The sequence below is a fragment of the Rhodococcus sp. NPDC056960 genome (assembly GCF_042674125.1).
Classification (GTDB): Bacteria; Actinomycetota; Actinomycetes; order Mycobacteriales; family Mycobacteriaceae; genus Rhodococcus_F.
The window spans coordinates 230686-285147 of the sequence record NZ_JBHURF010000009.1 but is presented as its reverse complement, the minus strand read 5'-3'; the positions used below and the strand labels follow the sequence as shown (position 1 = coordinate 285147).

61 protein-coding genes and 2 pseudogenes (2 of these 63 cut by a window edge) are annotated in these 54462 nt (G+C 68.4%); 35 read left to right on the top strand and 28 right to left on the bottom strand.

The annotated features are described in order from the left end of the window. Positions 1-336, top strand: the 3' portion of a protein-coding gene (locus tag ACFTWF_RS16715) for an RNA polymerase sigma factor (protein ID WP_378462312.1). It extends 897 nt beyond the left edge of the window; 336 of the gene's 1233 nt are visible here — the last part of the coding sequence; its start codon lies beyond the left edge, outside the window; its stop codon occupies positions 334-336. Between the two features lie 12 nt (positions 337-348). Here ACFTWF_RS16715 and ACFTWF_RS16710 read toward each other — a convergent pair whose 3' ends face one another. Continuing rightward, positions 349-789 carry a VOC family protein gene (locus ACFTWF_RS16710; protein ID WP_378462311.1) on the bottom strand — a complete coding sequence of 147 codons (441 nt, stop codon included), beginning with the start codon at positions 787-789 and terminating at the stop codon, positions 349-351. 176 nt (positions 790-965) lie between these two features. On the opposite strand from ACFTWF_RS16710, the pseudogene ACFTWF_RS16705 reads away from it, so the two are divergent. After that, a pseudogene (locus ACFTWF_RS16705) lies at positions 966-1055 on the top strand (alpha/beta hydrolase); the annotation flags it as partial. A gap of 149 nt (positions 1056-1204) precedes the next feature. Here the strand turns inward: ACFTWF_RS16705 and ACFTWF_RS16700 are convergent. After that, entirely contained in the window at positions 1205-1951 is a 747-nt protein-coding gene (locus ACFTWF_RS16700) for a response regulator transcription factor (protein ID WP_378462310.1), read from the bottom strand. 158 nt (positions 1952-2109) lie between these two features. Here ACFTWF_RS16700 and ACFTWF_RS16695 point away from each other — a divergent pair, with 158 nt between their 5' ends. Then, positions 2110-2958, top strand: coding sequence for an alpha/beta fold hydrolase (locus tag ACFTWF_RS16695; RefSeq protein WP_378462309.1), 849 nt, complete (start codon positions 2110-2112; stop codon positions 2956-2958). Between the two features lie 9 nt (positions 2959-2967). Here ACFTWF_RS16695 and ACFTWF_RS16690 read toward each other — a convergent pair whose 3' ends face one another. Beyond that, positions 2968-3645 carry a hypothetical protein gene (locus tag ACFTWF_RS16690; RefSeq protein ID WP_378462308.1) on the bottom strand — a complete coding sequence of 226 codons (678 nt, stop codon included), beginning with the start codon at positions 3643-3645 and terminating at the stop codon, positions 2968-2970. 328 nt (positions 3646-3973) lie between these two features. Between ACFTWF_RS16690 and ACFTWF_RS16685 the strand changes: the two genes are divergently transcribed. The 3 genes from ACFTWF_RS16685 (at position 3974) to ACFTWF_RS16675 (ending at position 11396) form a co-directional block, all read left to right on the top strand. Next, on the top strand, positions 3974-5488 hold the full coding sequence (locus tag ACFTWF_RS16685; RefSeq protein WP_378462307.1) for an MFS transporter: 1515 nt from the start codon (positions 3974-3976) through the stop codon (positions 5486-5488). Positions 5489-5624: 136 nt separating this feature from the next. Further along, the gene (locus ACFTWF_RS16680) at positions 5625-9977 is read left to right on the top strand and encodes an amino acid adenylation domain-containing protein (protein ID WP_378462306.1); all 4353 of its coding nucleotides are present in this window, start codon (positions 5625-5627) and stop codon (positions 9975-9977) included. A gap of 15 nt (positions 9978-9992) precedes the next feature. Continuing rightward, the gene (locus tag ACFTWF_RS16675) at positions 9993-11396 is read left to right on the top strand and encodes a sensor histidine kinase (protein ID WP_378462305.1); all 1404 of its coding nucleotides are present in this window, start codon (positions 9993-9995) and stop codon (positions 11394-11396) included. Here ACFTWF_RS16675 and ACFTWF_RS16670 read toward each other — a convergent pair. Next, positions 11369-12046 (bottom strand): response regulator transcription factor, encoded by a 678-nt coding sequence (locus ACFTWF_RS16670; RefSeq protein WP_378462304.1) that lies wholly within the window; start codon positions 12044-12046, stop codon positions 11369-11371. The genes ACFTWF_RS16675 and ACFTWF_RS16670 overlap by 28 nt on opposite strands. A 197-nt stretch (positions 12047-12243) precedes the next feature. Between ACFTWF_RS16670 and ACFTWF_RS16665 the strand changes: the two genes are divergently transcribed. Next, positions 12244-12672, top strand: coding sequence for a hypothetical protein (locus tag ACFTWF_RS16665; protein WP_378462303.1), 429 nt, complete (start codon positions 12244-12246; stop codon positions 12670-12672). Here the strand turns inward: ACFTWF_RS16665 and ACFTWF_RS16660 are convergent, their stop codons facing one another. Next, on the bottom strand, positions 12673-13497 hold the full coding sequence (locus tag ACFTWF_RS16660; RefSeq protein WP_378462302.1) for a mycofactocin-coupled SDR family oxidoreductase: 825 nt from the start codon (positions 13495-13497) through the stop codon (positions 12673-12675). Between the two features lie 228 nt (positions 13498-13725). Between ACFTWF_RS16660 and ACFTWF_RS16655 the strand changes: the two genes are divergently transcribed. The 10 genes from ACFTWF_RS16655 to ACFTWF_RS16610 all read left to right on the top strand — a co-directional run bounded on the left by ACFTWF_RS16655 (position 13726) and on the right by ACFTWF_RS16610 (position 23857). Next, positions 13726-14331, top strand: a complete 606-nt coding sequence (locus tag ACFTWF_RS16655; protein ID WP_378462301.1) for a helix-turn-helix domain-containing protein — start codon at positions 13726-13728, stop codon at positions 14329-14331. A 220-nt stretch (positions 14332-14551) separates the two neighbouring features. After that, positions 14552-15847, top strand: coding sequence for an MFS transporter (locus ACFTWF_RS16650; RefSeq protein WP_378462300.1), 1296 nt, complete (start codon positions 14552-14554; stop codon positions 15845-15847). A gap of 14 nt (positions 15848-15861) precedes the next feature. Next, the gene (locus ACFTWF_RS16645; protein WP_378462299.1) at positions 15862-17226 is read left to right on the top strand and encodes an FAD-dependent oxidoreductase; all 1365 of its coding nucleotides are present in this window, start codon (positions 15862-15864) and stop codon (positions 17224-17226) included. After that, positions 17223-18455: a CaiB/BaiF CoA transferase family protein gene (locus tag ACFTWF_RS16640; RefSeq protein WP_378462298.1), complete on the top strand. Its 1233-nt coding sequence runs from the start codon at positions 17223-17225 to the stop codon at positions 18453-18455. Before ACFTWF_RS16645 ends, ACFTWF_RS16640 begins: the two co-directional genes overlap by 4 nt. Then, positions 18452-19243 carry an enoyl-CoA hydratase-related protein gene (locus ACFTWF_RS16635; protein WP_378462297.1) on the top strand — a complete coding sequence of 264 codons (792 nt, stop codon included), beginning with the start codon at positions 18452-18454 and terminating at the stop codon, positions 19241-19243. Before ACFTWF_RS16640 ends, ACFTWF_RS16635 begins: the two co-directional genes overlap by 4 nt. Before the next feature lie 19 nt (positions 19244-19262). Then, complete coding sequence (locus ACFTWF_RS16630; RefSeq protein WP_378462296.1) at positions 19263-20177, top strand: dihydrodipicolinate synthase family protein; 915 nt, start codon at positions 19263-19265, stop codon at positions 20175-20177. Then, the gene (locus tag ACFTWF_RS16625; protein ID WP_378462295.1) at positions 20177-20950 is read left to right on the top strand and encodes an SDR family oxidoreductase; all 774 of its coding nucleotides are present in this window, start codon (positions 20177-20179) and stop codon (positions 20948-20950) included. The genes ACFTWF_RS16630 and ACFTWF_RS16625 overlap by 1 nt, the downstream gene beginning before the upstream one ends. A gap of 22 nt (positions 20951-20972) precedes the next feature. Continuing rightward, positions 20973-22448 (top strand): aldehyde dehydrogenase family protein, encoded by a 1476-nt coding sequence (locus ACFTWF_RS16620; protein WP_378462294.1) that lies wholly within the window; start codon positions 20973-20975, stop codon positions 22446-22448. A gap of 51 nt (positions 22449-22499) precedes the next feature. After that, positions 22500-23396, top strand: coding sequence for a DUF4436 family protein (locus ACFTWF_RS16615; RefSeq protein WP_378462293.1), 897 nt, complete (start codon positions 22500-22502; stop codon positions 23394-23396). Positions 23397-23404: 8 nt separating this feature from the next. Next, entirely contained in the window at positions 23405-23857 is a 453-nt protein-coding gene (locus tag ACFTWF_RS16610; RefSeq protein WP_378462292.1) for a nitroreductase family deazaflavin-dependent oxidoreductase, read from the top strand. Between the two features lie 6 nt (positions 23858-23863). On the opposite strand, the gene ACFTWF_RS16605 is transcribed toward ACFTWF_RS16610, so the two are convergent. Together ACFTWF_RS16605 and ACFTWF_RS16600 are read right to left on the bottom strand one after the other, a co-directional pair. Next, positions 23864-24295 carry a cupredoxin domain-containing protein gene (locus tag ACFTWF_RS16605; RefSeq protein WP_378462291.1) on the bottom strand — a complete coding sequence of 144 codons (432 nt, stop codon included), beginning with the start codon at positions 24293-24295 and terminating at the stop codon, positions 23864-23866. Positions 24296-24405: 110 nt separating this feature from the next. Beyond that, positions 24406-25116, bottom strand: coding sequence for an enoyl-CoA hydratase/isomerase family protein (locus ACFTWF_RS16600; RefSeq protein WP_378462290.1), 711 nt, complete (start codon positions 25114-25116; stop codon positions 24406-24408). Between the two features lie 117 nt (positions 25117-25233). On the opposite strand from ACFTWF_RS16600, the gene ACFTWF_RS16595 reads away from it, so the two are divergent. The 3 genes from ACFTWF_RS16595 to ACFTWF_RS16585 all read left to right on the top strand — a co-directional run bounded on the left by ACFTWF_RS16595 (position 25234) and on the right by ACFTWF_RS16585 (position 28349). Next, positions 25234-25683, top strand: coding sequence for a DUF6292 family protein (locus tag ACFTWF_RS16595; RefSeq protein WP_378462289.1), 450 nt, complete (start codon positions 25234-25236; stop codon positions 25681-25683). Then, entirely contained in the window at positions 25680-26846 is a 1167-nt protein-coding gene (locus ACFTWF_RS16590) for an AI-2E family transporter (protein WP_378462288.1), read from the top strand. Before ACFTWF_RS16595 ends, ACFTWF_RS16590 begins: the two co-directional genes overlap by 4 nt. 117 nt (positions 26847-26963) lie before the next feature. Continuing rightward, positions 26964-28349 carry a wax ester/triacylglycerol synthase family O-acyltransferase gene (locus tag ACFTWF_RS16585; RefSeq protein ID WP_378462287.1) on the top strand — a complete coding sequence of 462 codons (1386 nt, stop codon included), beginning with the start codon at positions 26964-26966 and terminating at the stop codon, positions 28347-28349. A gap of 4 nt (positions 28350-28353) precedes the next feature. Here the strand turns inward: ACFTWF_RS16585 and ACFTWF_RS16580 are convergent, their stop codons facing one another. After that, entirely contained in the window at positions 28354-29400 is a 1047-nt protein-coding gene (locus ACFTWF_RS16580) for an iron-containing redox enzyme family protein (protein ID WP_378462370.1), read from the bottom strand. Between the two features lie 24 nt (positions 29401-29424). On the opposite strand from ACFTWF_RS16580, the gene ACFTWF_RS16575 reads away from it, so the two are divergent. The 3 genes from ACFTWF_RS16575 to ACFTWF_RS16565 all read left to right on the top strand — a co-directional run bounded on the left by ACFTWF_RS16575 (position 29425) and on the right by ACFTWF_RS16565 (position 31918). Next, positions 29425-29643, top strand: a complete 219-nt coding sequence (locus ACFTWF_RS16575; protein WP_378462286.1) for a CDGSH iron-sulfur domain-containing protein — start codon at positions 29425-29427, stop codon at positions 29641-29643. A gap of 380 nt (positions 29644-30023) precedes the next feature. After that, entirely contained in the window at positions 30024-30479 is a 456-nt protein-coding gene (locus ACFTWF_RS16570) for an STAS domain-containing protein (RefSeq protein ID WP_378462285.1), read from the top strand. Beyond that, positions 30476-31918, top strand: a complete 1443-nt coding sequence (locus ACFTWF_RS16565) for a trehalose-6-phosphate synthase (RefSeq protein ID WP_378462284.1) — start codon at positions 30476-30478, stop codon at positions 31916-31918. The genes ACFTWF_RS16570 and ACFTWF_RS16565 overlap by 4 nt, the downstream gene beginning before the upstream one ends. Before the next feature lie 24 nt (positions 31919-31942). On the opposite strand, the gene ACFTWF_RS16560 is transcribed toward ACFTWF_RS16565, so the two are convergent. The 5 genes from ACFTWF_RS16560 to ACFTWF_RS16540 all read right to left on the bottom strand — a co-directional run bounded on the left by ACFTWF_RS16560 (position 31943) and on the right by ACFTWF_RS16540 (position 35649). Further along, on the bottom strand, positions 31943-32713 hold the full coding sequence (locus tag ACFTWF_RS16560) for a GAF and ANTAR domain-containing protein (RefSeq protein WP_378462283.1): 771 nt from the start codon (positions 32711-32713) through the stop codon (positions 31943-31945). Between the two features lie 127 nt (positions 32714-32840). Then, positions 32841-33968, bottom strand: a complete 1128-nt coding sequence (locus ACFTWF_RS16555; RefSeq protein WP_378462282.1) for an aromatic acid exporter family protein — start codon at positions 33966-33968, stop codon at positions 32841-32843. 76 nt (positions 33969-34044) lie between these two features. Further along, a complete protein-coding gene (locus ACFTWF_RS16550) occupies positions 34045-34842 on the bottom strand; it encodes a SigB/SigF/SigG family RNA polymerase sigma factor (RefSeq protein WP_378462281.1) in 798 nt (265 codons plus the stop codon). Further along, positions 34842-35276 carry an ATP-binding protein gene (locus ACFTWF_RS16545; protein ID WP_378462280.1) on the bottom strand — a complete coding sequence of 145 codons (435 nt, stop codon included), beginning with the start codon at positions 35274-35276 and terminating at the stop codon, positions 34842-34844. The genes ACFTWF_RS16550 and ACFTWF_RS16545 overlap by 1 nt, the downstream gene beginning before the upstream one ends. A 127-nt stretch (positions 35277-35403) precedes the next feature. Next, the gene (locus ACFTWF_RS16540) at positions 35404-35649 is read right to left on the bottom strand and encodes a cold-shock protein (protein ID WP_378462279.1); all 246 of its coding nucleotides are present in this window, start codon (positions 35647-35649) and stop codon (positions 35404-35406) included. Positions 35650-36104: 455 nt separating this feature from the next. Between ACFTWF_RS16540 and ACFTWF_RS16535 the strand changes: the two genes are divergently transcribed. From ACFTWF_RS16535 to ACFTWF_RS16510, 6 genes are all read left to right on the top strand, one after another. Further along, positions 36105-36644 (top strand): Dps family protein, encoded by a 540-nt coding sequence (locus ACFTWF_RS16535; RefSeq protein ID WP_378462278.1) that lies wholly within the window; start codon positions 36105-36107, stop codon positions 36642-36644. Between the two features lie 39 nt (positions 36645-36683). Next, positions 36684-36920, top strand: coding sequence for a CsbD family protein (locus ACFTWF_RS16530; RefSeq protein WP_378462277.1), 237 nt, complete (start codon positions 36684-36686; stop codon positions 36918-36920). 77 nt (positions 36921-36997) lie between these two features. After that, complete coding sequence (locus ACFTWF_RS16525) at positions 36998-37261, top strand: GlsB/YeaQ/YmgE family stress response membrane protein (protein ID WP_378462276.1); 264 nt, start codon at positions 36998-37000, stop codon at positions 37259-37261. A gap of 87 nt (positions 37262-37348) precedes the next feature. Beyond that, positions 37349-37882: a DUF6328 family protein gene (locus tag ACFTWF_RS16520; RefSeq protein ID WP_378462369.1), complete on the top strand. Its 534-nt coding sequence runs from the start codon at positions 37349-37351 to the stop codon at positions 37880-37882. 75 nt (positions 37883-37957) lie between these two features. Further along, the gene (locus ACFTWF_RS16515) at positions 37958-38101 is read left to right on the top strand and encodes a hypothetical protein (protein WP_378462275.1); all 144 of its coding nucleotides are present in this window, start codon (positions 37958-37960) and stop codon (positions 38099-38101) included. Between the two features lie 31 nt (positions 38102-38132). Next, positions 38133-38456: a hypothetical protein gene (locus ACFTWF_RS16510; RefSeq protein WP_378462274.1), complete on the top strand. Its 324-nt coding sequence runs from the start codon at positions 38133-38135 to the stop codon at positions 38454-38456. A 19-nt stretch (positions 38457-38475) separates the two neighbouring features. Here the strand turns inward: ACFTWF_RS16510 and ACFTWF_RS16505 are convergent, their stop codons facing one another. Continuing rightward, the gene (locus ACFTWF_RS16505) at positions 38476-40233 is read right to left on the bottom strand and encodes a cutinase family protein (RefSeq protein ID WP_378462273.1); all 1758 of its coding nucleotides are present in this window, start codon (positions 40231-40233) and stop codon (positions 38476-38478) included. Positions 40234-40494: 261 nt separating this feature from the next. Between ACFTWF_RS16505 and ACFTWF_RS16500 the strand changes: the two genes are divergently transcribed. Beyond that, positions 40495-41190: a GAF and ANTAR domain-containing protein gene (locus ACFTWF_RS16500; RefSeq protein ID WP_378462272.1), complete on the top strand. Its 696-nt coding sequence runs from the start codon at positions 40495-40497 to the stop codon at positions 41188-41190. A 343-nt stretch (positions 41191-41533) separates the two neighbouring features. Continuing rightward, the gene (locus ACFTWF_RS16495) at positions 41534-41884 is read left to right on the top strand and encodes an STAS domain-containing protein (RefSeq protein WP_378462271.1); all 351 of its coding nucleotides are present in this window, start codon (positions 41534-41536) and stop codon (positions 41882-41884) included. A gap of 114 nt (positions 41885-41998) precedes the next feature. On the opposite strand, the gene ACFTWF_RS16490 is transcribed toward ACFTWF_RS16495, so the two are convergent. The 3 genes from ACFTWF_RS16490 to ACFTWF_RS16480 form a co-directional block, all read right to left on the bottom strand. Then, on the bottom strand, positions 41999-42151 hold the full coding sequence (locus ACFTWF_RS16490) for a hypothetical protein (RefSeq protein WP_378462270.1): 153 nt from the start codon (positions 42149-42151) through the stop codon (positions 41999-42001). A 72-nt stretch (positions 42152-42223) separates the two neighbouring features. Next, positions 42224-42445: a hypothetical protein gene (locus tag ACFTWF_RS16485; protein WP_378462269.1), complete on the bottom strand. Its 222-nt coding sequence runs from the start codon at positions 42443-42445 to the stop codon at positions 42224-42226. Between the two features lie 183 nt (positions 42446-42628). Next, positions 42629-43612, bottom strand: coding sequence for a magnesium transporter CorA family protein (locus tag ACFTWF_RS16480; RefSeq protein ID WP_378462268.1), 984 nt, complete (start codon positions 43610-43612; stop codon positions 42629-42631). A 98-nt stretch (positions 43613-43710) separates the two neighbouring features. Between ACFTWF_RS16480 and ACFTWF_RS16475 the strand changes: the two genes are divergently transcribed. Continuing rightward, positions 43711-44121, top strand: a complete 411-nt coding sequence (locus ACFTWF_RS16475) for an NYN domain-containing protein (RefSeq protein WP_378462267.1) — start codon at positions 43711-43713, stop codon at positions 44119-44121. On the opposite strand, the gene ACFTWF_RS16470 is transcribed toward ACFTWF_RS16475, so the two are convergent. The 3 genes from ACFTWF_RS16470 to ACFTWF_RS16460 all read right to left on the bottom strand — a co-directional run bounded on the left by ACFTWF_RS16470 (position 44118) and on the right by ACFTWF_RS16460 (position 47599). Next, the gene (locus ACFTWF_RS16470; RefSeq protein ID WP_378462266.1) at positions 44118-45731 is read right to left on the bottom strand and encodes a phytoene desaturase family protein; all 1614 of its coding nucleotides are present in this window, start codon (positions 45729-45731) and stop codon (positions 44118-44120) included. The two genes, ACFTWF_RS16475 and ACFTWF_RS16470, sit on opposite strands and share 4 nt — an antisense overlap. 4 nt (positions 45732-45735) lie before the next feature. Beyond that, positions 45736-46131, bottom strand: coding sequence for an SRPBCC family protein (locus ACFTWF_RS16465; RefSeq protein ID WP_378462265.1), 396 nt, complete (start codon positions 46129-46131; stop codon positions 45736-45738). A gap of 145 nt (positions 46132-46276) precedes the next feature. Beyond that, positions 46277-47599 carry an NAD(P)/FAD-dependent oxidoreductase gene (locus tag ACFTWF_RS16460; RefSeq protein ID WP_378462264.1) on the bottom strand — a complete coding sequence of 441 codons (1323 nt, stop codon included), beginning with the start codon at positions 47597-47599 and terminating at the stop codon, positions 46277-46279. Positions 47600-47709: 110 nt separating this feature from the next. Here ACFTWF_RS16460 and ACFTWF_RS16455 point away from each other — a divergent pair, with 110 nt between their 5' ends. Both ACFTWF_RS16455 and phoU read left to right on the top strand, forming a co-directional pair. Continuing rightward, the gene (locus ACFTWF_RS16455) at positions 47710-47982 is read left to right on the top strand and encodes a DUF4235 domain-containing protein (RefSeq protein WP_378462263.1); all 273 of its coding nucleotides are present in this window, start codon (positions 47710-47712) and stop codon (positions 47980-47982) included. A gap of 54 nt (positions 47983-48036) precedes the next feature. Further along, positions 48037-48684: a phosphate signaling complex protein PhoU gene (gene phoU, locus ACFTWF_RS16450; RefSeq protein WP_378462262.1), complete on the top strand. Its 648-nt coding sequence runs from the start codon at positions 48037-48039 to the stop codon at positions 48682-48684. Between the two features lie 7 nt (positions 48685-48691). On the opposite strand, the gene ACFTWF_RS16445 is transcribed toward phoU, so the two are convergent. After that, complete coding sequence (locus tag ACFTWF_RS16445) at positions 48692-49750, bottom strand: S-adenosylmethionine:tRNA ribosyltransferase-isomerase (protein ID WP_378462261.1); 1059 nt, start codon at positions 49748-49750, stop codon at positions 48692-48694. Next, entirely contained in the window at positions 49747-50457 is a 711-nt protein-coding gene (locus ACFTWF_RS16440) for an SDR family NAD(P)-dependent oxidoreductase (RefSeq protein ID WP_378462260.1), read from the bottom strand. Before ACFTWF_RS16440 ends, ACFTWF_RS16445 begins: the two co-directional genes overlap by 4 nt. Before the next feature lie 208 nt (positions 50458-50665). Here ACFTWF_RS16440 and ACFTWF_RS16435 point away from each other — a divergent pair, with 208 nt between their 5' ends. Beyond that, positions 50666-50986, top strand: a complete 321-nt coding sequence (locus ACFTWF_RS16435; RefSeq protein ID WP_378462259.1) for a hypothetical protein — start codon at positions 50666-50668, stop codon at positions 50984-50986. 12 nt (positions 50987-50998) lie between these two features. Here ACFTWF_RS16435 and ACFTWF_RS16430 read toward each other — a convergent pair whose 3' ends face one another. The 6 genes and pseudogenes from ACFTWF_RS16430 to ACFTWF_RS16405 form a co-directional block, all read right to left on the bottom strand. Then, entirely contained in the window at positions 50999-51808 is an 810-nt protein-coding gene (locus ACFTWF_RS16430; RefSeq protein ID WP_378462258.1) for an alpha/beta fold hydrolase, read from the bottom strand. A gap of 140 nt (positions 51809-51948) precedes the next feature. After that, positions 51949-52257 carry a DUF3349 domain-containing protein gene (locus tag ACFTWF_RS16425; protein ID WP_378462368.1) on the bottom strand — a complete coding sequence of 103 codons (309 nt, stop codon included), beginning with the start codon at positions 52255-52257 and terminating at the stop codon, positions 51949-51951. 48 nt (positions 52258-52305) lie between these two features. Next, positions 52306-52716 (bottom strand): annotated as a pseudogene (locus ACFTWF_RS16420) (DUF3349 domain-containing protein); the annotation flags it as partial. Beyond that, positions 52623-52898 (bottom strand): hypothetical protein, encoded by a 276-nt coding sequence (locus ACFTWF_RS16415; RefSeq protein ID WP_378462257.1) that lies wholly within the window; start codon positions 52896-52898, stop codon positions 52623-52625. The gene ACFTWF_RS16415 and the pseudogene ACFTWF_RS16420, both read right to left, overlap by 94 nt. A gap of 13 nt (positions 52899-52911) precedes the next feature. Next, the gene (locus ACFTWF_RS16410) at positions 52912-54090 is read right to left on the bottom strand and encodes an anion permease (RefSeq protein ID WP_378462256.1); all 1179 of its coding nucleotides are present in this window, start codon (positions 54088-54090) and stop codon (positions 52912-52914) included. Between the two features lie 52 nt (positions 54091-54142). Continuing rightward, positions 54143-54462, bottom strand: the 3' portion of a protein-coding gene (locus ACFTWF_RS16405; RefSeq protein ID WP_378462255.1) for a DUF6194 family protein. The gene runs 154 nt beyond the window's last position; the window shows 320 of its 474 coding nt (coding positions 155-474); its start codon lies beyond the right edge, outside the window; its stop codon occupies positions 54143-54145.

Genomic DNA, 54462 nt, shown 5'->3' with positions numbered 1-54462 from the left:
GTGCACACCTCCGCCCGCGACACGCGCGACACCGACTGGTCGCAGATCCTGGCCCTCTACGACCAGCTCGTGTGCATTGATCCGTCGCCGATCGTCGCCCTCAACCGGGCCATCACGGTCGCGGAGCTCGACGGCCCGGAGGTGGCACTGGCGGCCGTCGATCAGCTCGACCACAGGTTGGCCGGCTATCACGCCTATCACGCCACCCGCGCCGACCTGCTGCGCCGGCTGGGCCGGAGTCGGCAGTCGCGTGCGGCATACGACAAAGCGATCGGGTTGGCGGGCAACACCGCCGAGACCGCCTACCTGACCCGCCGCCGCGAACAACTGCGCTAGCGCGCACGCGCGTCAGTCGAGCTGCTCGAACAGGGAGACGATGATCCCTTCGGGTCCACGCACGTAGGCCATCCGCACGCTGTTCTCGTACTCGCCGATGCCGCCGATGAGCCCGTACCCGTCCGCAGCCACCGAGTCGACGGCCGCCTGGAGGTCGGCGACCTCGAAGGACACGTTGCGCAGCCCGAGCTCGTTGGCCATCGCCGTTGGCGATCCGGGCACGTGGTCGGGCGTGACGAAGGTCGAGAGCTCGAGCCGGGACCCGCCGTCGGGCGGCCGCAGCATTGCGATCTGACAGTGCGCGCCGGGGATGCCGCAGACGGTCTCCACGAACTCGCCCTCCACGGATCCGGTGCCCTCGACCTCGAGGCCCAGTCCGACGAAGAACGCCGTTACCGAGTCGAGGTCCGCCACGGTGATGCCGACGTGGTCGAAACGCTGTATGTGCGCCATGGGATCGATCCTCCAATTGTTTGCCTGCCGATTCGATGCTGGGACGGAGCCGGGGCCGGGATCTCGACATGTTCTTGCCGCAAAGCTGCGGTCAAGACGAACTCTTTCGGCAGGGCTCTGCACGGACAGGTAGGCGTCAGGTCAGAATCAGACCGGAGCCTACTCGATATTCACGGCTGATCGGACCACTCGCGGAGGACGGATACGGGGTGCTGCGCCCCGATCTGCGTGGTGCCGGTTGGAGCTCAGCGCCCGATGAATCGTGGACGGGCGTCGGTCAATGGATTGTCGATCAGCGACCCGATCTGGTGCTCGCGCGACTTCGGGCGTTCCTGCACGCAACGTGAGTATTAGCGCTATCCCACAATGGGTTTCGGTAAGAACGGCGGCCGGGCATCGTCGTCGCGATGGCGCCTTACGATGCGGCGACGGGCATCTGACGGTCCGGCGCGATGGTGCCCGCATGTTCGACCTCGCCGAGGGAGAAACCGACACCCCGCACCGTGTGAACGACGTACGGCGAACCCACCGCCACCAGTTTCCGCCGGAGGGAGCAGACGTACGCGTTGAGGACGTTCGTCTTCGATTCCACGGTCACTCCCCAGACCATGAGCATCAGGTCGCGGCGCGTGACGACTCTGCCGACGTTGTGGGCGAGCACGGTGAAGAGGATGAATTCCGTTCTGGTCAGGGTAGTGCGCAGCCCGTCGTGGTCGGGTTCGTGATGCTCTTCGCAGAGGCAGAGGTCCTGTGTGTCGGCGTGTGCGGTGTCGGGCGCCGTGGGCTTCACGCGTCGCAGGATGGCGCGAAGCCGGGCGACGAGTTCGTCGGCGCCGACGGGCATCTCCATCACGTCGTCGGCGCCGGCCTCGAGGAGATCGCTGCGACGGTTGCCGGAACGGAAGGTGCCGATCACGACGACGGCGAGCGCGAACCGCATGGCCTTCAACGCTCGCACGGTGGTGAGGGCGTCCAGGTGGGGTGATCGGGCGTCGACGATCACGACGTCCGGTGGTTCGATCCGCGACCGCACGGGTTCCGCATAGGTGCGTGTGACGAAGAAACCCCCGTCCCGCAGGCGATCGACGACGGATCTCTCCACGTCGGCGTCGATCAGCAGCACACGGGGACGGGCGACGGCTGGACTCGACACCGAGTTCATGCGATTCCTCCTGCTTTCGAGCCTCGCGACGGGTGTGCCGGGTAGATCAACTGGCGGCCGAGATCAAGTTCCCACGCCGCAACTGATGACGATATCGAGCGGAACTCCCCTATCGTTACCGTCGACACCGCTGCATCACCCGATCGGGAGGTCGCCGTATGTCCCAGCTCCGACATATCGCGCTGCACGGGGACGACGTCGCCTACCGGATGGCCGGTGAGGGCGAGACGCTGCTGCTGGTCCACGGGATGGCGGGCAGTTCCGCGACGTGGCGTGCGGTTCTCCCGCAGTTGGAGCGGCGGTACCGGGTGGTGGCACCGGACCTGCCCGGTCACGGTGACTCGGCCAAACCGCGCGGCGACTACTCACTGGGCGCGTTCGCCGCGTGGCTGCGCGACCTGTTGCGAGAACTGGACATCGAGCGGGTGACCGTGATCGGGCAGTCCCTCGGCGGCGGGGTGGCGATGCAGTTCAGCTATCAGCACCCCGACCTGTGCGACCGCCTGGTTCTCATCGGCAGCGGAGGGCTGGGACCTGACGTGAACTGGACGCTGCGGTTGCTGGCCGCGCCGGGGTCGGAGTTCCTGCTGCCGTTCGTGGCGCCCGCCGCGATTCGCGACGTCGGCGACAAGGTCCGCGGCTGGCTGGCGGCGATCGGGGTCCAGTCGGTGCGCGGCGACGAGATGTGGCACGCCTACGCGTCGCTGTCCGATCCGCAGACCCGTCAGGCGTTCCTGCGGACGTTGCGCGCCGTCGTCGATCACCGGGGGCAGGCGGTGAGTGCACTGAACCGCCTGTACCTCAACGCGGGTCTGCCGACGCAACTGATCTGGGGTGACTCGGACGGCATCATCCCGGTCGCGCACGGGTATGCGGCGCACGAGGCAATGCCCGGCAGCAGGCTCGCCGTCCTGGACGGTGTCGGGCACTATCCCCATCTGGAGGATCCCGCCGCGGTCGTGCGCATCATCGACGACTTCGTCTCCACGAACCCGGCGGGCACCTGAGCGACGCCGTTACCCTGACGCGGCTCGGGCCGTTTCGGCCCTCGCGCGGCGTCCGGTGACGAGGATGTAGACGCTGATCACCCCGACCCAGGCCGGAAATGCCAGCGTCGTCCACAGGCTGAAGGTGACCACGAACAGCAGGGACAGCGCCACCAGATACGTGGTGAGGACGAGCCATCGCGGCATCAGTCCCGTCCGGAGCCAGATCGTTCCCAGCGAGATCATGAACACCGCGGCCATGCGGAGCGCGTAGACGTGGTTGATCTGCAGCATGATCTCGCGGCCGAAGTAGACGATCTCGTCCGCGGAGCTGCCGGAGTGCCGGGCGATGGCGAGGACGCCGCCCGCGACACCCATCGAGACGAAACCCATGGCGAGGAACAGCAACCCACTGCCCAGGAAGACGGTCGCGAAGAAGCGGTCCTCGAGGTCGCCGAGCCGGTCACGGATGACGCCGATGAACCAGAGGAAGGCGATGCCGGAGAAGGGGGCGAGCACGAGGGCAGTCTTGATCCGGGTCTCGCCGCTTCCCACCCACGGTGTCTCGTCGAACGGGTCGGCGGGCAGCGCGGTGTGCACGAGGACGAGGCTGGTGGCGAAGAGTGCAGCGAAGACGATGCCCGCGACGGCCGCCGAGCGCGGCGTCCTCAGCCGGCGGAACTGCTTCTCGCCCTCGATGTCGGCCATGCAGTAATCCTCGCTCGAGGGCGGAGCCGGAATCAGTGGTTCTCGTCATCTGGGCGCCCCGGCGAGGAAACCGACCGAGGTGTCTGCTACGCCCGATTCGGGGGTTCGAACTGGGTCTTTCCCGGGTGCGCGTGCACGGCGGACGCGGCGGCCTCCCGCTGGGCGGAACGCCGCATGGCGTGCCGCAGGCCCGAGAACTGTGATGTCAATTACACATTCGAGACATCGACCACCGAATGTGACCACCCACCCCTACCGCCCGGCACGGGCCTTCCGCAACGTCGCGGCGAGGCTCCGACTGCCCGTGCAGGTACCCGAAAGGACCTCGATGATGGTCACCCATGCGCCCAGCGGCGGATCGGCTCACACGCGACAGCAGGACAGCACTGCCGAGCGTTGGACGCCGCGCCTGATCTTCTCGCTCGCCTCGATCGTGTTGCTCCTGGAGATGCTCGCGGTCAGCTACATGATGATCTCGATCGCGTTGCCCCAGATCGTCACCCACTACCAGACGACGCAGGGCGCGTGGCTGCTCACCTCGTTCCTGCTGGTGGGGGCCGTCACGTGCCCACTGATCGGCAAACTCGCCGACACACACGGCAAGCGCAGGCTTCTTTTGACGGCCGTCGGCCTGGCGGCGCTGGGATCACTGATCTCCGCGGTCGCACCGACGTACGCGGTGCTGATCGCGGGCCGCTCGCTGACGGGTCTGCTCGTGCCCTGCCTGTTCTTGAGCTATTCGCTCATCCGCGACGTCTTCCCCATCCGGACGGTGGCGTTGGCGGTCAGCATCGCCACGAGCGGTATGGGCCTCATCGCGATTCCCGCGCCGTTCTTCACCGGCTGGCTGATCGACAACTTCGGCTTCCGCAGCATCTTCTGGTTCTTCCTGGCCGGGCTGGTGATCCTCAGCGTGCTGATCCGGGTGACGACCGCCGAATCCTCGGTGCGTCTGCGCTCCCGCATCGACCTGATCGGCGCGGCGCTGCTGGGCGCCGGGCTCGCGGGCATCCTCGTCGGAGTCAGCTTCGGACCGTCGTGGGGCTGGACGTCCGGTTCCACGATCGGCTTCGTTGCGGGCGGTGCCGCCCTGCTGGTGGCGTGGATCGTCTCCGCCCGCCTGCTCGCGGACCCGTTGATCGACATCCGGTTCTTCGGCAAGCGCCCGGTGTTCCTGACGGCGCTCGGCGCGGGACTCTGCTACGGCACGTCGTCGGTGTTCACGATCATGCTCCCGATGATGTGCATGACCCCGGCGATCCTGGGCCTCGGTTACGGATTCGGGATCAGCGCCGAAGGATTCGCGATCTTCCAGGCGCCGCTGGGTGGCGCGGTGGTGATCGGCGGACTGATCGTCGGAACCCTGGTGCCCCGCAACGTCCGGCCGCGGATCCTGATGGTCGTGGGCATGCTGGTGATGGGTGCAGCCTGCCTGCTCACGGCGACGATCCACGACGACAAGGCGCTCCTCATCGGATTCGCCGCCCTCCTCGGTGTCGGTATGGGCATGGGCTACGCCGCCGTCCCGAACCTGCTGATCGCCGCGGTGCCGCCGCAACTGCAGGCGACGACGGCGAGCATGGTGGCGGTGTTCCAGAGCATCCTGCCCGCCATCCTGCCGGTGATCGCCTTCTCTGTGCTGAACTCGCACATCGCGACGGTCGTGCAGGGCGCGGTCTTCTACACCGACACCGGCATCACCATCGCGTTCGTCATCGGTGCGGTTTCGGCACTGCTCGGCGCGGTCGTGGCCCTCGCACTGCCCCGCCGGATCGAGCAATTGAGCGCGCCGGGTGCGTCGGCCGCGGCCGACGAGGACGGGGCGGTCGTTCTCGCTCACTAGCTGCGGACGCCGGCGCCGCCGCGTCTCCCGGAACGGAGCGCGGCGGTGGCGGCGTTTCTCAGCGCGCGCACAGCTTCGATGTGGCACGATCGACGATCACCCGTCCCTGGGCTCGATCATTCGTGAGGAGGCACCGATGCGGGTGCTCGCGTTGACTGCTGCGCAGCACGCCATCTGGTTCGCGCAGCAGCTCACTCCCCGGATCCCGTACGTGATCGCCCAGTACGTCGACCTGCGCGGACCCGTCCGCCTGGACCTTCTGACGGAGTCGTGCGCCCGGGCCGTCCGTGAACTGGGACCCTTCACTTTGACCGATGTCGACGGTCGCCCGCACCAGGCCGTCGATGCCGGCGCGCCGCAGCGGGTGCCGGTGGTCGATCTCCGCGGGGAACGCGACCCGGTCGACGCGGCGGAGCGGTGGATGCGGCAGGACAGCAACTCCCCCATGGACATCTACGGCCCGTCGCTGGTCCTGTCGACGATCGTCCGCGTCTCCGACGACCGAATGTTCTGGTACACCCGTGCCCATCACATCGCGATGGACGGATATGCGGCGATGATGCTGATGCGCCGCACGGCCGAACTGTATGTGGCGGGGATCGACGACGAGGCGCCCCCGGAGCGCCGGGTAGTCGATCCGGAGCGGATCGTGCGGGAGGACGCCGAGTATCGATCCTCCCCGCGCTTCGAACGCGACCGCGCGTACTGGCGGCGCCGGATACACGACCTACCGCCCGCGGACCGCACGTTCCGCGAGGTGACTGCCCCGGCGCTGGTCGTGCGCGGCCGCGCGGGCGGGAGTCGTGACAGCCCGACCGTGGTGGTGATTGCCGCGTTCGCCGCGTACCTCGCCCGGATGAGGGACGCCGACGACGTGGTCCTGTCCCTGCCGGTGTCCGCCCGGACGTCGGCGCGGCTGCGCGACTCCGGCGGTTCCGTGTCGAACGTGCTCCCGCTGCTGATGCGCGGGGTGGGCACCGGCACCGTGCGCGACGCCGTGCGGACCGCCCGAACGTCCGTGACGGAGGCGCTCCGTCACCAGCGGTATCGCCGCGAGGACATCGGTAAGGACATCGCCTCCGCCGGAACAGGTCTCGCTCACTTCGGCCCGGTGCTCAACCTGATGCTGTTCACGCAGGAGATCACGCTCGGCCCGGTCTCCGGACGGGTGCAGGTGCTGACGACGGGCCCCACGGCCGATCTGTCGGTCAACATCTATCCGGGGACACCCGGTTCGGTTCCGCGGATCGATATGGAGGCGAATCCGGCGCTGTACGACGAGGATGAGCTGACCGGTCACCATCGCCGGTTCACGATGCTCCTCGACCGATTCCACGCGGCGACGGACACCGACAACCGGGTCGCCGAACTCGACCTGTTCCACGACTCCGAACGGGAGTCGTTCGCCCCGGCGTGCGGATTGCCGGATGCCGAGCCCACGACGCTGGACCGGATTCTCGCGGAGTGCGCAACCACCCACCCCGATGCCGTCGCGGTCCGGGACCGGGGGCGGACGGTGTCCTATCGGGAGATCGGTGCCGCCGCGGACCGGTGGGCACGGGTGCTCGCCGGTCACGGGCTCGGACCCGAGAGCCCGGTGGCGGTGTCCATTCCGCGGTCGTACGAGTCGGTACTCGCGTTGTGGGCGGTGGCCCGGTCCGGCGCCGCCTATGTTCCCGTCGATCCGACCCACCCCCTCGACCGGATCCGCTTCACGCTCGGCGACTCCGGTGCGACGCTGGGTCTGACCGTGCGCTCGGAGCGCGATCGGCTGCCCGGCACCCTCCGGTGGCTGACCCTCGACGAGGATCCCCCGTCCATGGCCGCGGAACCTCCGAGGACACTCCCTGTCGAGCACCCCGCCTACGTGATCTACACCTCCGGCTCCACCGGGGTCCCGAAAGGGGTCGTCGTCACGCACGACGGTCTCGCAAATCTCGTGCGGGAGATTCGCGACAAGTACGCGGTCACCCCGGATGCGCGTGTCCTGCATTTCGCGTCGCCCAGCTTCGATACCGCCGTGGTCGAGGTCCTGGCCGCCTGCACCGGCGGTGCGACCCTGGTGATCGCACCACCCGACGTGTACGGCGGGGAGGAACTGCGGGAACTGGTGCGCGCCGAGCGGATCACGCACCTGCTGTCCACGCCGTCCGCGCTGGCAACGGTGGATCCCGGCGGCCTGGACTCGCTGGAACTGGTACTCGTCGGCGGCGAGGTGTGCCCACCGGACCTGGTGCACCGGTGGGCGTCCGGCCGGGTGATGCGGAATGCGTACGGGCCCACCGAAACCACGTGCAGCGTCACCCTCACCGACCCCATCGACCCCGGCGATCGGGTGACGATCGGCTCCCTGATGCGCGGCGTGCGGGCGACGGTCCTCGATCGCCGGCTGCGTCCGCTCCCGCCCGGCGCCGCCGGGGAGCTGTACCTCGCGACGGCGGCGCTGGCCCGCGGATACCATCGGCGTCCGGCGCTGACCGGCACCCGCTTCGTCGCGGATCCGCTGGGGAAGCCGGGTTCGCGCATGTTCCGCACCGGCGACCTGGTCCGCTGGACCGCCGACGGCACCCTCGAATTCCTCGAGCGGACCGACGATCAGGTGAAGATCCGCGGCTTCCGCATCGAGCTCGGCGAGATCGATGCCGGGCTGCGGCGAAATCCGGACATCGTCTTCGCCACCACGATCGTGCACCGGACCGCGGCGGGCGACCCGGCGCTGGTGTCCTACGTCATGTTGCGCGACGGATCGCAGACCACGCCCGACTCGGCGAGACGCGACCTCGGCCGGTTCCTGCCCGAGTACATGGTTCCGAAGTCGATCACGGCCCTCGACGCGGTTCCCCTCACCCCGACGAAGAAGCTGGACCGGGACGCGCTCCCCCGCCCCGATTTCGGCACCACGTCCGCTTCCCGGCGCGCACCGGTGACCGAGACCGAGCGCGTGGTCGCCGACGTGTTCGGCCTACTGCTCGGCGTCCCCTCGGTCGCCGCGGACGACTCGTTCTTCGACCTCGGCGGTGACTCGTTGTCGGCGACGCGGGTGGTCGCGCGGCTGAACGCGACGCTGGGGACGAGCGTCGGCGTGCGGGAGCTGTTCGAAACCCCGACACCCGCGGGCCTGGCGGAGGTGATCGACGGGACCGGTCCGGGCAGCGGCACCCCGCGCCCGCCGGGTGTCGCCGGCACCGTGGTTCCCGAGCGGACACCGTTGTCGCCGTCGCAGCAGTACATCGACCGCACCGCCACCTCGCCTGCCCTGTACAACATTCCGTTCACCGTCCGGGTGTCCGGGCCGGTCGATGTCGCCGCGCTGCGCGCCGCGGTCGGGGACGTCCTCACCCGGCACGGCTCGTTGCGCACCACGTTCCCGGACTCGGCCGACGGACCGTATCAACATCTGATGTCCGTCGAGGACGCGCTCCCCGATCTGGTCCCGGGTCCGGCCGACACCGGGGACGTCCGCGCACGGGTGGACCGGATGCTGGCGGCGCCGTTCGACGTGCGGTCGGAACCGCCGCTGCGCGCCGAGCTCTTCGCACTGGGCCCGAGCGAGCACCTCCTGGCCTGCGTCATCCACCACATCGCCGCGGACGGGTGGTCGCTGGCGCTGGTGGCGCGTGACCTCGTCGCCGCCTACGCGAGCAGGTCCGCGGGCGCCGAACCGGACCGGCAGCCGAACCGGGTGAGCTACCCGCAATACAGCGTGTGGCGGCGCGAACTCCTCGGCGCCGAGGACGATCCGGACAGCCTCGCGTCGCGGCAACTCGCGTTCTGGGCGGCGGAACTGGCGGGGCTCCCCGGCGCCGTCGGGCTGCCCCTCGACCGCCCCCGGCCGCAGGCCTGGACGTACGGCGCCGGACGGCAGACCTTCGCGATCGACGAATCCGCGCATCACGCGCTGTCGTCGCTCGCGCACCGGCACCACGCCACGGTGTTCACCGCACTGCGATCAGCGGTCTCGATGCTGATCGCCCGGCTCAGCGGCGACTCCGACGTCGCCGTCGGGACACCGGTCGCCGGCCGGAGCGACCCGGAACTCGACGACGTGGTGGGAATGTTCGTCAACACCGTCGTTCTGCGGACCCGGGTCGACCCGGCGGACACCCTGGCCGGGGTGATTCGCCGGTCCCGCGACCTGGAGTTACGCGCGTTCGCGCACGCCGACGTGCAGTTCGAGCGGGTGGTCACCGTCATCGACCCGCCGCGGGCGTCGTCGCTGCACCCGTTCTTCCAAGTCGCGTTGTCGTTGAACAACTTCTCCCCGGCGACCCTGGACGTCGACGGGCTGCGCTTCGACATCACACCCCGGCCGCTGGACGTCGCGAAATGCGATCTCCACTTTCACTTCACCGAACGTCACGACGCCGCCGGGCACCCGGCCGGCATCGACGCCGAACTCGTGTACGCCACCGACCTCTTCGACGCGACCACCGCGGCGTCGTTCGTCGACGCGCTGCTGACGGTCATCGGAGACGATCACGGTGTGTGAGCAACACTGACACGTATGCACCGGAATCTGCTCGACCCGCGGTCGTGGAACGTGCGCGCCCGGTCGGCGGCGGCTGCCGCCCTGGTGGTCACTATCTGCCTCGCCCTGTCGGGCGGAGCGCTGCTCCTCGTGCTCTACCGCACGCTGGAGAACTCGGCGCGGGACGCCGCGGACGCCCGCGCCCGGCAGATCGTCGAGGAACTCCGCACCACCGCACCCGACGACCTCGAAGGTTCCCTGTTCGCCACCGACGGCGAGATCGGCACCATCCAGGTCGTCGACGCCGCGGGCACCGTCGTCGCCGCCTCGCCCGGTGCCGAGGACCTGCCGATCGTCCTCGATCCGGTTCCGCCCGGCGAGTCGCGGTACCGCGGCAACATCGACCTCGGCGAGGAGCGCGACTACTGGATCGACGAACGCGGCGCCACATCCCCGTCCGGAACCGTGACCGTCGCCGTCGGCGCGGACCGGGAACCCATCGAGGACATTCTCGCCACGGTGGCACTGCTGCTCGCCGTCGGGGGACCCGTCGTCGTGGCACTGGTGGCGGTGGCCAGCTATCGACTCGTCGGCGCCGCACTTCTGCCCGTCGAACGGATCCGGGTGCGGGTGGCCACCATCTCCACCGAACGACTCGACGAACGCGTGCCGGTGCCGGACTCCCGGGACGAGATCGCGCGGCTCGCCGCGACCATGAACAGCATGCTCGGTCGTCTCGAATCCGGTCACCGTGCCCAGCAGCGATTCGTCTCCGACGCGTCACACGAGCTGCGCAGCCCCCTCGCCACCATCACCGCCGCGCTGGAGCTGGCGCACACGAGGCCCGAACTTCTCGACACCGCACTCGTCGACGAATCGCTGTTGCCCGAGGCCCGGCGGATGAATCATCTGCTCGCGGACCTACTGCTGCTGGCCCGCGCGGACGAGGACGGACTCACCCACGCGACGGTGGACGTGGACGTGGACGATCTGATGTACGCCGAGAGGGCCCGGTTGCGCGACCTGTCGCCGGAATTGGTGGTGCGGACGGCGATCGCACCGGTCCGCACCACCGGGGATCCGCAGCAACTCGCGCGCATGGTGCGCAACCTCGTCGACAACGCACGCCGTCACGCGCGCCGCGAGGTCGAGCTGATCTGCCGGTCGTCGGGTGGCGCCGCGGTCGTCGAGGTCATCGACGACGGTCCGGGGATCGCCCCGCCGGACCGGCACCGGATCTTCGAACGGTTCGTCCGACTCGACACGCCCCGCACCCGGGATTCCGGTGGCGCCGGCCTCGGTCTGGCCATCGTCGCCGAGATCGTGGCGACCCACGGAGGTACGGTCGAGGTCACCGAAAGCGATTCGGGTGGAGCACGATTCGTGATCACCCTGCCGCTCGGGGGCGCCGCTCAGTCGTCGCCGGACCTCAGCCGGTAACCGACGCCGCGAACGGTGTCGATGCTGTTCGCGCCGAACGGCGCATCGACCTTGCGACGCAGATAGCCGACGTACACCTCGACGATGTTGTCGTCGCCCTCGTAGTGGGTGTCCCACACCGATTGCAGGATCTCCTGCTTGGTGACAACCGATCCGGCGTTCCGCATCAGGAACTCCAGGACGCTGTACTCCCGGGGCGTCAGCGCGAGCACGGTGCCGTCCCGGGTGACGCGGTGCCGGGCCGGGTCCAGTTCCAGGGTGCCCGCCGTGAGGACGGCGGGCCGTCGCGGTGCGCCGCGGCGGATGAGCGCCCGCAACCGGGCCACCAGCACCACGAACGAGAACGGCTTGACCAGGTAGTCGTCGGCACCGAGATCGAATGCGTCGGCCAGGTCGTATTCACCGTCCTTGGCCGACAACATCAGCACCGGTGTCCACACCTCACGGCGCCGTAGGTCCCGCACGATGTCGTACCCGTGCTTGCCGGGCAGCATGATGTCGAGGACGACCACGTCGAAACCCCCGGTGAGCGCCGCCTCGAAACCGGCCAACCCGTCGTGTTCGACATCGACGACGAAACCCTCCGCCGTCAATCCACGGCGCACCGTCTCGGCGAGACGGGTCTCGTCCTCGACCAGAAGAACCCGCACCGGCGTCTCCTCCCTCTGCCGCGAGACCTCAGTACAACAGACCGGCACGCGGCGGGCCATGCACTCTCAGCGTCCCCACAGCACCGTCCCGAGCACACCGCACCGGACTCCGCGGAAAGCGCTCCCCGCCGTCGGGAGGGTGGGAGGCTGGGAAATGGAGACCGACCACCGGTTCGGCCGGACGACAGGAGACCACCATGCAGCTACCCGCACTCGGCGACCTACCCGGTCGCATCGCGACCGGGGGATTCATTCTCCACTCGGGGATACAGAAGCGGTCCGCGGACGAACAGACCGCGGCGGCCGTTCACGGCATGGCCGCAGGGGCGTTCCCGTTCCTCGGCGCGATTCCGCCGGAACGATTCATCACCCTGCTGTCGGCCGCCGAGATCGGCGTCGGCGCAGCGCTGCTCACCCCGATCGTGCCGACCGCCGTGGCCGGGGCCGCCCTCGCCGCGTTCTCCGGGGGACTCGTGACGATGTACCTCCGGACACCCGCCCTGCGGAACCCCGGCAGCATCTGGCCCAACGAGAACGGCATCGCCGTCGCGAAGGACACGTGGATGCTGGGAATGGGGCTCGGCTTCGTGCTCGACGGATGGTCGCGGTCCCGCCGCTGCTGCTGACTACCGGGCGGTGAATCCGGCGTCGACGGGAAGCGCGACGCCGGTGACGTAGCGCGCCTGATCGGATACCAGCCACGCAATGGCGTTGCTGACATCCTCTGGCTCGATCAGCGCGACGTCCAGCAGGTTGCCGACGTCGGCGCCGCTGGAGGCCGGGGCGTCGGCGAACAGAGCGGCCACCGCGTCGTTCACCACCATGGGCGTGTTGGCGCCCGCCGGATGCACCGAGTTGACCCGAATGTCGTAGGGCGCCAGCCAGTGCGCCCAGGTACGCGCCAACCCGACCACGGCGTGCTTGCTCGCGCAGTACCCGTCGGATCCGCCGCGGCCGTTGCCGCCGCGCCCGACCAGACCGAGGGTCGAACCGGTCAGCACCACCGCGCCGCCGCGGCCGCGTTCGATCATCCCGGGGGCCGCCGCCTGCACCGTGTTCCACACACCGAACAGATTCACCTCGAGCTGGTCGCGGAACGCCGCCTCCTCGCCGGCGTCGTCCGACATCATGCCGATCCCCGCGTTGGCCAGCACGATGTCGATCGGACCGATGCGCGCCACGCCCTCGGCGACCGCGGCGCGCATCGCGGCGGCGTCGCGTACGTCGGCTTCGAGGCAGACGATCCTGCGCCCGAGCGCCTCCACCCGTGCCTGCGTCTCGGCCAGGTCGTCCGGCGTCGCCAGCGGGTAGGCGACCGAGTCGATCTGTCTGCAGATGTCGACGGCGATCACGTCCGCCCCGTCCTGCGCCAGGCGCACCGCGTGACTGCGGCCCTGCCCTCGTGCAGCGCCGGTGACGAATACGACCTTGCCTTCGAGTGAAGCTGTCATGAGCGGGTCCTTGCCTCTCGGAAGGCGATGTCCTCACACTGCGATGTCTTCGGATATGGACTCGCGCGGACCCACACACTCATCGACGCCGGGGTGTGCCCGGACCGGGACAACCCTGAATCTTCGGTTTAGTAAATTTTTTTACGATAATCAATAAGAACCCATTGACTCACTGAAAATCTTCACTATAGTTCTGTGAGTCAGGTCACCCAGCGGGAGGAAACGCCAATGACAACCGAGAGCCCGGCGCACACTCCCGCCGCTACGAGCGCGCTGCTGACCACCGTCGGCAACAAGATTCGCTCCATGCGGAAGGAGAAGGGCATGACACTCGCCCAACTCTCGGAGGTCACCGGTCTCAGCCAGGCGAGCGTCAGTCAGATCGAACGGGGTCTGGCCAATCCGTCCTTCACCACCCTGGCTCAACTGGCCCACGGGCTGGACATCCCGGTCGGAAAATTCTTCATCGGCCAACCGGACAGCAAGTCGCCGGTCGTGCGCAAGCACGAGCGGCGCAATCTCGTCGGCGTCACCAAGAAGTCGATGGGTGAGGCCGTCTACGAACTGCTCACTCCCGATCAGAACGGCGCCCTGGAGGCGCAGTGGATCGAAACCCCACCCGGGCACGACACCAGCGCGACCCCGTTCCGTCACAGCGGCGAAGAATTCGGCATCATTCTCGCCGGCCGCAAGGACATCTACCTGGACGGGGAATGCCATTCCCTGGAGGCAGGCGACTCGATCACCTTCTCCTCGGACATTCCGCACTGGTACAAGAACCGCTACGAAGAGGTTTGCGTAGCGATCTGGGTCAACGCGCCACACGCGTGGTGAGCCCGGCGCCGAGTGCGCCCGGTACCACGCCAGCTACGAAGAGGTATGCGTAGCGAATCGGGTCGACACACCACCCCGTGGTGAGCCCGGCGTCCGCCGGCCGTCCGCCCGACCTTCCTTACTGTCGGGTCGCCTACGCGACCGGACACAACGCGTCCCGTTGCCGTGATGCGTCATACCCTCTTGCACCCTTCGAGGTGCCAGCGTAAGGACAAGACCATTGCTCGACACCACTGTCACAGCATCAAGCAGGCAGCAACACCTCACCCCTGAGGTCCGCAAGGGCCTCCTCGGCCTCGGCCTCGGCAACGCCCTCGAATGGTACGACTGGATGGTCTTCGGACTCCTGTCGGCGTTCATCGGGCCCAACTTCTTCCCGGCCTCCGACCCTCTCAGCGCGACGCTGAACACCCTCGCCGTCTTCGCCGTCGGGTTCGCCTTCCGGCCGTTGGGCGGCGTCCTGCTCGGCACCGTGGCGGACCGAATCGGTCGCCGCCGAGTCATGTTGATCTCCATCAGCACGATGGCGGTGACCACCCTGATCATCGCGATCACCCCCGGCTACGCCCACATCGGGGCCTGGGCCGGAGCCATTCTGGTCGTGTGCCGGATCGTGCAGGGCGTCTCCACCGGTATCGAGGCGCCGCTGTCCACGGCCCATGCCGTCGAGCTCGTCCCGGCCGGCCGGGAAGGCCTCGTGGCGGGCGTCATGTCGTTCTACGTCAACCTCGGCGTTCTCCTGGCATCCCTGGTCAGCTTCCTGTGCAGTCTGACCCTCGGCGGGGCGGCCATGGGCGACTGGGGATGGCGGATTCCGTTCGTGATCGGCGCCGTCTTCGGCATCGTCGTCGTGTACCTGCGCCGGGCACTGCCCGAGACGATGCGCCCGGAGGAACTCGCGGACAACACGACCGGCGCCGTCTGGACCGGGGTCCGCAAGCATTGGCTCAGCGTCGTCGCCATCGTCTTCGTGGTGGGAGCGGCCCAGGCATACAACTACGCGTGGAACGTCGGACTGCCGACGGCCGCCCGCAGCAACTTCAGGGAAAATCCCACCGCGGTCTTCGCCTGGACCACCGCCCTCGGCGTCGTCCTGGTTCTCGGCAGCTGGCTGGTCGGCAAGCTGACGGACGGCAAGTCCATGTCGCGCTGGTTCCTGTGGACCCGCGCCCTGGCCGTCCCCGCCGTCTTCCTCATGCTGATGTACGTCGAACCCGGGATCGGCGGTTTCGCGGTCGTGCTTCTCGGCGGCTCGGTGATCCTGGTTCTGAACATGACCCTGTACAACGTGGTCAGTACGTCGCTGATGCCCAAGAACTGCCGCGGAGCCGGCGTGTCGCTGGGCTACGGCGTCGGCGTCGCACTGTTCGGCGGCACCGCGTCCTACCTGCTCGTCTGGTTCCAATCCGTGGACGCCACCTGGATCTTCCCGGTCTACGTCGCGGTCCTCTCCGTTCTCAGCATCGTCTTCTACCTGCTTGCCCGCCGTGTCAACGGCATCTTCGTCGGAAAGTAAGGACTTCCCCACCCATGAGCACTCTCGATCTGCGCATCACCAGCCATGACCTCGTGGCCCCCGTCGTCAACCGCTCCCAGGTCCTCGTGGTGGGCGGTGGCCCCGCGGGAGTGGCCGCCGCCGTCACCGCCGCCCGTTCCGGAGCCAGTGTGACCCTGCTGGAACGCTATTCGTCGCTGGGCGGACTGGCGTCCGGTGGCATGGTGCTGGTCCTCGACGACATGATCAACGGCCAGGACATCACGGTCACCGGGATCGTGTCGGAATACGTGGAGCGACTCCAGGCCCTGGGCCTGGCCGTCGTCCCGCCCCGGGAGGACCGCGCGGCGTCCACGGAACTGTGGAACACCTGGGGCCGGTACGGGACGTTCGACTTCCACTCCCACACCACCCCCAAACCGATCTGCTACGCCGCCGCGTTCGATCCCGACGGCTGGAAGCGCGTGTCCAACGACCTCGTCCGCGAGGCCGGTGTCACCCTCCGCCTGCACACGTGGTTCTCGCGTCCCGTCGTGGACGACGGCGTCGTCCGGGGTGTGGTGTGCGAAACCAAATCCGGGCCCCAGGCGTTTCTCGCCGACGTCGTCATCGACACCACCGGCGACATCGACGTCGCCTCCCGGGCCGGCGCCGACCACATCAAGGACAGCTACATCACCACTCTCGTCTTCCGCCTCGGCGGCGTGGACACGGCGGCGGCCGAACGCTTCGAGCAGGAGAACCCCAAGGAAGCCCGGGCGATCAACCGCAAGATCAAACGGCTGCTCGGCGGCGCGTGGGAGTTGTGGTGGCTCAAGACCCCGCTCGACGGCGTCGTCTGGTGCAACGCCCCTCATATGAGCGGATTCGACGGCACCGATCCGGGCGACCTCACGGCCGCCGAGTTCGCGGCCCGCGACCGCATCACCGAGGCCGTGGACTACGTCAAGGAACACCTCCCCGGCTTCGGCAACTGCCACATCGTGGACGTCGCCTCCCAGATGGGGGTCCGGCAGACCCGCCTCCTCGCGGGCGAGTACGTCATGACGAAGGACGACGTGACCACGCGACGGCACTTCGCGGACTCCGTCGCCCGCGGACGCGACTACTACTACCCGTACCGCTCGCTGCTCCCCAAGGAAATCGAGCAGCTACTCGTTGCCGGCCGGCACTACTCGGCGACACCCGACGCGCAGAAGATGTCCCGCGAGATCCCGCCGTGCATGGCCATGGGTCAGGCCGTCGGCGTCGCGGCGGCCCTCGCCGTCCGCGACGGCGTGACCGTCCGCACCGTGTCCGCCCTCGACATCCAGGCGGGCATGCGCAGTCACGGCGCCGACCCCGGCGACATCCCCTCCGCCAACGCCACCCTCGACCAGGAAGAGACGGTTCCGGCATGAGCACGACCACCGCAGAGTTGCACGTCCCGACCGAGGCCCCCGCCGGCCCGGCGCTGCCGCTGGCCGGGATCAAGATCGTCGACTTCACCCAGGTGTACATGGGCCCCAGCGCCACGCAGATGCTGGGCGACTACGGCGCGGACATCATCAAGGTCGAACGACCCGGCGCCGGTGACATCGCCCGCAACTCGTTCCCCGACCCGGACGGCCAGGACAACCCGATCTTCCTGGCCGTCAACCGCAACAAGCGCAGCATCAGCGTTGACACCCGTACGGCGGACGGGCGGGCCGTGCTGCGCACCCTCATGAGCGATGCGGACGTGGTGGTCAGCAACTTCCGGGCCGGCGTCATGGAACGCATGGGCTTCGGGTACGACGAACTGCGGAAGGACAACCCGCGGATCATCTGGGCCTCGGGCACCGGTTTCGGCACCGAGGGCCCCTACTCCCACAAGGGTGGTCAGGACGCCATCGCGCAGGCCTATTCGGGCGTCATGTGGCGGCGCGAATCGGACGACGCGCCGCCGGTCGTCTACCCCACCACGTTGTGCGACTACACCACCGGCATGCACCTCATGCAGGGGATCCTGCTGGCGCTGCGCGCCCGCGATCAGCACGGCACCGGGCAGAAAGTCGAGGTGACCATGTACGACTCCATGCTGCACATGCAGATGCAGGAGGCGTGCATGCAGCTCAACCGCGGCTACGAGGTGAACTGGGGCGCCATGCCGTTCACCGGCGTCTTTCCCACCACGGACGGAGCCGTCTGCATGGTGGGCGGATTCACCGCCGACCCGCTGCTCCACATCTCCCGCGCCCTCGACGTGGGCGAGGACCTCACGCTCCGACCGGAATTCGCCACGCAGCAACTCCAATTCGACAACAAACCCGCCCTCCAGGCGATCTTCCGGGAGCGATTCGCCACGAACACCACGGAGTACTGGACGCACCGGCTCGAGGAGGAGGGTCTGCTGAACGCTCCCGTGCACACCCTCCAACAGACCTTGGCGGACGAACAGACCCGGGTCAACGGCATGATCGTCGAGGCCGACCATCCCGCCCTCGGCACCGTGAAGATGCTCAACGCACCCATCCGGCTCTCGGCCACCCCACCCACGATCCGGCACAGCGCACCCCGTCTCGGCGAACACAACGCGGAGGTACTGAAGGAGCACGGCTTCGACGACGACGCGATCGCCCGTCTGATCGAATTGGGGGTCTTGAAGTGACCGGCGCCGACGACGTCATCCTGGCCATCGACAGCGGCGTGGCCACGGTGACGATCAACCGCCCGCACGTGCTCAACGCCGTCGACGGTCCCACCACCGCACGCCTGAACGGCATCTGGGAACAGCTCGAGCAGGACCGCGGCATCCGTGCGGTGGTCGTCACCGGCGCCGGGACCAAGGCGTTCTGCACGGGAGCGGACATGAGCTCCGCCGCCGTGGACAAAACCGGCCTCGAGTACTGGGCCGAACTGGATGCCAACGGCTTCGGTGGCTTGAGTCTGCGCGCCACCCTCGACGTTCCGGTGATCGCCAAGGTCAACGGCTACGCGCTGGGCGGCGGCATGGAGATCGTGCTGGGCGCCGACATCGTGGTGGCGTCCGACAGCGCCCGGTTCGGGTTGACGGAACCGCGGGTCGGGCGGTTGGCGCTCGACGGCGGCATTCATCAACTGGTGCGCCGGGTTCCCTACACCCAGGCGATGGGACTGCTGCTCACCGGGCGCAAGGCCGACGCCGCCGAGATGGCTGCCATGGGCCTGGTCAACGAGGTGGTCCCGGCCGGAGAACTCGACGCCGCGGTGGACCGCTGGCTCGCACAGATCCTGGCATGCGCCCCCACCTCGGTGCGCGCGGTCAAGCAAATGGTGACGCGCACCGCGCATCTCACCGCCACCGAGGCCCGGGGGCAGCGGCTTCCGGCGCTCATGGAGGCCCTGGACAGCAAGGACTCCGCCGAGGGCGTGCTGGCGTTTCAGGAGAAACGCGCACCGGTGTGGTCGGGCCGATAGCAGAACGGAAAGGAAAACCATGCGTGAAGCACTCGAACACGGGGTGTGGGGCGTCGTCGCCACACCGTTCACCGGCAGCACCCAGGACGTCGACACCGACAGCCTCGCCACCCTCGTGGAGCACTACGAGTCGGTCGGTGCCGTCGGACTGACGGTGCTCGGGGTCTTCGGGGAAGCCGCGGCGCTGTCCGCGGACGAACGAGCACTCGTCCTCGACACCGTCACCGAGGCGTCGGACCTTCCGCTCGTCGTGGGGGTCACCGCCCTGGCCACCCGGCCGGTCGTCGAGGAGATCCGGGCCGCCCGGTCCGTGGCCGGCGACCGGATCCGGGCGTTCATGGTGCAGGCCAACTCGGCCGACCCCGGCGTCGTCACCGACCATCTGCAGGCCGTGCACCGGGTCACGGGCGCCCGCATCGTCCTGCAGGACTACCCGGCCGCCAGCGGTGTGGCCGTCAGCGCGGCGTCGGTGGCGACCGTCGTCCGGCGGTGCGAGTTCGTGGCCGCCGTCAAGGCCGAGTCCCCACCGACCTCGGTGGCCGTCGCCGAACTGACTGCCGCCGTGGATGTTCCGGTCTTCGGCGGGCTCGGCGGGCAGGGCCTGCTCGACGAACTGGCCGCCGGCGCGGCGGGCGCCATGACCGGATTCTCCTACCCGGAAGCGCTGGTGGCCTGCGTCCGTGCGTGGCAGCACGGCGGCTACGAGGCGGCACGCGACGTCCTGCAACCGTTCCTGCCGCTCGTCAATTTCGAGCAGCAGGCCAAGATCGCTCTCGCCGTCCGCAAGGAACTGTTGCTGCAGCGCGGACTGATCCGCGACGCGGCCGTGCGGGCACCGGCCGTGGGATTCCCGGAGGTGCTGCGGGACAGTCTGCGGAGTCACCTGTCCGAGGCGTCGCAGGCATGCGAGACGCTCACGGCCGGGAGGATCTGATGGATCTCGGAATCACCGGCAGGGCCGCGCTCGTCGCCGCCTCGACGGGCGGGCTCGGCCTCGCGGTCGCCCGCGCACTGTCCGCCGAAGGCGCCCGGGTGGCCGTCACCGGACGGCGACGGGAGCGCGCCGCGGAGATCGCGGCCTCACTCGACGGGGCCATCGCCGTCGAAGCCGACCTGAGCACCCCGGAGGGCACGGCGGCCGCCGTCGAGCGCACCGAACGGGAACTCGGACCGGTCGACATCCTCGTCCTCAACGGACCCGGACCGAAACCCGGCGCGGCGGCGACGCTGGGCTCGGACGATCTCGCGGCGGCATTCGACCTCCTGCTCCGCCCGCACCACGCGCTCGTCTCCCGGGTGCTGCCCGGCATGCGCGAGCGCCGCTGGGGGCGGGTCCTGGCCATCGGGTCGTCGGGTATCGCCGCACCCCTGCCCAATCTGGCGGTGTCCAACACGGGGCGCGCCGCCCTCGCCGGCTACCTCAAGACCCTGGCCGCCGAGGTCGCCCTCGACTGCGTCACCGTCAACCTGCTCCTGCCGGGACGGATCGCCACCGACCGGGTGGCCGAACTCGACGTCGCCGCCGCAAAGCGCCGCGGCGTCACGGTCACCGACATCGAACTCGAATCCCGCAAGACCATCCCGGCCCGCCGCTACGGCAACCCCACGGAATTCGGTGCCGCCGCGGCATTCCTGTGCAGCGCCCCGGCGTCGTACATCACCGGCGTCGCACTCCGCTGCGACGGCGGACTGATCCGCAACCTCTGACCAGGCCGACCCAAGGACCACGATGACAACGACACTTCCCGAGCCCGCAGTCCCCGGTCTCGACGACTCCACCCCGACCGCGCAGCACCTCATCGACGGCGAATGGCGGGGCAAGGCCGACACCCCGCGCCGGAATCCGGCCCGCCCGGACGAGCTCGCCGCCTACTCCCCCGCCGGCGGCACCGCGGAGGTGGACGCCGCCGTCGCGGCCGCCGCCGCGGCCCAGCCCGCCTGGGCGGCGCTCCCCGCCCCGGCCCGTGGCGCCATCCTCCTCGCGGCGGCGGCTCTGCTGCAGGAACGCGAGTCCGGGGTGGCAGCGGACCTCGTCCGGGAGGAAGGCAAGACCCTCGCGGAAGCCCGCGGCGAGGTGAAACGCGCCGTCGACGTGCTGCGGTTCTTCGGTTCCCTCGGCTGGGCGGCCACCGGCGAGGTCCTGCCCAGCGGGCTCCCCGGCACCGGCATCACCACGCGCCGCGAACCCCTCGGCGTCTTCGCGCTCATCACGCCGTGGAACTTCCCCATCGCCATCCCGGCGTGGAAGACCGCCCCAGCGCTCGTCTCGGGCAACACCGTGGTGCTCAAGCCCGCCGAACTCACCCCGCTGTCCGCCACGCACCTCGCCCGCGCCCTCCACGACGCCGGCCTCCCCGCCGGTGTCGTCAACGTGGTCCACGGGCCCGGACGCGTCGTGGGCGACGCCCTGGCACGCGATCCGCGGGTCGCGGGACTGTCGTTCACCGGGTCCACCGCCGTCGGATCGGAGCTGCGCGACATCCTCGGTGCCCGCGGGGCCCGGGTACAGCTGGAGATGGGCGGCAAGAACGCCGTCCTCGTGCTCGACGACGCCCGCGGCGCCGCCCAGGTCGTGGCCGCCGGGGCGTTCGGACTCACCGGGCAGGCGTGCACCGCCACGTCCCGCGTGTACGTCACACCCGGAATCCGCGACCGGTTCGTCGAGGAACTCGTCGAGCAGGCGGCGCTCTACGTTCCGGGTGACGGCGCGGTGGAGACGACCCGCATGGGCGCCGTGGTCAGCCGCCCGCAGTTCGACCAGAACCGGGCCGCCGTGCGCTCCGCCGTGGAGCGGGGCGCGACACTGCGGCACGGACAGAACGACGGCGATCCGTCGGCCGGGCTCCTCTTCCCCGCCACCGTCCTCACCGATCTGCCGCACGACGACCCGGCGGTCACCGACGAGATCTTCGGCCCGATCGTCGCCGTCCTCGAGGTCGCCGACTACGAGGCGGGGCTCGCCGCCGTCAACGATTCCCGCTACGGACTCGCCGCGGGCATCTGCACGGACAGCCTGACCCGCTCCACGGACTTCGCCGCGCGGGCGCAGGCCGGGATCGTCAAGATCAACCGCCCGACGGCCGGTCTCGACCTGAATGTGCCGTTCGGCGGTGTGAAGGACTCCTCCACCAACACGTTCCGGGAGCAGGGCCGCACCGCACTGGACTTCTACACCTGGGGCAAGACCGTGTACACCGGGATCTGATCGGGCGACGAAACCCGGTCCACCCGCGGCGGACGGCGGTATGTTGCGACGGTGGCAGCGTCTTCGGTCTCCGCGCGTAGCCGGCTCCGGTGGGTCGCGCCGGCGCTTCTGCTGGCGCTGATCTATGCGGCGTCGCTCACCGTGTACGGGTTGAGCAGCCGGGAGTACATCGAAGGCGGACCGTTCGTGGGCGGCGACGACGAGGTGATCGTGCTCGTGACGACGAAGTCCCTGCAGCCGACGACGGATCGGCTGCAGGCGGAGGTGACGATCTCCGCCGGGGCCGATTTCCTCCACGCCAACGGCGACACCCTGAACCGCGACATCACCGTTTCGCTCGTTCCCACCACGAGCCACGAGGAAATCGTGTTCCACGCCGGCACCACACCCACGACGATCGACACCGAATTCATCACCGACGGCAACGCGGCCATCTGGCCGTTCGACCGATTCGAGGTGAACCCGATGGTGGTGGAGGCGTACGAGGGTCTCGGCGCAGACCGGGAACTGGTGCCGACGGGGCTGCTGCTGGACGGCCGGGTCGACGGGTGGAAGACGCGCGCCGAGCCCGTCGCGCTCGACGCCGACGTCTCCCGCATCGGCACCGGTGCCGATGTGACATTCGCCCGCACCGGCGGGAATCTCATCTACGCCGGGATCCTCCTGCTGATGATGGCGACCCTCGCCGTGCTCGCCGCGTTCGTCGCACTGCAGACGTTCCGGCGCAAACGGGCCGTCGACACGGACATGCTCGGCTGGATGGCCGCGATGCTGTTCGCCGTGGTGCCGCTGCGCGGCATCCTCCCGGGCAGCCCGCCGATCGGGTCGTGGGTCGACATCGCCCTCACGGTGTGGGTGGTGTCCACCCTCGTCGCCTCACTGGCCCTGTTCGTGTTCTGCTGGTGGCGCGACAGCGAGGAACCCTCCACCGCCCCTCCGGACCTATAGTCGAGATCATGGTGCGCCGGACCGACCGAGTGATGCCGCCGTGGTACCTCGCCTACGTCAACAAGGTGATCGTCGGCCTGCACCGGGTGGGTGTTCCCATGCCGATGCAGGCGCTCACCGTCCCCGGCCGTACCACGGGCGTGCCGCGGTCGACCCCCGTCACCCCGTACGAGGTCGACGGCGCGCGCTACGTGGTCGCGGGGTACGCCGAATCGGATTGGGCCAAGAACGCCCTTGCCGCTGGGCGCGGTGAGTTGACCCGCGGCCGGCATCGCGAACGGGTTCGGCTGGTGCCGCTACCCGTCGCGGAGCGGGGCCGGATCCTCCGCGAGTTCCCGGCCCGCGTCCCGCACGGCGTCACCATGTTCCTCAAAGCCGGGACCGTCGCGAACGCCACGCCCGAGGCGTTCGCCGCCGCCGCGGACCGGTGCACGGTCTTCCGCATCGAGCCGCTGAACTGACGCCCTTCACCGAACCTCGAGGGTGCCCACCATGTTCGGGTGATAGGTGCAGTGGAAGGCGAAGGTCCCCGGTTGGCCGGGGGCGGTGAACGTCGCGGTCTCGCCGGCCTTTATCTCGACGTCGAACAGGTCGCCGGTGTCCGCCGTCACGGTGTGCTCGGCGGTGTCGTTGTTGCGGACGGTGACCTGCTCTCCCGGCGCGAACGTGCCGGGGAGGGTGTATTTGAAGTCGCTGATCACGATCTCCTTGCCACCCTGCTCCTCGGCGCCCGCCGGCATGGACATCGGCATCGACATGGACATCGACGGCATGCCCGAGTGGTCGCCGGCTTGCGTCGATTCGGTCGAACCGGACGAATCCCCGCTGTCGCTGCCGCACGCCGTCAGCGCGAGGGCGGCGAGCAAAATCGGCAGGACAAGTGTCAGAACGCGTTTCATGGTGCTCGCCTCCGGGTTCCGGTGGGGGCGGGTGCCCGACGCACCGCCCCTCGCCGTTTGTAGTACCCGTTTTCTCGGCGGACACCCATTCCGGAGCATTTCCGTGTGGGTCAGCCGCCGTTCAACGCCTCCTGCGCGTGAAGATTCGCCACCGGGGTGCGGAGCGAGGTGACGGCGTCCGCGTACAGCGACGCCTTGATCTCGCCGAGCGTGCGCCCGCGCGTCGCGACGAGACCCTCCGCGTGCTCGACGGCCGCGGCGAGCACCTGCTGCTCGGGAGCGACCTCGTCGACGAGTCCGAGTTCGCGCGCCTCGACGCCGCCGTACCGGCGGCCGGTCACCAGGGCGGTGTGCACGGCCCGGGCGGGCAACCGCGCCGCGAGCAGCGCGATGCTGCCGGGCGCGTAACTCGCCCCGATGGTGATCCCGGGCAGGCAGAAGTAGCCGCGGTCCTCCCGCATCACCCGATGGTCGTGGGCCGCGGCGAGGATGGCGCCGCCGCCGAACGTGTGCCCCGCCAACGCGGCCACGGTGGGAAAGGGGAAGGTGAGGATACGCGCGAACAGGGCCTGCACCCGGTCGATGTAGGCGTTCAGCTTGTCGGTGTTGGCGAGGACCCACCCCGTGTCGAGGCCGGTGGAGTAGAACTTTCCGGTCGCGGTCGTCACCAGGGCGGCGGGGCCGTCGTGCTGCTCGACCCGGTCGAGCAGTGCGTCGACCGTCGTGATCCAGTCCGGGTGAAATGCGTTCTCGCTGTCGCGTTTCCCCTCCTCGCCGAGGTACAGCACGAACACGTCTCCCGAGCGCTCCAAGTACGGCATGCGGCGAGGCTACCCGCAGAAGACGGCGGCGCGCCCCTCGAGCGCACCCCGGTGAGTGAAGTTTCAACTGTCGCCGGGCCGGGTATGTCGATCGTCTACTAGCTGAGGCGGTGGACGATGAAGAGTGGAACAGGCGTTGCCGACACCCACACCGTTCGGGACTACATCCACGCGGTGGCCCGGAGTGTGCATGCCGACTCCATCGACTGGTGGGCCGGCGACGCACTCGACGCCGTCCTCGTTCTGCCGTTCCGCCTGCACTATCTGCCGGGACGCAGCGCGGTGCTGGCCTGGAACCGGACCTTCGGGTGGTGTCTCGGCGTAGAGGGACTGGGCCGTCGCAGTGTCGTCGTCATCGACGGCCTCGGTATCGGACGGATGCCGTCGCCCGCCGTGTGCGCGGAGCGGGCGGTGGAGATGATCGACGACTACTGCCGCTCGACACCGGCGATGCCCGGCCCCGTGGTCGCGGACGCGACCCGGCCGGCCGCCGCGGACCGGTGCCGGCGCATCGGCGGGGACAATGCCGGTCACGGACGGCGGGACAGGGTCGTCCGGCGACCGTGACCGGGGCCGCCGAGGGCCACGACGACAACGTGGCCCAACCGCATTCCCCCGCGGACGAGCAGCCGATCGTCGCCGCGGAGGAGAGCGCGGCCCGCATCAGCACGGAGTCGCACCCCCTCGGCAGGCCGGGACCGCGGTTCGATCGCCGTTCCCCGTTCTTCATCGGCATGGCCGGCGCCGCCGGTGTCGCCGTCACCTACGCCCTGATAGAGGTGGTGCTGGCGGCCCGCGGGGTGCTCGTCCTCATCGCCGTCGCCGCGTTCCTCGCGATCGGGCTCGAACCCGCCGTGTCCTGGCTGGTGCGGCACGGATTTCCCCGATGGGCGGCCGTCACAACGGTTTTCGTCGTCGCCTTCGCCTTCCTGGCTGGGTTCCTGGCCGCGGCGATCCCGCCGATGGTCACCCAGGGCGGCGCTCTCGTGCACAACGCCCCCGACTATTTGGGTCACCTCGAGCAGCGCTACCCCGCCCTCGGGGACCTCAGCACCCGGTTTCATCTGCAGGACGAACTACGTCAGGCGCTCGACGCGAGCAACGTCCCGGTCGTCGTCGGCGGGCTCGTGGGCGCGGGGAAATTCGTGTTCAGCGCGGTCAGCGGCATGGTGATCGTGGTGGTGCTCACCGCGTACTTCCTCGCCGATTTCGCGCACATCCGGTCGTCGATCTACCGCCTGGCGCCGAACTCCCGCCGGCCGCGCACGATACTGATCGGCGACGAGATCTTCGCCAAGGTCGGCGGCTACGTGCTGGGGAATCTGCTGATCTCGTTGATCACCGCCGTCCTCACGTTCGTGTGGCTCCTCGCCTTCGACGTCCCCTACCCGTTGCTGCTGGCCGTTCTCGTCGCCGTGCTGGACCTGATCCCGGTGGTCGGTTCCACGCTCGCCGGCGTCGTGGTGGCGCTGGTCGCCCTCACCGTGTCCCTGCCGGTGTCGCTGGCGACCATCGTCTTCTTCATCGCCCTCCGCCTGTTCGAGGACTACCTGCTCGTTCCCCGCATCATCGGCCGCACCGTCAAGGTGCCGCCGATGGTCACGGTCGTCGCCGTCCTCATCGGTGGCGCGTTGCTGGGGATCGTCGGGGCACTGTTGGCGATTCCGGTGGCCGCCGCCGTGCTGCTCCTCGCCCGCGAGACGGTGTTTCCGCAGCTCGACCGTGGATGAGCAGTCGTGGCGTGAAAACGGCCTTGTGGAATAAGTTTCCGTGTTCTGCTTACCCTGGAGACGTGGGATGCGCCGGGGCATGCTCGGCCATGCCCCGAGCGGAGAAAGAGGCGCTGGATGTCGGTGATGAGCCCCACCGAGGCGATGTTCGTGCTGTTCGAGACGCCGTCCCACCCCATGCACGTGGGGGCGCTCGAGCTGTTCGAACCGCCGAGTGAGGCGGGCCCCGGCCACGCACGGAACATGTTCGAGGCGTTGATGTCGCACGAGGCCGCGTCGGACATGTTCCGCCGGCGCGCCGTGCGCCCGCTTCGCGGGGCCAGCTACCCCTGGTGGTCGTTCGACGAGCGCATCGATCTCGGCTACCACGTGCGGCACACCGCGGTCCCGGGTCGCGGCAAGATGGAGGATCTGCTGTCGCTGGTATCCCAGATGCACGGCATGCCGCTCGATCCGCAGCACCCCATGTGGGAGATGCACGTCATCGAGGGGCTCGCCGACGGGCGGACGGCCGTGTTCTCGAAGATTCACCTGTCGTTGATGGACGGGCCCGCCGGACTGCGCCTGCTCCACCACGCCCTGTCCACCGACCCCGACGTGCGGGACTGCCCGGCACCGTGGACCCCCGGGGTGGCCGGCACGTCGCGGCGGGAATCGGTGCTGCCCGTCGCGATGGTCCGTGCCGGGGTGCGGGCCGCCACCAGCATCGTCGGGGTGCTGCCTGCACTCGCGAAGGTCGCCTACGACGGCGTGCGCGAGCAGCACCTCACGCTTCCGCTGCAGTCACCGCCGACGATGCTCAACGTTCCGGTGGGCCGGGCCCGCAAACTGGCGGCGCGGTCGTGGCCGATCCGGCGGCTGGTGTCGGTGGCCACCGCGGCCCGCACCACGATCAACGCGGTGGTGCTCGCAATGTGTTCCGGTGCGCTCCGCCGGTATCTGCTCGAGCAGTACGCCCTGCCCGACGCGCCGCTGACGGCGATGCTGCCGGTGCCGCTGGACCTCGGCGGCACCATGATCGGACCACGCGGCCGCGACCACGGCGTCGGCGCGATGGTCGTCGGACTGGCCACCGACGAGCCGGATCCGGCGGCGCGCCTCGCGCGCATCAGCGAATCGGTGGAGCACACGAACCGGGTGTTCGGCGCGCTCAGCCACACCCAGTTCCAGGTGATGAGTGCGCTGGCGATCAGCCCGATCCTGCTGGAACCGGTGCGCCGGTTCGTCGACGACACTCCCCCGCCGTTCAACGTGATGATCTCGTACATGCCGGGCCCGTCACGGCCCCGGTACTGGAACGGCGCCCGCCTGGACGCGGTGTATCCGGCGCCGACGGTGCTGGGCGGTCAGGCGCTGAGCATCACCCTCACGAGCCGGTCGGGGCAGCTCGACGTCGGTGTCGTCGGCGACCGGCACGCCGTCCCGCATCTGCAGCGGATCATCGCGCACCTGGAGACGTCGCTGAGCGATCTCGAGAACGCTGTGGCCGCCTCGGGCACCTGAACCCCTACCCCACGGGATGCCGCAGCGAACTGCGCTGCTCCTCCCAGCACCGGGCGACGTGGTCGCCGACGAGGTCGTCGAAGGCCAGGCAGGCGGCGGCCCCCAGCAAGATGTCGTCACCCACCTCCGGGCGCGCGGCCACCAGACCGCCGGCGAGGTCCCGGCAGACGATCTGTTCGTGCACGGAATCGGCCTCCACGTGCTCGTCGAAGAACAGCGTGGCCGCCGACCCGAACCCGAGGCGACGCAACCCCGCGCTGTACTTCTTGCTCGGTAGCGCCGACGTGGTCTCCACGGCGCAGAGATGCCCGACCAGGGCGCCGAGCCGGCTGCGGTGCAGGCCGAACAGGGACAACGCGTTCAACGATGCCAGTGTCACGGCGGGCACCGCGTCGATGTAGTGCGCGTAGTTGTCCGAGAGGCCGAGTTCGCGCATCGTCGTCGCGAAGAGCGCCGAGTGCATGCGCTCGGCCCGACCGCCGCCGTACTCGTCGGACTGCACCTCCACCAGCGCGGCTTTCGGTGCACCCGCGAGCCGCGGGATGCCGAGAGTGTGCACGTCGGCCTCGCGCAGCTGGTTGAGGGACCGGTGAACCAACAGTTCGCGGAATTGCGTGAGATCCGCGTCGTGGGCCATGTACCCCGACAGCCCCGGGGCCGTGCTGGGCGCCGTCATGTCCCACAATGCCGCCACCACGTCGCCGGCATCGGTCGGTGCGTCGGCGAGGTCGCGGATGGCGGCGTCGAACGGAGCTTCGAGCGCCGCCCGGGCGGCGATCAGATCACCGTTCCACTCCCAGTCGTCGCCGACACCGGTGATTCCCTGCAGGTGCAACTCGTACAGCGCGGTGAGACAGATCTGCGCATCGTCGTCGAGCAGGATCGCCCGCGGATCCTCGCCCAGCGCGGACGCCAGCGACCGCGCCGCCGGCACGAACGGTGTGGCGTCGGCGCGATCTCCGCGCAGAATGGTGAACAGTAGATCGCTCACGGGACCGCGCGGCGCCGGAAGGGGCATCGACGTTCCCCGTCGCGTCACCGCGTCCGACATCGACCGAGAGTGCAAGGTAGTCACATGAACTCCATTCCCACCGCCGGGACCGACGACTCCGACGTGACGATCACAGTCTGCCCCGACGGCCCACTCCTGGTGCGTGGCGCCGCGCGGATCCTGGACCCCGACGGTAACCCGATCGGCCACGACCGGGCCACCGTGGCACTGTGCCGCTGTGGGCGGACGAGCATCGCCCCGTTCTGCGACAGTTCGCACAAGAGGAAGCGGCGCCGTCCGTAGTGACCGCCGTCGGCGCGGGAGCCGGTCACAGGCGGTCCCGATTCCGTGCCCGCCGGCGTACGACGACGAACGCCACCACGGCGACGAGTATGACGATGGCAATGATTTCCATGCGAGCCGATTACCCATCCCGCCGCGATAGCTACCAGGCCCCGATTCCCGCTCGATCGAGCGCGCGAAACACGCTGGCGAGCAGCGCAATCCGCCGCGACTGGTGGACCGGACCCGTTTGCTCGGGCGAAGGTTCTCCGCCACCGTCGATTTTGTGGGGTAACGTCGGAGTCCTGCACGGTTGAGCCCCCAGCCGCAACGGACGGGCACGGTCGCCGCGCCTTCTCTCGTGCCCGTCTCCTTCGTCGCTCTACCGTGAGGAGTCCGTGATGAGATCTGTTCTGAATGCGCCGCCACGACCACACGATCGTGCCGGGAATTCGACGCTGTTCAGCTGGGCGGTCGGACCCGACCACGGGCGGCTCGTCGTTGCCTGCGCGCCGGGCCCGGACGGGGTACTCGTCGTCCGGATCTCCGGCGACATCGACGTCACCACGCTCGCGTCGTTCGGCAGCCACCTCGACGAGGCGATCGACGAGCGGTTGCCGTTCGTGCTCGACCTCACGGACGTGCAGTTCTGCTGTGCGTCGGCATTGTCGATCCTCGGCGTCATGGCCGCCCGCGCCCGCAGACTTGCGCTGCCGTGGGCGGTGACCGGAAACAATTCCGTCCGCAGACCATTGACGGCGATGGGCATGGCGGACAGGATCCCCTTCTGCTCCGATCTCGACGACGCGTTCGGGCTGGTCACCACGGAATTTCGGCTGGGTGGGCGCTCGGCGTGAACGAGACCGCTCCGCACGGCACCTCCGACTTCGTGGTGGTGGCCAACCGCCTCCCGGTGGACATGGAAACTCTCGACGACGGCTCGACTCGGTGGAAACGCAGCCCGGGAGGGTTGGTCACCGCCCTCGAGCCCATCCTCCTCGGCCGGGAGCGCGGCTCCTGGGTGGGCTGGCCGGGGGTTCCCGACACCAAGGTCGAACCCATTTCGTCCGGTGGACTCGACCTGTTTCCGGTGGAACTGAGCTCGGACGAGGTCGAGCGGTACTACGAGGGTTTCTCCAACGCGACGCTGTGGCCGCTGTATCACGACGTGCTCGTGGCACCGGTCTTCGACCGGGCCTGGTGGCACACCTACCTGGACGTGAACCGTCACTTCGCCGAGGAAACCGCACGTACCGCCGCCGAGGGCGCCACGGTGTGGGTGCAGGACTACCAGCTCCAGTTGGTGCCCCGCCTGCTCCGTGAACTGCGTCCCGACCTCACGATCGGGTTCTTCCTGCACATCCCGTTCCCGCCGGTGGAACTGTTCATGCAGTTGCCGTGGCGCAAGGAGCTCGTGGAGGGTCTGCTCGGCGCCGACCTCATCGGCTTCCACCTGCCCGGTGGGGCGAACAATTTCCTGTTCCTGGCGCGCAGACTGCTGGGGCTCGACACCACGACGGCAGGCGTCGGCGTGCGCGGTGCACTCGGCCGTGTCCAGCTCGACGATCGCGTCGTGCAGGTCGGCGCGTTCCCCATTTCCGTCGACTCCCGGCAATTGGTCGAGCAGGCCACCGACCCGGGCATCGTCGAGCGGGCCGCGGAGATCCGCCGCGAACTCGGTGACCCGCGGAAGATCCTCCTCGGAGTCGACCGGCTCGACTACACCAAGGGCATCGACCTCCGGCTCGAGGCGATCGGTGAACTACTCGACGAAGGTCGTCTCGACCCGTCGGACACGGTGATGGTGCAGCTCGCCACGCCGAGTCGTGAACGCGTCGAGCACTACGTGAAGATGCGCAGTTCCATCGAGGAGCAGGTCAGCCACATCAACGGTGATCACGGCCAGATCGGGCGACCGGTGGTGCACTACCTGTATCAGCCGGTCGATCGGAGCGAGTTGATCGCACTGTTTCTGGCCGCGGACGTCATGCTCGTCACCCCCATGCGTGACGGAATGAATCTCGTGGCGAAGGAATACGTCGCGTGCCGCGCCGACCTCGGTGGCGCACTCGTGCTCAGCGAGTTCGCCGGGGCGGCCGCCGAACTCCGGGGTGCCTACCTCGTGAACCCGCACGACCTCGACGGGGTGAAGAACACGATCGTGGCGGCGCTCGACCAAGAGCGGGAGCAGGGCCGCCGCCGCATGTCGAGGCTGCACCGCCAGGTCCTCGACCACGACGTGCACCGGTGGGCGCAGTCCTTCCTCGGTGCGCTCACCCCGGTTGCCGCCGACTGACCGGAGGCGTCACCGGACCGCGTGTCAGTCCAGATTCTTGGTGACCGAGTCCACGATCCGCCGGGCCACCTCCGCCAGTTTGACGTGCTCCTGCTGAGACTGGGCGACGAGGATCTCGAACGCCTGCTCGGCGGACACGCCCTGGAGCGCCATCACGATTCCCTTGGCCTGTTCGATGACCGCACGGGTCTTCATCGCCCGCGTGAGGCCGGTGACCTCGTTTCTCGCCAACTCGACGCTGCGGGCGCTCCGCAGCAGACCTTCGATCGCCGTGGTGTAGACGAGCAGTACCACAGCGTCGAGTTCGCTGAAGCCGTGATCGCCCGCGCCGTAGATGTTCAGCGTGCCGGCGAGGGCCTCGTCGACGGCGAGCGGTGCGGACAGGAAACTGCGCATGCCGGCCTGGCCGAGATTGTCGGCGACCGCCGGCCAGCGGCGCGCGGCCTCGTCCACCCGCGCCTTGACCACCTTCCGCGCTCCCGCGGGTCCGAAGTAGTCACCGTCGATCGTCTGAACGGTGTCGATGTCGATCGCGCGGACCGCGTCGTCGGTGCCCGCCACCGTCACCACGCGCCCGTCACGCAACAACGAGATCCCGGCCATGTCGGCGCCGGCGATCGTGTCCACCACCTGCTCGCACACCCGCTGGAGCAGCAGGCTCATCTCCATCTGCGAACCGGAGTTCCGATTGAACTCGTCGAGTGCGGTTGCCAGGGAACCCAACTGGGCGGCGATCGTCGCACCGTCCACGTCAGGGGACAGCGATCCCGGGTGCTCACCTGCAGTCTCGGTCATTCTCGGGTACACCTCAAAATTCCGGGTGTAACCGACAGGACACCCACTGAACGAACGCAGCAGTTGTCTCTACCGTCGAGAAGACTTTACTCGACCCGGCGGCCTCCGCCGTCCACCGATCCCCGTCCTAACGCCGTCGCCGCCCGTGATCGGCGGCGGATTCCCCGGTGAGCAGGCTCAGCGCCGCCGAACACGGCCGCAGGAGGCTGCCGGCGCTCAACCACGAACCCCGGGTCGGATTCTCGGAATGGGCGACGGCGTCCTCGAAGCCGTGGAGCTGCGCCTGCGCGGTCCGGGCTGCGGTGCGCCATCCCTCGCGGTCGTCGTGGAAGGCGAACTCGGCTTCGACCAGGTCGGCGAGCGCCTCGACGAACGCGGCGGCACCGTCCCGGATCGCGGGTGGGAGCGGATCGAACGGGGGGTGCGACGTCACCGCGAGCCGAGCGGCGCGCACGAGCTCCGTGCAGAGGGGCCAACTCTCCGAGAGAGTCACGACCGCTCGTCGCCACCGCGTTCCTGTCGCGGCGGGCGTGGCCGACCGCCGAAAGTTGCCCCGTGCGCTCTCCTCCGTCCACGCCACCGCGTCGAGTGCATCGTCCAGCTGCCACCGGACCCGCGCCGACCACTCGCTCCACCGACCGGGTTCGGCGGTGCCCGGTTCGCTCAGTTCCCGGGCGACGTCGCGCAGCAGCGCAGTGGCCGTCGAACCGAGCCCGGTCAGCGCACGCTCCGACCGCGTCAGATACAGCGGGGGCAGAAGGAGCGCGTTCACGGCGACGCCGGTGACCGCGCCCAACGCGATTTCCAGGATCCGTTCGCCGAGCATCCCCGGCTGGTCGGAATCGCCGTACGTCACCATCAGCAGCGCGGTGACCGCTACCCACACACCGCTCGCACCGAATCTGTGCCAGCGGCCGAGCAGCAGGCCCACCAGTACCGTCGCACCCACCCCGACGGTGACCGAGTCCACGAGGGCGCCGACCACCGCGGCCAGCACCACGCCGAGTGACACCGCCGCAAGTTGTTCACCGGCCACCCGCAGCGATCGCGACACGGTGACCTCGATCATGAACACCGCCGCGTAGGGTGCGAGGAACGGCTGCGGCAACCCGAGAATGCGGTCGGCCAGGATCCACGCGAGCACGGCGGCCACAGCCGCCTTCACCGACTGCACCACCGCGGTGTGCCCACCCTGCAGCGACCAGGCGCGCAGACGCCCCGGACTCCGTCCTGGGTACAACAGCCTCTTGTCCATCCATCGAATCATCACCGGTCGTGTGCCCAACGCGGGGAACGCGGAAACCCGCAGATTCGACCGACGCCGTCCCCGGTCAGCCGCCGCCGAGTTGCTCCCGCAGCCCCGACAGGGTCCGCGACAGGATTCTCGATACCTGCATTTGCGAGACGCCCACGCGCTGGGCGATTTCCGTCTGTGTCATCGATCCGAAGAACCGCAACATCAGAACGCGTCGTTCGAGGGGCGGGAGTTTCTCCAGCGCGGGCCGCACCGAGGCGTGGCTCTCGACGTTCGCGAGCTCGGGATCCTCCTCGCCGAGCGTCTCGGCGAGGGGAAGGTCGTCGGGATCATCACCCATGGCGGCATCCATCGACAAGGTTTGGTAGGCGTTCTTCGCGAGCAGGCCCTCGGATACTTCCCGGACGTCGAGTTCGAGTGCGGCCGCGATCTCGCTGGCCGACGGGGACCGCCCCAGCTCCTGCGACAGCTCGTCGACGGCCTTGGTGATCAACGCGTGGAGTTCCTGCATGCGCCGGGGAACCCGCATCGACCAGCCCGTGTCGCGGAAGTACCGGCGCACCTCCCCCATGATCGTCGGCACCGCATATGACACGAAGTCGAAACCGCGGTCCGGGTCGAAACGGTCGACCGCCTTGACCAGGCCGAGCCGGGCCACCTGCAGCAGATCCTCGTGGGCCTCCCCGCGGCCGCCGAAGCGGCGCGCGATGTGGTCGGCCAGCGGGAGACATCGGGTGATGATGTCGTCGCGCAGCGCGGACGCCTCGCCGGCGGACTCGTCGGACGCTCGGAGGCGCGCAATCGCGGGCGCCACGTCCTTGTAGTCGTCTCTGCCGGGGTGGTGCCGTTCGCCGCGCTCCGAAACGGGCGTCACTAGATGGTGCCCCGGTATTTGACCAGTTCGACCGTCACGGCCCGTCCGGCGGATCCGTCGGTGGCCGCGGATGCTTCCGACACCGTGACAGCGTTCATCAGTGTTTCGAGCACGTGCCACCCGAAACTCTCCCGGTTGGGCACCCCGCCCCGGGTCAGGGGTGCACTGATCGTCACGTGCAACCCCGTCTCCGTGACGGCGAACGAGCACGTCAGTTCGGCACTTCCAGGGGCCGCCGCGATCAGTTCCGAACACACCTCGTCCACGGCGAGTTTGATGTCGGCCACGTCGTCGAGCGTGAAATCTCCCAGGACGGCGAGAGTTTCCGCGACGGCGCGCACGACGGGCAGTTGTTCGAACTCCGCTGCCACACGAAGTTCCACGGGCACACCGGATCTCGTTTTCATACGCCTTACCTCGCCGACCTCGGCCATCTGCACTCCACGTCTGTGTCGTCGGTTTCTGCGACTCCCGGCAGCGTACCCAGCTGCCGGGAGCCTCAACCCGCCGGCGAAACAAAGTGTGAACGTCCGACGCGATCGGCCCTCCCCGGCCGCGGCGTCAGGCGATCCGCACGTCCCGTGCCTGATCGCCCGTATCGGTTCGGCAGACGGCGAAACGCACGTGCTGACCCTCGAGCAGGATGCGGTGGCCGTCGCCGGCGATCTCGGAGACGTGCACGAAGATGTCGTCGGATCCGTCGGCCGGCGCGAGGAATCCGAACCCGTGTTCGGCGTTGAACCACCGCACCGTGCCCGTGCGTAGCGGCGTCGAGTGCCGGGCGCGCAGCGTGTCCCCCGCGCTCACCGCGCTGCCCTCCGATCGGCCAGGCCGCGGAGCGCGGCTCCGCTGCCCAGGCTCGCGACGAGTAGAACCACCAGCAGAACCACGTTGATCATCGCTTCTCCTCGGTGTAAACGGTCGACACCCGGTCGAATTGGACCGAACGTAGTGCCTCCCCCGGGGGTGTGCGGCCGTTCGCGCTGAGCGTTTGCCGAATCGAGATGTATTGCCTCCGTTGCATCCGACATCCGAACCATAGAAGATCTGTTTTGTTAGGCATAGATTTTGTAGTACGGTCATGTTGTCGGAACTTCTGCGGACGAGGAAGGAACTGTGCATCACCGAACGCGGCCCCATGATTCGAAAATCCCGACCGGGGGTACGCAGAGTGTTGATCCGCCGCCTCACGGCGTGCGGTACCGAACTTTTCGGAGACGCCGAAGTCCGACGGCAGGTAGCAGCGAAAGAGAGGACCGAGAATGTCGAAGTTCACCGTGCCAGGCCTTTCCGACGAGCAGGGAGCGCGAGTTGCCGACATACTTCAGAAGCGGCTCAGCGCCTACAATGACCTGCACCTGACGCTCAAGCACATTCACTGGAATGTCGTGGGTCCGAATTTCATCGGCGTACACGAGATGATCGACCCGCAGGTCGAGTTGGTGCGGGGGTACGCGGACGCGGTCGCCGAACGGATCGCCGCCCTCGGCCAATCGCCGGACGGCACCCCGGCCGCGATCGCCCGCGACCGCACCTGGGACGACTACTCGGTGAAGCGCGACACGGCGCAGGCACATCTGGGCGCACTCGATCTCGTCTACAGCGGCGTCGTCGAGGACAACCGCAAGGCGATCTCCGAGACCGGCGAGCTCGACCCGATTACGGAAGACCTGCTCATCGGGCAGACCGGTGAACTCGAGAAGTTTCAGTGGTTCGTGCGCGCCCACCTCGAGAACTCCGGCGGCAACCTGTCCACCAACGGCGCCCACACCGAGAAGCAGGCCGCCACGCAGGCGCGCTGAGAACCGTAGTTCCCCAATCCACAACGAAAGGTCACGAACATGGCTGAGAACACGGGCGGACCGTCAGAGGCCGTCAAGGGCGTCGTCGAAGACGTCAAGGGAAAAGCGAAGGAAGCCGCGGGTGCGGTGACCGGCCAGGACGACCTCACCCGCGAGGGTAAGGCGCAGCAGGACAAGGCCGCCGCCCAGCGCGAGGTGGCCGAGAAGGAGGCCGAAGCGGAAAAGGCCCGCGGCAAGGCCGAGGCTCAGGAAGCACGGCAACGCGCCGAACAGTGAGACGCGTGCGGGCCGGGCGGGATCCGGTCCGCATCGGCCACTCCAGGCCACTCGCCACCTCTCGAAAGGACTGATACGTGTTAGGACTGGGAATTCTGGGCTGGATCATCATCGGCGGTCTCGCCGGGTGGATCGGCAGCAAGATCATGAAGACCGATGCCCAGATGGGGATCATCCTCAACATCGTCGTCGGCGTCGTCGGCGGACTGCTCGGCGGCTTCATCCTCAAACTCTTCGGTACCGACGTCGAAGGCGGCGGTCTCTGGTTCAGTTTCTTCACGTGCCTCCTCGGCGCCGTCATACTTCTGTTCCTGGTCAAACTCGTCACCGGCAGACGGTAGTTCTCGGTTTCCCGGTCCGGGGCCCGTCCATCTCACCGATGGGCGGGCCCCGGTGCATTCCCGTCCGATAATGGGTACCCGATGCCGATGGACAGCCGAGGACTCGATCGGGACGATGCGAACTGGAATTTCCGTGCCCGCCACGAGACCGACACCCAGAGGCTCGACCGGAACTGGAACGGTCTCCTTCAGGAACTGCGCGTCGTGCAGACCGGAGTGCAACTTCTCACCGGCTTCCTGTTGACGCTGCCGTTCCAGCAGCGTTTCGAGGACCTCACCGACGGCGAGGTGGCCATCTATCTCGCGACCGTCGCACTGTCGGTGACGTCCACCATGTTGTTGGTGGCACCGGCCGGCTTGCATCGCATGCTCTTTCGCCGCCACGCGCTCCGGGAACTCGTCGCCGCGTCGCACCGCCTCGCGATGTGCGGCATCGCCACCCTCGGGTTGGCACTGATCGGCGTGGTGACCCTGATCTTCAGCTTCGTGCTGTCACCCGCCGCCGGGGCCGTCGCCGCCGCGGTCGCCCTCGGCATGTTCATCGCACTCGGAATCTTCGCCGCGATCCTGAAATCACGGCACCGTTCGCGCGAAGACGAATCGGAATCCCCCGAACGGTGAAGTGCGCGGGAACGCATCGTGTTTCGCCCGGGAGGCTCCCGGGTAGGCGGCACGGGAGACGAGGAGAGGGCACACATGGCCGAGGACAAGAAACGGGAGAAGGACGAACCGAAGGGCGGCCGACCGGGTCCCGTGGACCACGGCAGGGACGGCGGCATGGCCACCCGGGAGCACGCACCCGAGCTGGCGGAGGAATCCGACACCGTCGACACCGACTGACGACACACCGGTCGAGCCCAGGAGGACTGTAGTGACCTATCAGCCGGACAACGGACCGAGCCGAAGACTCCCGCCCGAACACGGACCGCAGGACGCCGCACACACGATGCGCAATCACGCCGGTGAAGCGATCACCGACGGCCGCAACTGGCCGGGATACATCCTGATCGCCGCCGGCATCGCCGTGCTCGGGTTGACGCTCGTCGCAGCAGGCTACGGCTTCGAAGGATGGGCCCTCGTCGGCGGTATCGGGTGCGTGCTGTGCCTCGTGCTCGGCACGACGCTGGTACTTCTCGAGCGACGTCGGATCAAGGCACTCGACGGCGAGTCACTGACCGACCCGGCCGGTCACTGACAGCCGCGGTGAGCCTGGTTCATCCGGCCGCCGGCTGAGGAGTCGTGGTCACGGCCGGGGTGGTGGTTGCCGCCCGCGACACCACGGTCTGCGTGGGCTCCACCGCCGTCGTGACCGTCGTCGTCGGTTCGGGTGCATACTCCACCGCCGTCGGCGGCTCCGCCGTCGGCGGCGTCGTCTCCGCCACCACCTCGGCGGCAGCCGAGGACGCGGGCGGAGATGCCGGCGAACTGGTCGTCGCAACCTTCGACGGGGCTGTCGTCGGGGTCGTCGTGGAGGTCGCGACACTGCTGGTCGTCTGCGTCGTTGTGCCTGCGCTGCTCGCCAACCGAGGTTTCGTCGCGATGTCGGCGGTGGGAGCCACCGACGTCCCCTCCGCCGACTTCGTGGATGCCGCAGCAAGCTTCGCCGTCGACGGCTCCGCAGCGGCGGCACTCTGCCTCCCCTTCTCCGCCTCCTGCGCGAGGTGGGTCAGCCAGGCCGCGGAATACTGGGCAGACGTCAGAGGTTTCCCGTCGCCTGCGTCCGCATCACGCCAGTAGTCGAAGTGGTGGCCGGTGCCCTCGCCCAGCGTCTGCTGGTACGGATCGCTCATCGCCACCTGGATGGTGTTCTCGTTGTCCTCGATGAATCCGATGATCTCGTTCCGCACCTTCGTCGGCAGGTACACGAGGTCGACCGCCTTGTTCGACGAGATCGGGCCGGTCTGTGCACTCGCCGCCGTTGTCGCGGTACCCGGCTTGTAGGCCGGATCGGACACCTTGACCAGGACGTCGAGGAACGTCTCGTCGGACTGCATCCAGTCACCTTGCGCCTGGATGTCCGCGAAGGCGGCGAGCGCGACCTGCCCGAGCACCACGGCGAGGTCCTGGCCCGTCGCCGGAGTCAGTCCGTCCTTCTGCAGGGAGTCGACGTTCAGTTGCCGTCCCACGTTGATTGCCAGTTGCAGCAGGGCGATGTTCTCGGGCGCGGAGCACGTGAGGTCGCCCTCCGAGCAGAAGGACGCCACCTTGCCGTCCAGCGCGCCGAAGCTGCCGGAGGTGCCGGGGAGCGCACCCCGTCCGGGGGTGCCCGACTGCCCCGACTGGTAGGCGAGATCGAAACCGTCAGGATTGCGGAATTCGTTCTCAGCACCCGGGAACGGCCCACTGGCCAGGTCTCTGCCCGCGTCCGCGAGGATGACGACACCGACCACTGATGCGGGGTCGAGGATCTCGTACGAGCCGTCTGCGCTCTCCTGATTGCCGACCTCCATCGCGACGCGCCGTGCGACATCGGCGCCCTCGCTGTAGCCGACGATCGAAAACTTCGTATCCGGGCACGACGCATGGATCGAGCGCATGACGGCTTCGGTGTTGTCGACGCCGGCGTTCACGGCGTCCTCGTAGGAGTTCATGTTCGCCGGATACTCGACGTACACGGCGGCATACGACCCTCCCCCGACCGCTTGCTGGGGAGCGTTCACCACCTCGTCGATCCACGGACTGGTGTAGTTGCTGGAGTACGACGCGGGAAGCGGAGTGCCGTCGGGCGCCACGAGCATCTGATGCGTTCCCGGCCGCGGGGTGTCCCCGCGGCCGGCGACGGCGATGCTGACCATGTCGTAGCACGCGTTCGACGCCGCAGCTGTCAGGGCCGTCGCCGTCGTGGTCGGGGAACCGGGGTTCGACCACGGCGTCGCGAGCAGCGCTGCCAGTCCCAGAGCGCCGGGCGCCACCAGAGAACCTGCGATCCTTCGTCGATGCGCGACCTTGCGTGCTGAAACGCGACGTTCCATGGTCCACCCCATCCGTTCGTGGCGCGTGTGGAGCACCCGAATAGGTGTCAACGCGTTAACAGACAAGTCGCGCGCTGCCGCAGTGGCGTTACAGCCCTACCCTTTCCGCCTCCCCTCACGACGCGCGAAGGCAGCAAGAATCGCCCCGACCGTGGGGAACGAGCAGTATCCGGGCTCCGCTGTTCTGGCAGACTGGATCGGACGTCGCGAGAAAGGCGACGCCCGGCACACGCCGTGTTGTCGCACCTCAGGAGGCGAGTCATGCCCAGCGATTCTCCCAGCGCAGTCTTCGCGAAGCTGGCCGAGATGGTCTACAGCGGCGACGACTTCGCGCAGGTGTATCAGGCGATCTGTGACGCCGCGGCGGTCCTCGTTCCCGGGTGCACGCACGCCAGCATCATGCTGAAGCAGAATGACCAGCACCTCACGGTAGGGGCGAGCGACAGCGTCGCCGCCCACGTGGACGCGCTCGAGCGGGCCGAGCAGGAAGGGCCGTGCCTCGATGCGATCGAGAAGGAAGCACCGCAGGTCGAAGCAGACCTCGCCCGGTCGGCGCAGTGGCCGCGCCTCGCGCAGCGGGCGATCGCCGAGACCCCCGTCCGTGGCGCCGCAGGCTTCCGGCTCCTGATCAAGGGCCGCAAGGTGGGCGCTCTCAATCTGTTCTCGGACACTCCGGGGACATTCACCGACGAATCCATCGATCAGGCGATTCTGATCACGGCATTCGCCGCGGTCACGCTGACCGCACTCCATGAACATCAGGAAGCCCAGACCCTGCGCGCAGGGCTGGCCAGCAACCGTGAGATCGGAAAAGCGATCGGACTGCTGATGGCCTTTCACGACATCTCCGAGGACCGCGCCTTCGACCTGCTGCGCAAGACATCGCAGGACATGAACATCAAGCTCACCGGCGTCGCCCGCGAGATCATCGCGCACCACAATTCGAAGTTCGACTGAAGAACCACTCGTGCGCCGGCGTCCGCCGTCGCGAGTCCGGTGAAGTTGGCAATCGGTTGATGCCCACCTGACGGAGAAGTAGTGTTGAGCCAGCGTGGTTGAGAACACAGCCGCAGGTTGTCCGGGCCGCAGCGGAGCGCGGTGGACCAATATGCGCGCACTCCCACCGTGGCGTTCGCGCTGAGACTCCACTACTTCACTCCTCCGGCGCGCGGGCACCCACAGAGTGCACCCCGATCGGAGGGTCATGAAACCAACCCGCACGCCACCCTGTGTCAGCCCCCAGGCGGAACCGCGACTGTACGCCACCCGCGACATCCCCTCCCCCGAGAGAGGTCTCCGAATGGTGGTCGAAGTCGCGCAGGCCGTCGACGCCACAGTGGGGCGTATCACCGGAGACATCGACGTGCTGGCGGCCCCGTCCTTCGCACTCGCCCTCGCGCAACTCACGGACGGCGGCTCGTCCTCACGCATCGTCGTGGACATGACCACTGTCGACTTCGTCGGAACGTCAGGATTGTCGGTACTGTCCGAGTTTGCGGAAACTGCTCGGCAACAACATATTACGTGGGTGCTCGCAGGTGGCCGAGCGGTACTCCGGCCACTCGAAGCAACCGGGCTCGCCGCGATGATCTCTACCTGCAGCACCGTGAGCGCCGCGCTCGACAAGGTGGACAGGATCGCGCACACCTGACGGGCTGTGCAACTGGCAGCGCCGAACCACGGCCACGTGCCCGTCCGGTAGCGGACGGCCGGCATCAATCCGGTCGGCCCGGCATCACGACGGGCGTCTTGGACGAGCGCCGGGCTACTCGGCTCCGGCGGTGGTCGCGCGGTCTGCTTCGTCGCCCTCGCGGAACATCGCTTCGATACGGTTCTTGATGTCGATCGTGCTCATCGAGCCGCGAGCAGTGGCGAAGCTGCGGCGGCGTGCGGACGTCGGCGTGGAGAGAGTGTCCATGCACGTGCCTTCTGTCTTCTGCGTCGGCAAGAGCCGGTAGCGGTCGAACGGTGTATCCGCGAGGCGGACACGTCAGATGAGGACGCCGGCGAGCACCACGGCAGCGAGCACTGACACCGACGTCGCAATCGCGACGAGGATGGATCCCGTCACGACGACTGCGGGCGCGGTGGCAGTTGCTGCCGAGACAGAAGCGATGTACACAGTCGGACGCAGAGTGTGGCGCGGCTGCTCGTCGGACGTGAGCGGCGACGCGATGTGCTGATCGTCCTGGTGCACGGTCGTGCGGGTCATGTGCTGGCGTTCCCCAAGTAGCGGTCAAGTGACCTGAATCACAAAATTATGAGTATGTTGTACAGCACCGCAGGCCCTCGCGCCAGTCGGCGCGATTCACATCCGGGCGACAGCCACTCCCCCCGCCGGCGAATCCCGCTCGCACTCACCACCGCCCCGTGCGCGTTCGACCCGTCGCGCGAATCAGAACCAGCCTTTGCGCTTGGCCCAGACGAGAAGCGCACCGGACATCGCGAGCATCACGAGGATGATCAGGGCCACCCAGGACCACAATGTCCGGTCGTTGACGATGACGTTCATGCCGAGGATCGACGACAGGGCCGTGATCGGCAGAGTCACGGCCGCGATGACGGCGAGCCGTTCGGCGGCGATCGTCATCTTGGTGTTCGTGCGTGCCTGGTAGAACTCGATCGTGCCCTGGAGGTAGTCCTTTTGACCGGTGGCCATCACGGTCAGATGCTGGAACTGATCGACTGCGTCGAGGAGGAGGTCCTGCCCCTTCCCTGCGCCGAACGCCTCGATGGTCACCATCCGGCCGTACACCTCGCGGCTCAATGCGGCCATCGTGCCGACCGTGAGCAGACCGTGTCGGACTCGGAACATCTCGTCGAGAAAAGTTTCCGGGTTGCCGAGGTGCCCGCCGGTGACCTGCTGCTCGAGCTTCCAGACGTCCTTCGTCAGGTCCGCCGTGTAGGCGCGCATCCGCGCCGTCAACGCGGCGAGCACCGCGAACGACAATTCGAATCCGGTGCCCGGTCGTAACTTGCCCGATTCCAGCCGGCCCAGCACCACATTCACCTCGACCATCGCCGTGGACGGGTCGACCGCCGGATTCACCGGACCGTGCACCGTCACCAGATATCTGCTTCCGATGAACTGGTCCAGCTCGACGTAATGCACGTGCCCGTGCGCCCCCGACTGCGGTGCGTGCAGAACCACGAAGAAGTGGTCCTCGTACCGGTGCACCTTGGGTACCTGATTGCGGTCCCTCGAATCCCGCACGGCGAGTGGATGACACCCGAATACGGTGGTCATCGCATCTTCGGCCTGGTCGTCCCAGGTGGGGATATCCACCCAGACCACTCCGTCGGGTCGATCGAGGAGCATCCGCAGATCCGACGCCGCATACGAACGCACACCCTCGTCGGAGATGAACCGGACGTCCATATCGGCCTCCTCGCACGACGCGCCTCACCTCCGTCTTAGCACCCACGCCCGTGCAGGTGGGGGCCACTGGCCGAATCCGAACGGGGCACACTCAGGGAGTGACGGATGACAGGGCAGCGCTGATCGTGGTGGATGCGGCGAATGTGGTCGGCTCGCGGCCGAACGGGTGGTGGCGTGATCGTGCCGGCGCGGCCCGACGGCTGCTCGCTCAGCTGAGCACGTGGGAACACGGTTCGGACGGGCAGACGGACGTGGTGGTGGTGCTCGAGGGCGCAGCGAAAGCCGCGGTCGGTGAGCGGGCGGAGCCGAGCTTCGAAGACGTGCGAGTGGTGCGCGCGGAAGGCTCGGGTGACGACGCGATCGTCGAAGTCGTCGCGAAAGCCGCCGACGAGGACGGCGATCGGCCGATCACCGTCGTCACGGCAGATCGTGGACTTCGTGACCGGGTCGCGGCGCTCGGGGCACATACCGTCGGCCCGCGCTGGCTCCTCGATCGCATCGAGCACTAGGGGCCGTGCGACTTTCGGGGCGTGACGACGAGGTCGAGGATGCGGCCGCGAACTTTCCGGCGCGCCCACCCCCACCGTCCGTGATCGGCAAGCGCGGCGTGGGCCGCGTTGTAGCCACACATACCGTGGACCCCGCCGCCCGGGTGAGTCGCCGAACTGGCCAGGTACAGCCGGTCGATCGACGTGTCCGGCCCCGACGAACCCGGAGTCGGGCGGAACACGAGCTGCTGGTAGAGCTGGGCGGTGCCACCGTTGACTGCACCGCCGTGCAGGTTCGCGTTGCTCGCCTCGAGGTCGCCCGGTCGCTGGACGTTACGCCCGACCACCCCGTCTGCGAATCCCGGCGCGTGCGATTCGAGCATCGCGTCGACGCGGTGCGCCAGCAGTTCCGCCGACTCGTTGTCGATGATTCCTCGCGGGAGATGCGTATAGGCCCAGGCGCTTTCGGTTCCCTCCGGCGAGCGGCTGGGGTCCGACGTCGTCATCTGGCCGAACAGCAGAAAGGGATGGGTGGGGACGACACCCGTGGTGAGGTCGGCCATCCACCGGACCAGCCCGTTGTCGTCGGCACCCAGATGCACGGTCCCGGCCGATTCGAGACTGCGCGACCGCCACGGAATCTTGCGGTCGAGCGCGTAGTTCACCTTCACGACCGGGGTATCCCATTCGAATTTTTCGAGGTCGGCTCGGACACCCGCCGGGACCACGGAGGAGTCCAGCAACCGCCCGTACAACGCGGGCGCCGCGACGTCCGCGAGTACGGCGCGCCTGACCACATATCGGTCGCCACCCGCGGTCCGCACCTCGCGGGCCACTCCCCCGGTCACATGTATCGACGTCACTTCCTGACCGCAGCGAATCCCGGCGCCGTTCCGTCGCGCCCGTTCCGCCATTGCCGCCGAAAGGGCGCCCGCCCCGCCGACCGGCACCACGTAGCCATCGTCCTGCGCGAGCATGGTCAGCAGATACCCCATCACCCCGCTGCCCGGCGAATCGACGGGAGTGTCGGCATGCATTGCATTGCCCAGCAACAGGACTCGTGCCGCCTCTCCGTCGAACAACTCGTGGGTCATCCGACGTGCCGGCAGCATCAGGAAACGCACGAGCCGGAGGGCGTCCGCGGTCCCGAGTTGAGACAGCAGCCGTCGAGGACCGCGGACAGGGGGAAACGGGCTGAAGAGGGCACCGAGGAACGGTTCCTTGATGTCCTTCCACTGCTCGAAGAGCCGGAGCCACGCCTGTCCGTCACCCGGTTGCCTCCGTTCGAGGTCGGCCGCCGTGTCGGCCGGATCCTCGCGGATCAGCGGGGCGTCCTCGTCGTCCGGGCTCCTGGGATGCCCAACCGCTGCCGGCGCCTTACTCCATCGCAGGCCCACACCCTCGAGTTCGAGATGGCGGATCGCCGGAGACACCGCAGCCAGCGGGTAGAACGCGCTGAACAGGTCGGTGCGAAAACCCGGGAACAGTTCGGCGGAGCGAACCGCGCCACCGGGTTCCGGTTGTTGCTCGAGGAGTACCACATCCCAGCCGGCCTCCGCCAGAGTGGCCGTGGCGGCCAGACCGTTGGGTCCGGACCCGATGACGACGGCGTCCACCGTGTGCACTGTCACCGCGTCAGGGTTTCGTCTTGTGCTCGGCGAGAAAAGACAGCCTGCGTAGGCATTCCAGATTTCGTGGGAGTACGGCCAGGTCCTGTGCGGTCTGCGGAACCCATTTCAGCGGAGCGGAGGCAGCACCCTCGGACATCGCGAGGTGACACCCGGTGTCGTGGGGCTCCAGTCGCAGGCGCACCACCGCCTTCGCCGGGAACACCTGCGCGAGCAGCCGTAACTCACGATTCTCCTCGGCGAAGAGGACCTCGGTGGAGTCGTCGATCAGCGCGGGCCAGGCACCGACCGAATGATGCAGGTGACTTCCGACCGCGGGCCAGTCGGCGGAGACGGCACGCATGCGCGACGCCCCGACCACCCAGGACGGGTACAGCCACCCGTTGGCCAGTACGGACCACACGTCCGAAGCCGAAGCCGACGTGTCTCGATGTGCCTCGATGACGATCTCTCCCTCCAACCTGAACGTGACGGAACTGTGGCCGCTTACCCCGCTTTCCCGGATCGAAAACCCGCGCCGCGAGACGTCGAGCGAGTGGCTGGGCGTGTCAGGTCTGCGCCCGAACTCCTTCACTCGCCGCGAACCGCGATTCCTCGTCGGTGACGAGCCCGATCGACACGAGTGGGCGGGGGAACAGCAGATCCGTGAGGTAGGCGAGCGCTACCGCCCACCGATTGGCGGCATTCGGCATGGCGTAGAGGTGGTACGCCCGGGTGACCACTTTCGCGAGAAGCCCGGACAGCGCGATGTTCAGGGGGTTCGCGACCGCGAACCCGGGGCCCAGGTCCACGACGAGACCCATGTCGCGATGGGTGTAGGGCTTCGCGTCACCGATTCCCACACTCGCGGCGACGTTGCGGGCCAGGGCACGGCCCTGTCGGACCGCGTGCTGCGCGGTCGGCGGGGTGATCGAACCGCTGTTCTTCAGATCGGGGACGGCCGCGGCGTCGCCGCCCGCGAAGACGTCGGGGTGTCCCGACACCGAGAGGTCGGGGAGCACCGTGAGCCTGCCCTTCTCGGTGGGCAACCCGAGGGTGTCGACGAGCGGAGCTGCGGTCACTCCCGTCACCCAGGCGACCGTGCGGGTGGGCACGACGGTGCCGTCGTCGAGCGTGACGTGTTCGGGGCCGAGTTCGGTCAGGGTGGTTTCCAACCGCACGTCGACGCCGCGGGAACGCAGCACCTCCAGCACCTTGCCGCCCAGCTTCTCCCCCACCTCGGGCATGACCCGGTCGGCCGCATCGAGCAGCAGGAAGCGGACCTCGGAGGGGTCCAGGCCGCGCCGCGAGGCGGCCTCGTCGGCGAGGGCACGCAGTTGCGCCGTGAGTTCCGTCCCGGCGTAGGACGCGCCCACCACGACGACCGTCCGGCGCGCCCGGGCGACCTGGGGGTCGGTGTCCCGCTCGGCCAGCTCGAGCTGGGTGAGGAGCTGATCACGGAAGAACAGTGCCTCGGCCGGCGTCTTCAGGCCCCGCGCGTGTTCCGCGAGTCCGGGGATGTCGAACAGGCGCGTCACCGAACCCGGGGTGAGCACCACCCTGTCCCAGGGCACGTTCTCGACTCCTTGTTCGCAGTCGGTCACGTGCACGGACCGGGAGCCGAAATCGACGGAATCGACACGGCCCTTGACCAGTTCGACGTTCGGCAGCGCCTCGGTCAGGGGCACGGTGACGAAGCGTGCGTCCAGGATTCCGCCCGCCACTTCGGGCAGCAGCGGTGTGTACAGCATGTAGTCGTGCGGGGAGATCATGGTGATGTGGGCGCCGGTCCCCCGCAGGCGCCGACTCAGACTGCGGGCACACTCGAATCCGGCGAAGCCACTTCCCACCACGACGATGCGAGTCGACTTTCCAGCTGCTTCGTTGGTCATGTAGGAGACGTTCCCCAACTTCGCCTCGAACGAAACACGTGTGAGGACGTGACAATGCGGGTACTCCGTGCACGAGGACGATCGACGGGTCGAATACGAAGGGCACGAACATGACTGCCGTGTCGAAGGCCATGTACACACCGTTGGCGCTCGCTGCCGGTGTCGGCGGCGGGATCGTGGCGAGTGAGGTGTTCGGCCAACTGTGGAAGCGCATCGCGGGCGAATCGGAGGCCCCCGACCCGAAGGACCTCTCCCGTAGTACGCGCGAGGTGTTGGTCGCGGCCGCAGTACAGGGCATCGTCTTCGGACTGGTCAGGGCAGCGATCGACCGGGCCGGGGCACGGGGGTACCGCACACTGGCCCATTCCGACCCCCCGCGCTGAACCGAGTCAGTGGTCACCGAAGCAGTTGTCCCCGAGCACCCCTAGGCTGAGCCGATGCGTACTCATTTCGCGGAAAACCTCGACAGCCTCTCCGGTGATCTCGCCGGCATGTGCAGGTTGGCCGTCACCGCGATGTCGGAGGCGAGCGACGCACTGCTCCAGGCAGACCTCGGCCTCGCCGAACACGTGATCGACGTGAGCGGCGAACTCGACGATGCCGCCGCAGACTGGGAGAAGCGCGCATTCGCCCTGCTGGCGCTGCAGGCCCCGGTGGCGCACGATCTGCGATTCATGGTCGGTGGACTGCACATTTCCGCAGACCTTCACCGGATGGGCGGTCTCGCCGTCCATATCGCGAAGATCGCCCGCCGACGACACCCCGAACACGTGGTGCCCGACGAGGTTCTCGACGTGTTCACCCAGATGGGAGCCGTCGCCGTCGCGCAAGCACAGGAAACCGAGCAGGTGCTGCGGCACCGCGATCCCGAACGGGCACGTGCCCTGCTGACCGCGGACGAGGCGATGGACGAACTCCATCGCAGCCTGTTCACGATCACCCAGGGAGGCGACTGGCCGCACGGCGTCCAGTCGGCGGTCGACATCACGTTGCTCGGCCGCTTCTACGAGCGGTTCTGCGACCACACCGTGGAGATCGGCAGGCGCGTGATCTTCCTCGAGACGGGCAGCCTGCCCGAGCAGTGAGGGCCTCTCACCGCCGTAGCAGGAGTGCGCTGTCCCCGAACTCGTGCCACAGGTATCCGCCGGCGAGCGCCTCGTCGTAGGCGTGGCGAACGGCCGCAGCCCCCACCACCGACTCGAGCAGCATCAGATGCGACGCACCCGGGGCGTGCCAGCCGGTAATCAGACCGTCCACCACTCGCGTCGGCCGCCCCGTGCTGAGCACCAGGTCCGTCCAGCCGGCGCCCGCCACTGCCGCCCCGTCCAAGGTGGCCCGGGTCTCGAGAGCCCTGGTCACGGTGGTACCGACCGCGATGACGCGGCCGCCGGCGGCGCGGCGGTGGTTGATCAGCGTCGCCGTCGGCTCCGGCACGTCGTACCGTTCCGGGATCGGCGGCTCCCCTCGCTCCGGTGAGGAGACGCCGGTGTGGAGCAGAATCGGCGCCACCACGACCCCCGACGTCGCGAGTTCGGTGACCATCCGGTGCGTGAACGGCCGCCCAGCACTGGCCATTTCGGCGCTGCCTCCGGTGCGACCGAAGATCGTCTGGTAATCGGCCAGTGGCCAGTGTTCGGAGACGTACGCGTAGGTGATCGGACGGCCCGCGGTGGCGAGCAAGTCCGTCGGCACGTCCGCGATGCCGTCGACCGCGGCCCGCCACAGCCGGGTCGAGCCATGCGGCCACGGTTCCACGAGCGTCGCAACAACGCCGAGGGGCAGATCGATTCGGGTTCCAGCCCCGACCGAGCCGAGTGCACCTGCCACCGGTCCCGGCGCCCGCACCTCCACCGCCCAGCCACCGTCACCGAGTGCCGTGGAGAAGTGCACGACCACCGGCCCCACCCCGTCGACGTTCCCGTCCACTGCCGCCGCCAACGTCGCCGACGTGTTCACCACCACCACGTCGCCCGGCCGGAGGAAGCGCGGCAGGTCACGAAACGTACTGTGTTCCAACCTACCTCGATCGGATACCAGCATCCGGACCGTGTCCCGCCGCAGGCCTCGGCTCTCCGGTGGCCCGCTCGCCTCCAACCGCCGCGGCAGGACGAACCTGAGGTCGGACGCGGACCCGGTACGGGCGCGGGTCACGACCGTACCCCCGTGTCCGACGTGACAGCGAAGTCCGATGCACGGTACCGGCCGCTGGGTGGACGCGTGTCGAGCAGTCGCAGCAGCGCCGGAACCACGGTCTCCGGCTCGGGCCGATCCGAGATGTCCTCACCCGGGAACGCCGCCTGGTGCATCGCGGTGCGCATGTCGCCGGGATCGAACGCGTAGACGGCGAGGTCGGGTTCCTCGACCGCCAGCACCGCGGTGGCGTGGTCGAGGGCCGCCTTCGCCGACCCGTATCCTCCCCAGCCCTCATAGGCCTCGACCGCGGCATCCGAGGAAATGTCGACGACGGTCCCGCGCACCGCCCGCACATGCTCGATCAGCGCGGCGATCAACGCGAGCGGGGCGAGCACGTCCGTCGCGAAGACCTGCGCCAAGGCGTCCTCCGGATACCGGGCGAGGGCCGGCATGGGGCTGGGCCCGAGCGCGCTGGCGTTGTTGAGGAGCAGGTCCAGTCGCCCGCGCGCGGCGACCTCCTCGGCGATGCGCCGGCGGTGCCGCGGATCGGTCACATCGCCCGGGAGCGCAGTGATGGTGCGCGCCCGCGCAGCGGCCCGCTCGAGGGGTTCGACCCGCCGTCCGGTGACGATCACCTCCCAGCCGCGTTCCGCGAGGGCGAGCGCACTCGCCCGTCCCAATCCCGCCGATCCCCCCGTGATCAGCGCCGTTCTGGTGCCGTTCATCGCAGACTCCTTGCCTCCAGTGACATCTGGCACCATGGTGAAACCTAAAGTCCACTTCATGTCAAGGGCGGCGGCGCCGGGGGTGGGATTCCGGGGTGTAACGGGCGATAATGAGTCCCTACCGTGAGATGAATGCGCCACGGGCCACGACCCGCCGAAAGCCGGCGAGCGGAACTCGAGGCGATAACCGAATCGAGAGTGACATCGCATGAACACCTTCGCAGTGCGCTCGGCGATCGCGGCAGGTGCCGCACTCGCCGTCTTCGCCACACCCGGCATCGCGGCCGCGGCACCGAACCTCCACGGCGACCCGAACACTCCGGGCACCCAGGTTCAGGTCGAAAGCGATCCGGGCGAATCCACCAGCTACACGTGTGGGGCAGTCGGGGTCGCGGGAGCCGGGGTCGGGTCGAATTCCGGCGGCGGCGCCGGCCAGGTCAACGGCACCTACTTCGGTCCCGGTCCGGTCCAGGGCGGCTGCGTCGGCAGTGACGGGTCGGTCTACTTCCCGACAGGCAACGCCGAATAGGGGCGTGCGGCGTCACTCCGTCGATGCGAGGAACTCTGCAACAGCCTCGTTGAACGGATCGGGTCGTTCCATGTTCGTCGCGTGCCCTGCGCGCGAGACAACTGTCGATGCTCCGTGCGGCGTGAGCGCTGCGGCGGCAGCGGCGTGTGTCGACGGCCAGAACTCACTCTCGGAACCGGCGACGAAAAGCACGGGAAGCTCGCTGGACCGGATCGTCGGACGCCAATCACATTTCGCGTGATCGTTCAACAGCGTGAGTTCCGGCGACGACAGCGTCCCGTCCATGCGACCCATCGCAGCGAGCAGCCGCACCAAACGCATCCCACGTCTCCAGATCGGGGTGCCGTGACCGGTTCGGGGAATCCCGTCGGCGAAGAAGGTGTCCACCGTGTCCTGCTCGTAACCGTAGAAGCCGTACATCCAGTCCGGCGTGTTGAGCATCCTCGGAGTCTGATCGACGACAACCGCGGCCCGCAGTCGCCCGGTACCGTAGGCGTCGACATATGACCAGATGGTGTTTCCGCCCATAGAGCCTCCGATCAAGGCTGCACGGTGCAGATCGAGTTTCTCGATGAGCGCGTGCACAAGGCGGCCTCGTGTCCGCATGGTCGTCCCGGGCGGCAGATCCGGAGCAGTCCCGTGGCCCGGCAGGTCCGCTGGTATGACGCGGTGACCCGCCCGGATCAGAGACGGGATCTGGTAGCGCCACGACGTGGCGGGGGCTTTGAACCCCGCCAGCAAGATCACGGTCGACGCGGATCCGCCGTCCCCGTGCTCGGTGTAGTCGATCCGCCCCTCGTCGGTGTCGATGGAAGGCACCATTCTCCTGTCGCCGTGCAATTCCGCGGTCACTGCGAGGCTAATTCGCCGTCGGGAAACAGGCTATGGAGTTCGTCTCCACCGCAGACGGACTTCCGTGTGGACTTCCACACAGAATTGTCGCGGCTTCGGTAGGCGATCGGTCAGTGCGACTCGGTGATCGGCGTCTCGTCCGGGATCGCCCAGCCACCGGCGACGAGGTGAGCGTGGACCCGGTCGACATCGGCGTCGAGGGGTTTCTCGTCGGTGACCTTCGTGATCATCACCTGGATGTCCGGCTTGCCGATGGGGAGGTCGCCCTGGTCGACGAGCGCGGCGGTGATCTCACGGACCTCGGTGTCCGAGAGACGCCGTCGGAGCAGGGCGATCAGGGGAATGTAGTCGGTCTCGGGCACGCCTTGTGGATAGCCGGCGCGCAGCCATTCGATGATGTTGCTCAGCAGGGGCGGCAGCGTCTTGACGAGTGGGGGTTTCTCCTCGATCGGCGCCGCGAGCGGCCACCCGCCCGCCGCGAGCCGAGAGGCCACCCGTTTGACGTCGTCGTCGCCGGGGTGTTCGTGAGCGAGGCGGGCGATGGATTCCTCGATCTCCGCGCGGTCGATCCGGCCGTCCTCGAGCGCGTGGCCGTCCGGCGCCGACAGCTCCTCGACGATCTCACTCACCTCGCGGTCGGTGAGCCTGCGGTGCAGCACCGCGAACAACGCGACGTAATCCTCGCGGGGCACCCCGTGCGGATACCCGTCGCGCACCCATCGGAGGACTTTCGCCGGGACTGTGATGATCGGTTTCTGTGGCACTGCACGCGTCCTTTCCGGGGTCAGAAGATGTGGATCCCGAAATCGTGAGCGAGGAAGTCCTTCATGATGAACAGGATTCCGGCGACGATCGCGACGACGACCACCGCGAAGCATGCCAACCCCGCGATCCACGCGGCCGGGGTGCGCACGACGCCGCTCCCGTCCGCGGACGGAACGGAGCCCAACGACAGAATCCGGATTCCGAGCGCGAAGAGGGCCGGCAATCCGGCACCGAAGAGCAGGCCGATGAGCACCACCTGCCACAGCGAGTCCACGGTGTCCTTGAACAAAGTCACGATGCCTGCCCTCTCACACCTGAGCGGAATTCGGATTGTGGACCTTCTCGGACGGCGGGGTCAGTCCGCCGTCCCACTTCTCGTTCACGTTCGACCTGTCGATCGGGTTCCGCCGCGAACGCAGGTACAGGACGCCCGCGGCCACCAGGAGCAGGGCGAAGACCACGAGCACACCGGGCAGTCCGCCGATGACGTCGGCGATCACCCAGCACACCGCCCCGACCACGGCGGCGGACGGCAGGGTGAACAGCCACGCGACCGCCATGCGCCCGGCGACGCCCCACCGTACCTCCGCCCCGGACTTGCCGATCCCGGTCCCGAGGATGGATCCGGTGGCCGTCTGCGTGGTCGACAGGGGCAGGCCGAAGTGGCTCGAGGTGAGGATGATGGCGGCCGAGGACGACTCGGCTGCCAGACCCTGAGGCGACGCGATCTCGACGAGACCCTTGCCGAGGGTCCGGATGATCCGCCAGCCGCCGAGGTAGGTCCCCAGGGCGATCGCGAGCGCGCAGGCGAGCTTCACCCAGAACGGCATCGCGGTGTCGGCCGTGATGGTGCCGTGCGCCACCAGCGCAAGAAAGATGATGCCCATGGTCTTCTGAGCGTCGTTGGTGCCGTGGGCGAGTGAGACCAGTGAGGCCGACCCGATCTGTCCCCAGCGGAATCCCTGCTCCTTGGCGTTCTCCTCGACGCCGGCCGTGATGCGGTAGATCAGCCACGTTCCGATGGCCGCGACCAGAGCCGCGACCACGGGTGCGAGAACAGCGGGGACGACGATCTTGCTCACCACGCCCGACCACTCGACGCCGCCCATGCCGAGGGCAGCGACGGTCGCACCGATCAGCCCGCCGAACAGGGCGTGCGACGAACTCGAGGGAATTCCGAGCAGCCAGGTCATCAGGTTCCACAAGATGCCGCCGACGAGACCCGCGAAGACGATGATCAGCAACGCCTGCCCGCCGGTGTCGCCGAGGTTGACGATGCCCTTGGCAACGGTGGCCGCCACCTCGACCGACAGGAACGCTCCGACCAGATTGAGAATCGCCGACAACGCAACTGCGACACGGGGTGTGAGGGCTCCGGTGGCGATCGAAGTGGCCATGGCGTTCGCGGTGTCGTGGAAGCCGTTGGTGAAATCGAAACCGAGGGCGGTCACGACCACGATGAGAAGAACGAGAAATTCTGCGTCCACTGTTTCAGTGTCGTCCGTGGAAGCCTGGAAATCCAGCCTCCACCATGGGCATTCACGGCGTGTTCGCCTGTCGGAGCTCGTAGCGTGAACGTGCCAGAGCGTGGGCCTGCCACAGCAACTCGCGAATGACCGCGTCGGTGTGCGCGCCGGGGTCGATCACGGCGAGCCAGGCCGCGGAGCCGTAGAGGGGGTGGGCGATGACGGTGTCGGGCGCGCCGGCGTCGACGCCCGACGGTCCCTGCTCCCGCGGTGCGTGGCCGGTCGCCTCGATGAAGGCGTCCTTCCCGGCATGGACGTTGACCCGGAAGGCGCCCGCGCGGTCCAGCCGCGAACTTTCGTCACCGGGATAGTTCTTGGTGACGATCGTGGCGA

Excerpts from the sequence above, each read along its gene's own strand:
- ACFTWF_RS16515 (WP_378462275.1), top strand. The coding sequence starts at position 37,958 with ATGGCCGAGGACAAGAAACGGGAGAAGGACGAACCGAAGGGCGGCCGA.
- ACFTWF_RS16545 (WP_378462280.1), bottom strand. The coding sequence starts at position 35,276 with ATGGCCGAGGTCGGCGAGGTAAGGCGTATGAAAACGAGATCCGGTGTG.
- ACFTWF_RS16555 (WP_378462282.1), bottom strand. The coding sequence starts at position 33,968 with ATGGACAAGAGGCTGTTGTACCCAGGACGGAGTCCGGGGCGTCTGCGC.
- ACFTWF_RS16660 (WP_378462302.1), bottom strand. The coding sequence starts at position 13,497 with ATGACAGCTTCACTCGAAGGCAAGGTCGTATTCGTCACCGGCGCTGCA.
- ACFTWF_RS16440 (WP_378462260.1), bottom strand. The coding sequence starts at position 50,457 with ATGAACGGCACCAGAACGGCGCTGATCACGGGGGGATCGGCGGGATTG.
- ACFTWF_RS16495 (WP_378462271.1), top strand. The coding sequence starts at position 41,534 with ATGGTGGTCGAAGTCGCGCAGGCCGTCGACGCCACAGTGGGGCGTATC.
- ACFTWF_RS16500 (WP_378462272.1), top strand. The coding sequence starts at position 40,495 with ATGCCCAGCGATTCTCCCAGCGCAGTCTTCGCGAAGCTGGCCGAGATG.
- ACFTWF_RS16620 (WP_378462294.1), top strand. The coding sequence starts at position 20,973 with ATGACAACGACACTTCCCGAGCCCGCAGTCCCCGGTCTCGACGACTCC.
- ACFTWF_RS16700 (WP_378462310.1), bottom strand. The coding sequence starts at position 1,951 with ATGAACTCGGTGTCGAGTCCAGCCGTCGCCCGTCCCCGTGTGCTGCTG.
- ACFTWF_RS16695 (WP_378462309.1), top strand. The coding sequence starts at position 2,110 with ATGTCCCAGCTCCGACATATCGCGCTGCACGGGGACGACGTCGCCTAC.
- ACFTWF_RS16530 (WP_378462277.1), top strand. The coding sequence starts at position 36,684 with ATGGCTGAGAACACGGGCGGACCGTCAGAGGCCGTCAAGGGCGTCGTC.
- ACFTWF_RS16535 (WP_378462278.1), top strand. The coding sequence starts at position 36,105 with ATGTCGAAGTTCACCGTGCCAGGCCTTTCCGACGAGCAGGGAGCGCGA.
- ACFTWF_RS16605 (WP_378462291.1), bottom strand. The coding sequence starts at position 24,295 with ATGAAACGCGTTCTGACACTTGTCCTGCCGATTTTGCTCGCCGCCCTC.
- ACFTWF_RS16645 (WP_378462299.1), top strand. The coding sequence starts at position 15,862 with ATGAGCACTCTCGATCTGCGCATCACCAGCCATGACCTCGTGGCCCCC.
- ACFTWF_RS16520 (WP_378462369.1), top strand. The coding sequence starts at position 37,349 with ATGGACAGCCGAGGACTCGATCGGGACGATGCGAACTGGAATTTCCGT.
- ACFTWF_RS16595 (WP_378462289.1), top strand. The coding sequence starts at position 25,234 with ATGAAGAGTGGAACAGGCGTTGCCGACACCCACACCGTTCGGGACTAC.
- ACFTWF_RS16600 (WP_378462290.1), bottom strand. The coding sequence starts at position 25,116 with ATGCCGTACTTGGAGCGCTCGGGAGACGTGTTCGTGCTGTACCTCGGC.
- ACFTWF_RS16490 (WP_378462270.1), bottom strand. The coding sequence starts at position 42,151 with ATGGACACTCTCTCCACGCCGACGTCCGCACGCCGCCGCAGCTTCGCC.
- ACFTWF_RS16575 (WP_378462286.1), top strand. The coding sequence starts at position 29,425 with ATGAACTCCATTCCCACCGCCGGGACCGACGACTCCGACGTGACGATC.
- ACFTWF_RS16460 (WP_378462264.1), bottom strand. The coding sequence starts at position 47,599 with ATGACCAACGAAGCAGCTGGAAAGTCGACTCGCATCGTCGTGGTGGGA.
- ACFTWF_RS16625 (WP_378462295.1), top strand. The coding sequence starts at position 20,177 with ATGGATCTCGGAATCACCGGCAGGGCCGCGCTCGTCGCCGCCTCGACG.
- ACFTWF_RS16585 (WP_378462287.1), top strand. The coding sequence starts at position 26,964 with ATGTCGGTGATGAGCCCCACCGAGGCGATGTTCGTGCTGTTCGAGACG.
- ACFTWF_RS16485 (WP_378462269.1), bottom strand. The coding sequence starts at position 42,445 with ATGACCCGCACGACCGTGCACCAGGACGATCAGCACATCGCGTCGCCG.
- ACFTWF_RS16655 (WP_378462301.1), top strand. The coding sequence starts at position 13,726 with ATGACAACCGAGAGCCCGGCGCACACTCCCGCCGCTACGAGCGCGCTG.
- ACFTWF_RS16690 (WP_378462308.1), bottom strand. The coding sequence starts at position 3,645 with ATGGCCGACATCGAGGGCGAGAAGCAGTTCCGCCGGCTGAGGACGCCG.
- ACFTWF_RS16430 (WP_378462258.1), bottom strand. The coding sequence starts at position 51,808 with ATGGTGCCTTCCATCGACACCGACGAGGGGCGGATCGACTACACCGAG.
- ACFTWF_RS16610 (WP_378462292.1), top strand. The coding sequence starts at position 23,405 with ATGGTGCGCCGGACCGACCGAGTGATGCCGCCGTGGTACCTCGCCTAC.
- ACFTWF_RS16455 (WP_378462263.1), top strand. The coding sequence starts at position 47,710 with ATGACTGCCGTGTCGAAGGCCATGTACACACCGTTGGCGCTCGCTGCC.
- ACFTWF_RS16570 (WP_378462285.1), top strand. The coding sequence starts at position 30,024 with ATGAGATCTGTTCTGAATGCGCCGCCACGACCACACGATCGTGCCGGG.
- ACFTWF_RS16435 (WP_378462259.1), top strand. The coding sequence starts at position 50,666 with ATGAACACCTTCGCAGTGCGCTCGGCGATCGCGGCAGGTGCCGCACTC.
- ACFTWF_RS16630 (WP_378462296.1), top strand. The coding sequence starts at position 19,263 with ATGCGTGAAGCACTCGAACACGGGGTGTGGGGCGTCGTCGCCACACCG.
- phoU (WP_378462262.1), top strand. The coding sequence starts at position 48,037 with ATGCGTACTCATTTCGCGGAAAACCTCGACAGCCTCTCCGGTGATCTC.
- ACFTWF_RS16480 (WP_378462268.1), bottom strand. The coding sequence starts at position 43,612 with ATGGACGTCCGGTTCATCTCCGACGAGGGTGTGCGTTCGTATGCGGCG.
- ACFTWF_RS16710 (WP_378462311.1), bottom strand. The coding sequence starts at position 789 with ATGGCGCACATACAGCGTTTCGACCACGTCGGCATCACCGTGGCGGAC.
- ACFTWF_RS16640 (WP_378462298.1), top strand. The coding sequence starts at position 17,223 with ATGAGCACGACCACCGCAGAGTTGCACGTCCCGACCGAGGCCCCCGCC.
- ACFTWF_RS16675 (WP_378462305.1), top strand. The coding sequence starts at position 9,993 with ATGCACCGGAATCTGCTCGACCCGCGGTCGTGGAACGTGCGCGCCCGG.
- ACFTWF_RS16580 (WP_378462370.1), bottom strand. The coding sequence starts at position 29,400 with ATGTCGGACGCGGTGACGCGACGGGGAACGTCGATGCCCCTTCCGGCG.
- ACFTWF_RS16665 (WP_378462303.1), top strand. The coding sequence starts at position 12,244 with ATGCAGCTACCCGCACTCGGCGACCTACCCGGTCGCATCGCGACCGGG.
- ACFTWF_RS16505 (WP_378462273.1), bottom strand. The coding sequence starts at position 40,233 with ATGGAACGTCGCGTTTCAGCACGCAAGGTCGCGCATCGACGAAGGATC.
- ACFTWF_RS16685 (WP_378462307.1), top strand. The coding sequence starts at position 3,974 with ATGATGGTCACCCATGCGCCCAGCGGCGGATCGGCTCACACGCGACAG.
- ACFTWF_RS16560 (WP_378462283.1), bottom strand. The coding sequence starts at position 32,713 with ATGACCGAGACTGCAGGTGAGCACCCGGGATCGCTGTCCCCTGACGTG.
- ACFTWF_RS16680 (WP_378462306.1), top strand. The coding sequence starts at position 5,625 with ATGCGGGTGCTCGCGTTGACTGCTGCGCAGCACGCCATCTGGTTCGCG.